This is a genomic window from Crossiella cryophila (genome assembly GCF_014204915.1).
Classification (GTDB): Bacteria; Actinomycetota; Actinomycetes; order Mycobacteriales; family Pseudonocardiaceae; genus Crossiella; species Crossiella cryophila.
This window is the reverse complement of the sequence record NZ_JACHMH010000001.1, coordinates 1871722-1929392: the sequence shown is the minus strand read 5'-3', so window position 1 is coordinate 1929392 and position 57671 is coordinate 1871722. Positions and strand designations below refer to the sequence as shown.

The window sequence follows — 57671 nt, the reverse complement described above, 5'->3', positions numbered from 1 at the left end:
GCGCACGCGCTGGCCCGCAAGCTCGGCGGCGTTGACGAGACAGTGCGCAAGATGAACCAGCTCGCCCGCCAGCTCGGCGCGCTGGACACCCGCGCGGCCACCCCCTCCGGCCTGGACGGCCCCGGCATGTCCACCTCGGCCTACGACCAGGCGGTCATCTTCAAGGCCGCGCTGAAGAACCCGGAGATCGCCAAGGCGGTCGCCACCAAGTCCTTCAACTTCCCCGGCTACGGCAACAAGCCGGCCTTCAAGGTCAGCAACGACAACCAGCTGCTCGCCCTGTACACCGGCGCGCTTGGCGGCAAGACCGGCTTCACCGACGACGCCAGGCACACCTTCATCGGCGCGGCGGAGAAGGGCGGCCGCCGCCTGGTCGCGGTGCTGATCAGGGCGGAGAAGATCGGCGCCCAGTCGGTCTACACCCAGGCGGCCAAGCTGCTGGACTACGGCTTCAGCGTGAAGGCCGCTGCCGAGCCGGTCGGCCAGCTGGTGGAGCGGGCCCCCGCGGAGACTGCGGCCAGCGGTGACGGCGGTGCGGCCCAGGCCAAGCAGGACGGCAACGGCGGCATCACCGCCCCGGAGAACCCCTCAGCCGCCGCGGTCACCCCCTTCGGCAACGTGGGCCTGCCGCTGACCATCGCGGCCGGCGTGTTCGTGCTCATCTTCGCCTTCCTCTACGTCCGGAAGAAGCGGGCGAAGGCGGCCGCCAGGGCACGAGCGGCCGCCGCGGCGGTCTGAGCGGCCCGCAGCGGCGTCAACCTGACGATGCCGCCCTCCCACCGCCGGGAGGGCGGCATCGTGCTTTTCCGGGCTTCTCCGCAGCTCAGCCGGTCCGGCGAAGAAAATCCGAGAAATCTTGGCCGGGGATGTCGAGATCCCTCCTCCAGCTCCGTCCCTGCCGTGAAAGCGACCACAATGGGCCGCACCACAGCACCGAGGAGAACGACGATGGCCAAGTACCTGCTGCTCAAGCACTACCGCGGCGCCCCGGCAGCGGTGAACAACGTGCCGATGGCCGAGTGGACGCCGGAGGAGATCTCGGCCCACGTGCAGTACATGCAGGACTTCGCGGACCGGCTGAAGCAGACCGGCGAGTACGTCGACGGTCAGGCGCTGGCCCCCGAGGGCCTGTGGGTCCAGTACAACGGCGAGGGACGCCCGCCCGCCACCGACGGCCCGTTCGCCGAGACCAAGGACCTCATCGCGGGCTGGATGGTGATCGACGTCGACAGCCAGGACCGCGCCATCGAGCTGGCCGGCGAGCTGTCGGCCGCGCCGGGCGCGGGCGGGAAGCCGATCCACGAGTGGCTCGAGCTGCGCCCGTTCTACGGCGTGGCGCCCACCGTCACGGAATGACCGCCCAGCTGAACGAGGCCCTGCTCCGCGGCCTCACCCCTGGAGTGCTCGGCATCCTCGTCCGTCGCGGAGCGGATTTCGCGACGGCCGAGGATGCCGTGCAGGAGGCCCTGATCGAGGCGCTCCGGGTCTGGCCGGAAGACCAGCCGCACGATCCCAAGGGCTGGCTGGTCACGGTGGCCTGGCGCAAGTTCCTGGACGCGACCAGGGCGGAGACCGCCCGCCGCCGCCGGGAGGACCTCCTCGAGGAGGAGCCGGCGCCCGGCCCGGCGGCGGCGACGGACGACACGCTCCAGCTCTACTTCCTGTGCGCGCACCCCTCGCTGACGCCCTCCTCCGCGGTCGCGCTCACCCTGCGCGCCGTCGGTGGGCTGACCACCCGCCAGATCGCCCAGGCATACCTGGTGCCCGAGGCGACCATGGCCCAGCGGATCAGCCGGGCCAAGCGCACCGTCGGCGAGGTGCGCTTCGACCAGCCCGGTGACGTGGCCACCGTGCTGCGGGTGCTCTACCTGGTCTTCAACGAGGGCTACTCCGGCGACCTCGACCTGGCCGCCGAGGCCATCCGGCTCACCCGGCAGCTCGCGGCCGCCATCGACCACCCCGAGGCGGCCGGCCTGCTCGCGCTCATGCTGCTGCACCACGCCCGGCGCGCCGCCAGGACCACGCCCGAGGGCGAGCTGGTGCCGCTGGCCGAACAGGACCGCTCCCGGTGGGACACCGCCCTGATCGCCGAGGGCGTGCACATCCTGCAGGCGGCGCTGGCCCGCGACCGGCTGGGCGAGTTCCAGGCCCAGGCGGCCATCGCGGCCCTGCACGCCGACGCGCCGGCGGCCGCGGAGACCGACTGGGTGCAGATCGTGGAGTGGTACGACGAGCTCGCGGGGCTGACCGGCAACCCGGTGGTCCGGCTCAACCGGGCGGTGGCCGTCGGCGAGGCGGACGGACCGCGGGCCGGGCTGGCGGCACTGGCCAAGCTGGACAGCTCGCTGCCGCGCTACACCGCGGTGGCGGCCTACCTGCACGAGCGCGACGGCGATCTGGCCACCGCGGCCCGGCTCTACGCCGAGGCGGCCCAGCAGGCGAGCAACCTCGCCGAGGTCGCCCACCTGACCCGCCAGGCCGCCCGGCTCAACGCCAGTCGCTGACCGGTCCTTCCCGGCCCGTTCAGTCCCGCCGGGACCGGAACAGCCCGCGCAGCAGCAGTCCGAGGACCGCGCCGATGCCCAGCAGGGCCGCGGTCTGCCGGGGCGCCGGGCCCTCGCGCAGCTCGACCACCGGCCGGATCACCGCGGGTGGCGGCGGCTGGATCGGCTCCACGGCCAGGTTGTCCCGCGCGGTGGCGGTCCAGGCGGTGACGAAGAGCAGGAAGCGGGAGACCAGGTAGACGAAGACCAGCAGACCCAGCAGTGAGCCGAAGGCCGCGCCTGCCGGGCTGGCGCTGATGCTGCGCAGGTAGATGCCGCCGACCTGCTTGAGCAGCTCGAAACCGACGGCCGCGGCCAGCGCGCCCTTGAGCGCGCTGCGGGCGCTGACCCGCTGGCGCGGCAGCCAGGCCAGCACCCAGAGGAACACGCCGAAGTTGGCCGCCACCGACAGCAGCACGGCCAGTCCGATGAACAGCACCCTTGGCAGGCCCTGGTTGTGCAGGCCGACGAGTTCGAGCAGGTCCTCGGCGAAGCCCTGGGCCAGCGTGGTCAGCCCGAAGCTGACCAGCAGCGCCAGGCCGAGGCCGATCAGGGACAGGAAGTCGACCAGGTAGGTGCGCAGCAGCGGCAGCTCCTCGCGGGCCTGGCCCCACTGCGCGGTGATCGCGTCGCGCAGGTTGGTCATCCAGCCGATGCCGGAGTACAGCGCGATGGCCAGACCGGTGATGCCGACCGCGTACCGCTGCTCGATGGCCTGGTTGACCGCCTTGCCCAGGGTGTCGCTCAGGCCCTTGTCCGGTACCGCGGCGGCCAGTTCGGCCCTGGCCTGGTCCAGCAGCTCGGTGTTGCCGGAGAGCACCAGGCCGGCCACCGCGAAGGCGACCATGAGCACCGGCACCAGCGAGAGCACGCTGAAGTAGGTGATCGCGGCCGCGTAGTGGTCGCCGTAGCGCTCCTGGTAGCGCCCGCCTGCCCGGACGAGGTGGTCCAGCCAGGGGAAACGCTGCCGCTGCCTGGCGAACCAGGACGGCTTCTCGGTGCTCACCCCGGAACGCTAACCGGGGTGAGCCGCCATCCGCCTGATCAACTCACCCGCACGGCGCAGTCAGCAGCCGTCAGCCGCCGTGCGGCAGGAAGCCGATCTTCTTGTAGACCTTGGCCAGCGTGCGCGCGGCCACGTGCCTGGCCCGCTCCGCGCCGCGCTGCATGATCTTGTCCAGCTCGGCCTTGTCGTCCAGGTAGGACTTGACCTTGTCCTGGATCGGGGTGACCCACTCGATCACGACCTCGCCGAGGTCCTTCTTGAAGTCCCCGTAGCCCTGCCCGGCGTACTGCGTCTCCAGCTCGGCAACGGTCTTGCCGGTGAGCGAGGAGTAGATGGTGAGCAGGTTGGAGATGCCCGCCTTGTGCTCGGCGTCGAAGCGGATCTCCCGCTCGGTGTCGGTGACCGCGGAGCGGATCTTCTTCGCCGAGGCCTTCGGGTCGGCCAGCAGCTCGATCATGCCCGCCGGGACCGACTTGCTCATCTTGGCCGCCGGGTCCTGCAGGTCGTAGATCTTGGCCGTGCCCTTGACGATGTGCGCCTCGGGCAGGGTGAAGGTGGGGCTGTACCGGGAGTTGAACCGGTTGGCCAGATCGCGGGTCAGCTCCAGGTGCTGGCGCTGGTCCTCACCGACCGGGACCCGGTTGGCCTGGTACAGCAGGATGTCCGCGGCCTGCAGGATCGGGTAGGTGAACAGCCCGACGCTGACGTGCTCGGCGGCCTGGCGGGCCGACTTGTCCTTGAACTGGGTCATCCGCCCGGCCTCGCCGAAGCCGGTCAGGCACTGCATCACCCAGCCGAGCTGGGCGTGCTCGGGCACGTGGCTCTGCACGAACAGGGTGGAGCGCTCCGGGTCGATGCCCAGCGCGAGCAGCTGGGCCACCGAGACCCTGGTGCGCTGGCGCAGTTCGGCCGGGTTCTGCTCGACGGTGATCGCGTGCAGGTCGACAACGCAGTAGAAGGCGTCGTGGTCGTCCTGGAGGGCCACCCACTGCCGCAGCGCACCGAGATAGTTGCCGAGGTGGAAGGAGTCGGCGGTGGGCTGGATCCCGGAGAGCACCCGCGGACGGGGCTCAGTAACCGGAGTGGACGCGTCACTTGGCACGCCCGCGATTCTCGCAGGTGCCGTGACGGCCGTGGGAGCTACGGGTTGATTCGCTCGTTGGCCGGGTCGACCTTGGTCTGCCCACGCAGACCGCGGACCACCCCGGCGACCATGCCGCCGACGCCGAGGGCGACGGCCACGATCGGCACCAGGCCGGTGGTTCCCACCGACGCGGCGACCGCGGCCTGCGCGGTCTCGCCTGCGTTGGCGACTCCGGAGGCGAGAAGACCGGTTGCCGGGACGACCAGCAGCGTGGTGATCACGCGCGGGACGGCACGAGCGGTGCGGCTGCTCACGAGCGTTCCTCCCAAAGCACGGTTAACCCGTTCGAGTGAGGGTACCTGTGGTTCTGCGGGGAAAAGCTACCGAACGTGTCAACCCGCTCATATTTGCCGCCGGTTGCACCTTCGTTACGTGAGGCAGAGTAGCGGGCCGGTGACAACCCGCTTTCACCCGGCTACTTGATCATCTACTGGGCATACGTGGTAGTGCGCTGTCGCGCGGGCCGGTGCACCGCGGCCGCGATCGAGTGAAGTTGCTGGACAGTGCGCGCCGAACCATGCTCTGACCCGGCCATACGGCTGATCGTCTCCTCCATCAGCGTGCCGCCGAGATCGTTCGCGCCACCGGTGAGCACGTCCGCGGTGCCCTCGTCGCCGAGCTTGACCCAGGAGCACTGGATGTTGCGGATCCGCCCGTGCAGGGCCAGCCGGGCCATCGCGTGCACGGCCCGGTTGTCCCGCCGGGTCGGACCCGGACGGGCCACCCCGGCGAGGTAGATCGGGGCGTTGCGGTGCACGAAGGGCAACGGCACGAACTCGGTGAAGCCGCCGGTCTCGTCCTGCAGCCTGGCCAGCGTGCGCAGGTGCCCGAGCCAGTGGCCGGGGTGGTCGACGTGGCCGTACATCATCGTGGAGCTGGACCGGATGCCCAGCTTGTGCGCGGTGCCGACCACCTCCAGCCAGGTGGCGGTGGGCAGCTTGCCCTTGGTCAGCACCCAGCGGACCTCGTCGTCGAGGATCTCCGCGGCGGTGCCCGGGATGGTGTCCAGCCCGGCGTCGCGCAGCTCGGTCAGCCACTCCGCGATGCTGACCCCGGCCTTGGTCGCGCCGCTGACGATCTCCATCGGGCTGAACGCGTGCACGTGCATGCCGGGCACCCGCGCCTTGATCGCGCGCACCAGGTCGGCGTAGCCGGTGACCGGGATCTCCGGGTCGATACCGCCCTGCATGCAGATCTCGGTGGCGCCCTCGTTCCAGGCCTCCTCGGCGCGGTCGGCGACCTGCTCAGGGGAGAGCCGGAAGGCGTCCGCGTCGCGTTCCCGCTGGGCGAAGGCGCAGAAGCGGCAGCCGACGTAGCAGACGTTGGAGAAGTTGATGTTGCGGTTGACCACGTAGGTGACGTCCGCGCCGATCACCTCGGCGCGCAGCTCATCGGCCAGCCTGGTCATGGTCTCCAGCGCCGGGCCGTCCGCGGTGAACAGGGCCAGCGCGGCGGCGGCGTTGCCCTCCTCCAGCAGCGCGGCCGGATCGGACTCGGCCAGCCGTAAACCGGCCCGCACGTCCGCGTCCAGCCGCTCGGGGGTGACCGCGCCGCCCGCCTGGCTGCGCAGCTCGTCCCAGTCGCCGTAGACGGAGTCGAAATCGCTCCGGCGGTCCTCGGTGCGGCCCTCGGTGTCGATGCTGGTGTGCAGATCGACCCGGCCGGTGCCGGCCAGTCCGCCGTCGGGCTCCTGCCACTCGTGCCCGACCACCGGCGCGGCCATGTCGGCCAGCCCGCCCGGCTGGGCCAGCGCGGTGATGTGCGGCAGCACCCGGACGTCGAACCAGGGCTGGCCCTGGCGGACGAACTTGGGGTACGCGGTCAGCCGCTCGACCAGGGTGAACCCGGCCTCGGCTGTGGTCGCGGCCAGCGATTCGATCTGCGGCCAGGGCTTCTCCGGGTTGACGTGGTCGGCGGTCAGCGGGGACACGCCGCCCCAGTCGTCGATGCCGGCGCGCAGCATCAGCAGGTGCTCGTTGCCGACCAGGTTCGGCGGCGCCTGCACGCTCACCCCCGACGGCATCAGCAGCCGGGCGACGGCGACGGTGGCGGCCAGTTCGCGCAGGTCGGCGTCTGGCGCGTGCATCATCGCGGTGCCCGGCTTGGCCAGGAAGTTCTGCACGATGATCTCTTGGATGTGCCCGTACTGCCGGGCGATCTGGCGGATCGCGAGCAGGGATTCGGCGCGCTCGGTGAGGTTCTCGCCAATGCCGATCAGGATGCCGGTGGTGAACGGAACGCCGACCCGGCCGGCGTCGGTGATCGAGCGCAGCCGGACCGCGGGCTCCTTGTCCGGCGAGCCGTAGTGCGGGCCGCCCGGCTCGCTCCACAGCCGGGTCGCGGTGGTCTCCAGCATCATGCCCATGCTGGGCGCGACCGGCTTGAGCCGCTGGAGTTCCTCCCAGCTGAGCACGCCGGGGTTGAGGTGCGGCAGCAGCCCGGTCTCCTCCAGCACCGCGATGGCGCAGGCCCTGACGTAGTCCACAGTGGAGGAATAACCGCGTTCGTCCAGCCACTCCTTGGCCTGCGGCCAGCGCTCCTCCGGCCGGTCGCCCAGGGTGAACAGGGCTTCCTTGCAGCCCATGGCCGCGCCCTGGCGGGCGATCTCGAGCACCTCCTCGCGTTCGAGGTAGGCGCCGGGCACCCGGTGCGGGACGGTGACGAAGGTGCAGTAGTGACAGCGGTCCCGGCACAGCCGGGTCAGCGGGATGAACACCTTGCGGCTGTAGGTGACCAGGCCCTCCCGGCCCTCGGCCCGCAGGTGCGCGTCCCGCACCATGGCCGCGGCGGCCAGCAGCTGCTCGAACTCCTCGTCCCGCGCGGCCAGCAGCACCGCCGCCTCCGCCGCGTCCAGGCTGACGCCGTCCCTGGCCCGCCGAAGCGCGCGCCGGATCGCCGATGGACTGGGTCGCTGATCTTCCGCGGTCACCACAGCAGCCTAGGCACCAGCGGTGACCGGAGGGAACGACGCGCGGGCCGAGGGCGTCGTACCAAATATCACCGAGAATTCGGGAATAAGAAACCAGGGAGTCCCGATGCGACGCGGCTGGGATCAGGCGGCGTAGGTCACCGTGACGGGCGAGTGGTCGGACCAGCGCTCGGCGTAGGTCGCGGCGCGCTCGACCACCGCGGTGCGGGCGCGGCCGGCCAGTCCGGCGGTGGCCAGGTGGTAGTCGATCCGCCAGCCCGAGTCGTTGTCGTAGGCCTTGCCGCGGTAGGACCACCAGGTGTACGGACCAGGCCCCTCGGGCTGGAGCGCGCGGTGCACGTCCACGTAGCCGCCCTCCTCGCCCAGCACCCGTCCCAGCCAGGCCCGTTCCTCTGGCAGGAACCCGGACTCCTTCTGGTTGCTCTTCCAGTTCTTGAGGTCGATCTCCTGGTGCGCGATGTTCCAGTCCCCGCAGACCAGCACCTCCCGCCCCTCGGCCGCGGCCTTCTCCCGGCGCTCGATCAGGTAGGGCAGGAAGGCGGCCATGAACCGCTCCTTCTCGTCCTGGCGCTCGGTGCCGACATCCCCACTGGGCAGGTACAGGCTGCCGACGGTCAGCCCAGGCAGATCCACCTCGGCATAACGCCCACTGCGCTCGAACTCGGCGACACCGAACCCGACCCGCACCGCCGAAGGCTTCTCCCGGGTCAGCAGGGACACCCCCGCCCGCCCCTTCAGCTCGCTGTGCGCGTGCAGCACGTGCCAGCCCTCGGGTTCCCTGACCTCCTCGGTCAGCTGCCCCGGCTCGGCCCGCACCTCCTGCAGGCACACCACCTGGGCGCTGGTGGCGGCGAGCCAGGGCAGGAAGCCCTTCTTGGCGGCGGCCCGCAGGCCGTTGACATTGACGGTGGAGACGGTCAGCACGGCGCGAGGGTAACCACCACCCCCGACAACCCTTAGCCCACCACGCGGGAAACCCGGTTGGTCCAGCCCACCGAGCCCGGTAGGCACACATCCCATGTCCCCCCGCACCACCGGCGCCCTGCTGGCCCTGGCCGCCGCCACCGGCTTCGGCGCCATGGCCGTCCTGGCCGGCGTGGCCTACACCGCGGGCGCCGACGTCCACGGCCTCCTGCTGACCCGCTTCACCCTGGCCGCCCTGCTCCTCCTCCCCCTGGCAGCCCACCAGGGCCTACTCCCCCGAGGCCGAGACCTGTGGCTACTCGCCGCCCTGGGCGGCATCGGCTACGTAACCCAGTCCCTGTCCTACTTCGGCGCCGTCGCCCTGGCCCCCGCGAGCCTGGTAGGCATCCTCTTCGGCACCTACCCCATCCTGGTAGCCCTCCTGGACGCCGCGATCCACCGCCGCCGCCCCACCCCCACCCTCCTGCTCATGGCCACCCTCGCCGCCACCGGCACCGCCCTGGTAGCAGGCCCCATCCTCACCGGAAACCCCCTGGGCGCCACCCTCGCCCTGACCGCGGCCGTCACCTACGCGATCTACATCTCACCGGAGCAGCCCCGTCCTCCCGAGTAGCCCCACTGGGCGCCACCGCGGTCGTCTGCACAGCCGCCGCAGCGGTCTACCTGGGCTCCGCCCTAGCCCACACCCCGTCCTTCCCAGCGACCACTGGAGGCTGGCTGGCCCTGGCCGCGATTGCGTTGGCCTGCACGGTGGGCGCGGTGCTGTCCTTCTTCGGCGCGCTGCGCAGGCTCGGCGCGACACCGACCGCGACGATCTCGACGTTCGAGCCGGTGGTGACGGTGCTGCTGGCCGCGGTGGTGCTGGGCGAGGAGTTCAGCGGACCGCAGTGGGCGGGGGCGGCGCTGGTGGTGGCGGTGGTGCTGGTGGTCGCGTCGGGCCGGGTGGAGCGCCCCGTGGCGGGGGTGGCGGAGGGGGTGCGCTACGCTGAGCGGGACGGAGCCCGCTGACGCTGGTCAACGGGGTCCTTCCACCGGTCCGGGTGGCGGAATGGCAGACGCGCTAGCTTGAGGTGCTAGTCCCCGAAAGGGGGTGGGGGTTCAAGTCCCCCCTCGGACACTTTCACTGTTCATATGACCCACTGGCTTGATTCTCACATCAGCCAGATGGGTCTTTTTTATGCAGCAGACTTGCAAGAATGTCGTCATGCCACTTGCTTCGCACTCTTCGCAAATATCCTTAGACGTTAATCAAGTCAACCACTGCACATTCAACGGCACTGCTTCGCCATCATGGTTCGCACCATCAGGAATTACCCGATCGCACCCAGCTAATACAACAACAGCGGGTCGAAAACCGACCGGATCACCTTGACGACTACGAAGTTCCGCCCCGGACTTGCTCGACAGACTGCCACATCGCCTACTGCGGACTACTGACCGAATCGAGCATTGACTGCTTTCACCTGTCGTCGCCACGTGGATCGACTGACGCCGGACGCCACACCCGAAGCACAATCCCTGAAAGATACAGGTAGCGAATCTACATATCCGAGTACCGCCTTCCTGCACCGTAAGCGGCAGCCGGAGCAGCATGCCGGAGCGATAGCAGACCGCAGGCCACGATCGCAACTTCTCAACAAGCGGATGCACCTGACGCCACCTGCCACCCGGACTTCTATAGACAAAACGCGCACCAAAATTGTCGATTCCGGGATGCCGACGGGGCACGTTTGTCGCTGCTCCAGCCCTATGTTGCGCCAGAGGTCAGCTCAATCGCTACGCAAGCTAGCCCCGAAGTAGTCGCAGCATGGGTTCAAAAAGATCTCAACAAAGATACGTTGTGTCCAGAACTGACTACGTGCAGTAACACTCATCCACGGAGACCCGAAGGCTTCATCATGGCGAACCCCCGACGACGCAAGCCCGGCCGTTGCCGTTGCAACGGTCGCGCCCACCACCACGAACCTCTGCCAACCAGGCCAACTCAGTGGCCGTCAGGTCGCGAGATCGCGGAGCTCTGCGACCTCGATGCGATCGCTACCGAGGCGCTGGAACAGGTGACTGCGGACGACGTCCTCAGGGTTCTTCGTGCCATGCAGCCGCGCCACCGCCAGTACGTGCTCAGCGTGCTTGGGCTGCGCGTGGTGGCAACCGTAAATCGCGGTATGGCTGCCCAGATGCTGGCCCGCCTACGCGCCGACCACCCAGCAGCACACTCCGACCTCCTGGGAAATATCACGGCACCAGTCAGTGTGGCTCTCGACGCTGGCGCCGACCCTGGGCAGTGGACCGCGCTCTTGGGCTCCGACCCTCGACTCGCGCTCAACGTCTACGCGGACAACCGTGCTCTAGCGGGCAGCCTCGAAGCTGCGGTGCGCGACCTGAGCCCCCGGCTGCTCACTGCTGGACTGACCGTCGCGATTACCAAGGACACCGCTGCTGCTGCAGCGGCACTCGCCGTGCTGGCCCGAGAGCATGACTCCGCCCGCGCCACATACCAACACCTGAGCGAGTCCTATCCCGAGCTGCCGCCGATCCCTGCCGCCCCGCTGAGTGAACTTGTACAGCCGGCGCGACTCGCCGCGCTCGGAGTGACCAATACCAACATCTCTGGCGAAGACCTCGCTGACCTACTCGACGAGCTGCCCAATGGCCCTGACGACGCGGCCGTCCTCGCCCAGGAGGTTGATTCTCCGGTGGAGGAGAATCCAGCGAGCGCTGTTCTCGCCTCAGCCGACCAGTCATCTCCTGCGCAACGTGCCCAGGCTCTGCTCACAGAGTGGGACGCGGCGTGTGCTGCCGCCGATGCCGTTGCAAATGCGCTCAAAGAAGGGCGATTCCCCGCTGCCGGAGACGTTGCCCGGATAGCCAAGCACGCCGAAACCGGTTTGACCGTCCTGGATGATCTGCACTCCGTGCTAGGAGAGGCGATTCCCGGCACTCGGGATGCTCTGCTGAGCGCCGTCGAAACGCTCACCCAGCGCGCACAGGCAGCGGCCGACATAATCTGGCTTCGTCGTTTGGCTGGGATCGAGGGACCGCAAGGCATTGACGGCGCTGTCGCCGAGGTGCGCGAGTCAGCCACTGCCGCAATCAGCGCCCCAGCAGCACCGCGGGGACATCTGGCCGCGCTGTGGGCGCTGTTCGAACTCACTGAAGCTGCCCGGGGCGGTGCGACAGTCGACTTCGCCGTGCTCAGCGAGACGCAGACCGCTGCGCAGGTTGCCTGGCCAACTGCGGGGCCGCTCATCGCCGCTATTGCCTACGGTGCGGTCACTGTCCCGAATCAGGAATCGACAACCGAGCCAGTCGTTGAGGTCCCGGAGTCAGGCGTGGAGCGGGTACCTCCCGCCGAACCATCAGAGCCCGTTGCGACACCCGAGCCGTCGGTGCAGTCGACTGGGCCCGGTGTCCTCGATGGAACTGGCCCTGAAATGGCAACACTGGCGGAAGGAGCCAGCGACCTTCCGACTGAGGACCCCGGTTCGGGCCTGGTGCCCTCGACCAACAGCGGAGACGCCGAACTTGCTGACCTCGACGCTCTGCTCAAAGCAGGCGCTGGTGCCACTTTGGCTGCGGTCAGCAACCCCAGACGGCGTTCGACGGCGTCAGCAGTCCATGACACCACGCTGGAAGACGCCGGCGTGGCAACGCCAACCGGTTTCGCACCTTCACGCCCCACCGAGGTGGAAAGCACCGGCACCGTGGACAGAGTCGGTGCCGCTGCTCTGCTGCCCGCGGGTCGGTTCGGTCTTGCCGCTGATCTGCTGGAGGCCAGTGGTGCATCGGCACCGAGCGTCGCCGCCCGTCGCTTGGCCGCCTACGCCGCGGCGCTGACCAGTCCCACGGGTCGCCTCGCGACCGCGTTTGCCGAACTCGCCCCGGTGGTCAGCCGGGAAGCACTTGGCGAGGACCGCGCTGGGCAGCTCGTCGCGCTCACCGCAGCCGGGCGAATCGCGTTGCTGGCACCGTCCGCGGGCCCGGCAACCGTGCTACTGGAACTCCTCCCGTGCGTCAGCGAGCAACCGGCGCTCACCGAATCGCTCACCGCGCTGGCCGACGCCAGCCGGGCCGGGATTGTCGTGCTGGCCGAAGCCGCGGACGCAGTCGGCACGCTGGCAGCCGCGGAGAACGCAGCTGCTGAAGCAGCTAGCGACGCTGCGGGGCTGCTGTCCGGTGCCACACGCCGCACAATCAAGTACATCCCGGCCAACGGCGTGTACCAGGCTTGGATGAGCCCCGAGGGGGAACTCGGCACGCTGCTCGCTCTGGTCGCGACCAACAACCCCGACACCCTGACGTCGGTCCGCGACAAGGTCGTGGCTTTGCGCGGCAGGGCGCACAAGGCTATCGACAGCACGTTCGCCGCGCAGCGGCGTAACCGGTCCAACCGCATCATCGCTGGTGCCCGCAGCACCCTCCTGACTCGCTGGGAGGAGGCAATCGAGTTGGCCGCCCGCTGGGCTGAGCTGACCGAACGCACCACCGAGAGACAGGTGACCGTCGCTACGGGCGCGTGGCAGGCCGGACCATTGACCACAATGCGACACCGCATCGCCGGGGTGCGTGAGCAGGCGGTAGCTGAGCTGGCCGCCCAGTCGGGCAAGGACCCAGACACCACAGCGGCGGTTGAGGCGGCGGGGCAGCTGCTCGCCGACGCATTCGCCATCTGCGACGGCGCGGCTCCCGATTCCGACGAACTGCCGGTGGCATTCGCCGCTCACGCCGAACTATTGGCCACGCCACTGGCGCTGGAGGCAAACACGCTGCTGCCCGCCGGTGGCCTCTCGGCTGAACACGTGCCGGCGCTGCTGGCAGTTGCCGGCACCGATCCTGCCGACCCGGTCGACATGTACACGCATCGCGCTGAGCGTGGAGATCACGACCTGACCGCCACTCTGATCACCGGCGTGCGGACCTCCGACCCGACCTCCGCTGCCGCGCTGGAACGCCGCCGCGGCAGCGACATCGCTGAGCAGGCCGCGGACGTGGCAGACGAGGTCACCGCGATGGCCAGGCTCATCGACACACGGCGACTTGCTGGAACCCTCGACGACCAGCCGTGGGCAGCCCTGGCCGCTCGTGCCGAGGCACTCGCTGACCCCGCGAGACGGGACTTCGGCCGCATCCGCGCCACAGTCGCCGAAATCACTGCCGACCTCAACGCGCTTGTCGATAACAAGATCACGGCCACACTGGCCCGCATCGAGGAACGAGCTCGCAGCAACCAGGCCGTGGCCGAGGCTGCCGAGGTACTGACTGGGCTGACTCGTGACGGTCAGGTCGCCAGCGCCGAGGAGTACCTGGAGACAGCGCTGACCGGCGGTGCGCTGCCGGCTGCCAGCCGGGGTGTGGACCATCTGGAAAAGTACTTTCCCGCTGTGCCTCAGCTGGCCATCGAGCGGCCCAACCTGCTCGACGAGCTGCACGCAGCCTTTTCCCGCGGGCCAGCCAACGTCAGTGTGGCGTCTCTGGATGCTGCCGGGCTCAATCTTGCCGACCTCTCACAGGCCCGTTGTGACGCTGGCCGTCGCGCGCTGGGCTGTTGGAAGGCACTTGCCGGACACGAAGGAGCCGGCGCACGCAAGGCCGACATCACCACCGCCTTGCAGGCGGTGCTCGCCCAAGCCGGCCTGGAGTTCACCGGCGCAAAGATGGATCAGTCCAGCACCAGACAGACCGGCCGGCAATGGATTCGCCTGTCCGGGGTCACTGGCACCGGGCAGGCGCTCACCCCGACGCTGGGATCGGCGATGAGCCCGGACGGCGCCACCCTGCGGGTGCTACTCGTCCGCAGCGCGCCCACGCCAACGACGCTCATCGAGTGGATGAGCGGCGAAACTCCAGATCACACCGTGCTGGCGCTGTGGCTGAGCGGAGCGCTCTCCCCGACTGACCGACGAGCGATCGCCAACGCCGCTCGTGGTCGGCCTACTCCTCCGCTGCTCGTCCTGGACACAGCCGCCCTGGCCTACCTGGTGTGCCAGCCCGAGCCACGGCGGTCCACGTTCGCGGCGACTGCGCTGCCATTTACTGCGGCGAGCCCGTACCGCGACACGCCAGGCGATACCCCACCGGAGATGTTCTACGGACGTACCGATGAGCTGGCCGCCGTCGTGGACCTCAACGGCCCATCGTTCGTTTCCGGTGGCCGGCAGCTGGGTAAGTCCGCACTGCTGCGCGTCGCCGCGCGTCGCTTCGAGGCTTCCGGTCCCCGTCGGCACGCCGTATTGACCAGTGTGTTCACTGTGGGTGGCGACGGGCGCCCAGAACGACTGTGGGACGCGCTGTGGCCCCACCTGGCCCGCATCGGCATCGTGACGGAAACCGTGCTGGCCAAGGATGTCGACATCGCGCAGGTCGTCTACGACTCGGTGCTGCGGTGGCTGGATGACGACCCGACCCGGGCGCTGCTCATCCTGCTCGACGAGGCTGACGCGTTTCTCGACGCCGACGCCGCCGGTGTTCGCTTTACCCACGTCGACTGGTGTCGGCGACTGATGTTGGACACCAGTCGCCGGGTCAAGGTCGTTTTCGCCGGCCTGCACCGCACTGCCCGCTTCGAGTCCCTGCCCAATCAGCCACTGTCCCACCTGGGCCGCCCGATCAGTGTGGGGCCGCTGCGCCCGCAGCATGCCCACGATCTGCTCACCGAGCCGCTGGCCGCGCTGGGGTTCACCTTCGCCGAACCGATCGCGCTGCCGGCGCGGATCCTGGCGATGGCGAACAACATGCCGGCTTTGCTCCAGCTGTTTGGCGAGGCTCTGGTCAAGCACCTTGCCTCCCGTTCGGTCCCGGCTGACGGGCCGCCGCAGCGCATTACCGACGCTGATGTCGACGAGGTGTTCGCCGACGCCGACCTACGCGCGGCGTTCCGCGAGAAGTACGTGCTGACCCTCAACCTTGACCACCGCTACCTGGTGATCGCGTACGCGGTCGCCGAGGCTGCGCACGAACGTGGCATCGACACGAGCCTCGGGCTGAGTGAACTGTCCGAGATCGCGCGGCTGCATTGGCCGGCCGGATTCAGCGGTGTCAGTGCCGATGACTTCCGCGGCCTGGTCGCTGAGTGCGTTGATCTCGGTGTCCTGGCCATCGATGGCGGCAGCTACCGGCTGCGCACACCCACAGTGCTGCGGTTGCTGGGTACGGAGGAGGAGGTACTCGAAACCCTCTACACCGCCTCGGAACGTCTGGTGGTGCCGTCACCTTCGGATGCTGGTTCCTACCGGCGCCGGGTGGGGCACGCCAGGTCTCCACTGACTGAGCGGCAGCTCGGGCGGCTCTTCGATGCTCGCCGCGAAGTGTTGACGGTAACTGGTTCCTTGGCTCTGGGAGTGGACGCGGTGCTAACCGCGGTCGAGGCCGCAGCCGCCGAGGGAGCACGCCTGACCACAGTGAACCGTGCTCGCACGGTGACCCCTGACGGGGTTCGGGCCGCGGTGGCGCGCGCCGCCGCCAACACCACCCTGCTGCTAGTCGACGCATTGGCACTGACACCGGTAGCGCTGACTGCGCTCCTGGCCACTGCCGAGGAGGCGGTAGCAGCTGCCTGGCTCGACGTCACTGTGGCAGTGATCGTGTCTCCGGCCAATGCCTCCGCCTGGATCACCCGGGCTTCCAGGGTCGACCTGATCCGTGTAGACGAGCCCGGCCTGCGGATGTGGTGCGACGAGGACAACCTGCCGTTTCGCGACGACGAGTCTCGTGCCCGACTGCTGGCGGTGACCGGCGGATGGCCGCAGGCGATCACCCAGGCAAAAAGACTTACGGAATCCGCGGGAGCTGCCATTGGCAGCGGCAAACTGTTGGGAGACCTCACGGCCTGGCTGTCCGGACGAGAAGGACACAAGCTTCCGGCCCGTGCCGGGCTCGGGCCAGAGACAACGATGCTTGCCCAGGTCTTCCACTCCGTGGTGGCTCTTGTCGGAGCCAGTGGGGAGGATCCGCACGAACTCGTTGAGTTGCTCGAACTTGATGACCGCGTTGATCTGACCGCCATGGCGGTCGATGCCGGTTTCGGCTCACTCGACGATGTCATCGCGGTGCTGGCCACGCTCGGTTGCCTCACTGTCACCAGCACAGGCCGGCTGCGTCCGGAGCTGACGTTGGCCGCGCTCGTCACCGGGGCGCCAGTTGGGGCCGAGGTATGAGCGGCAATGCGGCCGCAGTGCTGCCTGGCGCAGTGCGGGAGGTCCTGCGCAGCGCAGCCGTCGTAGTGGCCGAACGGTCAACTGAGCCGTTGGACCCCGACCGGGTGGTGACCGAATCACAAGGCGTGGCAACGCTGTTGGCGCTTCTCGAGCAGTCAGCCGGGCTGAGAGCCGAGGTGGCCGCCCGATACGGCCAGCCGTGCCCTGAGCAGTCAGATGGCGGTGAGTTGGCCGCATGTCTGCTGGCACCGGACACCGCCGCTGCATCCCGTGGCGTGGCCAGTGTCCGCGGCCTGCTCAGTTCCGCTCGCAGAGCTGCCAGGCGGGCGGCACGAGAAGTCGAGCGGTCCGAGCGGGCGCCCGTGGCGCAGCGAGAGGAGGAGCGCGCCGCGCGGCGACTGAAGGAAGTGCGTGCGGCCCGCGATCGCGCTCAGGTCCAGGCAAGGCAGGCCGAAGCAGAGGCCGCAGAACTCCGAGCCGAGTTGGTGGAGCTCGCCAGCGAGTTGGCTGCCGTCACTGGGCGCGCCGAGGTAGCGGAGACGCGGTTGAATGCTGCCCGGCTCGACGCGGCTGATCCAGTGCGAGCCGCGGCGGCCCTGGCTTCCGCGCTCATGCCACAGATCAAGGGGCGTCTGCACGACAGTCGCGGTGTTGGCCCGGGTGAACCAACAAGGGTTGATCCCGGACGACCTCCTCCAGCACAGGCGGTCGACCCCGAACGTGTGACCGCAGCAGCCCGAATCGCTGGTCTACCCGACGACATCGCTGGAGCCACAGCGATGTGGTTGCCAGCCCTGCTCCGTGCGTTCATCACCCCGCCACGCCCCGTGGCGCAGGTGCGTGGGCGGGAGCTTCGAGTTGAGGTGCTCGGCGGCGGCACCGAGATCGGCGGCTCATGTGTGTTGATCACTGCAGGCGACACACGTCTACTGATCGATGCCGGCACCCGGCCAGGCGCGGTCACGTTCTCCGAGCTTGCTCCGCCGGGAATCGAGCGGGCCTTCGACGGACCACTGCACGGTGTCGTCGTCACACACGCCCACAACGACCATGCCGGCTGGGTGCCAGCGGTGTTGATCCGGCGTCCAGACACGCCAGTACTGGTCACCGACGCCACCGCGGCTCTGCTGAGCACGATGTGGTTCGACTCGTCAAAGGTGCTAGCGCGCAGAAGCGTCGAGGCGGACGGGACCGGTCCGCCCGTCCCTTACGGCAAGGATGACGTGCGGCACGCACTCGACCGCATGCGGCCGTTGCCGTTCGGTCGGCGGCACCGGCTCGGCACCGTGGACATCGAGCTGTTCCAAGCCGGGCACATCGTCGGCGCTGCTGGGGTGATTGTTCACGCCGGTGACCAGCGTGTCGTCGTTTCCGGCGATGTGTCCAGGCCCGGTCAGCGAACCGTCGGCGGCATCGAGGTGCCTGACGCCGCCCGTGGCGCGGACCTGCTGCTGTTGGAGTCGACCTACGCCAACTCCAGGCGAATGCCGCCACGAGCGGCGGAGGCAGCGCAACTGATCAGCGATGTGGCGACGGTGACCAGCTCCGGCGGCCGGGTGCTCATTCCCGCATTTGCCCTTGGTCGCGCACAGGAAGTGGCCCTCACCCTCGCAGAGGGTCTGCCTGAGGTGGATGTGCTCATCGACGGCCTGGCCCGCAGTGTGGCCTCCGTCTACGAGCAGCAGCCTGCGCCGGATGGGGGACCGTTGCGCATCTTCGGCCCGCGAGTGCGGGCGGTACCGCCGGGTGGCACTCGTGACGCAATCGGCAACCTACGCAGCGGAGTGGTGATCGCAACCTCGGGGATGCTCACCGCCGGACCTGCAGTCGCCTGGGCAAAGGCGCTGCTGCCCGACCCAGCAGCCGGACTGATGGTCGTCGGTTATCAGGATGAGGACTCCCCCGGCGCACGATTGCTTGAGCTAGCTCGCACCGGCGGCGGCGAGTTCGAGCTGCCCAACTTCGAGGGAGAACTGATCCGGGTCCCAGTTCGGGCCCAGGTCAACCGTTACGGGCTGGGCGCGCATGCCAACGCTGACGAACTGGTCGCCATCAGCGCCGACATCGGTGCTCACGAGGTCATGCTGGTGCATGGCGAGCGTCACAACCAAGCGACGTTCGCCACACGGCTGTCGATGCGAGGCCAGGCGATAGCACCCACCGGGCACTGGTCCTCAGCTCAATGAACAGCGGATCTTTCCATATTCTATTCCGAAACCAGTCCTAATTCCTGTTCTTGGTATTACTGTCTGAACAGAGGTGCTGAGGATGACCGCACCGGAACTCCCCGGACTGTCGCAGGTCGTGTGTCGCGGCGACCTACGACTGCGCACCGACGCTGGCCTGCGCCGCATCAATCCAACGCTATTCGACAAGGAGTTGCTTACGGCGGTCGACGCCGCAGCAGCAGACCGCAGACCGATCGCACTGGTCCTGCCACTGCCGGCAGCCGACACGCCGATAGTGCTGGGCGCCGCCTCACTATCAGCGGAGATCGTCCGTAGTTGGAGCGTTGCCGTCTCCGCAACGGTCGTCTCTGCCAGGCTTTCTCAGCGAACCCTCTACGACCGGTTGTATGTCCGCGACTCTTCTCTGGTATCAGTGATCCCACGGGCTCGAATCACCGCTGACGGCGATATCGTTCCCGTGGGAGAACCTTATCCGGGATCCGGCGGGGGCCGAATGATCCTCACCGGGGATCCTCAGCGCGTTCCCGACTTCGGTGGCAGCCTGGTTATCGACGGTACTGGCGGCCGACCTATTGATCTCAGTCGATTGCTGCGCTCCCGGCCAGAGCTGGTGTACATCACCGACAACCCATTCGACGAGGCACTGGCCAAGGTGCGCGATGCGGGTGGCGTGGTGTGGGCATTCGACCCGCCAACTATGGCCCGGCTCGCGACCAGTCTGCCCGGTCAAACCCACGACGGCAAGCACGCGGTCGCTGCATCTCCAGAGCTATTGGCTGCTGCCGGCACTGCCAACCGGCAGGTACTGGTTCCGGCGTGCGACGCCCCACTGGACGAGGCCATGCGCGTTGCCTGGAATGCCCTGAGGTCGCTCACCGCGGAAGACAACGAGAATGTGGCCACCGCAGCTGCGCTGGGCTGGGCCTGGAGTACGTTCCACAGCTTCGCCCTGTCAGCAACCAGCCCGGACCAGCACGACCGGCACGTGCCTCGCAGTCCGTACATGACACGGCTGGCCGACTCCCCGGCACATGCCCGAGCCATTGCGCGGAACCGCACCGGCGCTACTCGCAAGGCGTGGCTGGCACTCACCGACTCCTTCGATCACTTGCTGTGCAGCGCCGCCGATGCACCGAAATTGCCACTGGTACAGCGATGGCTTGTCGATCTGACTGAGACGGACTGCAGTGGCCTGCTTGTCACCCGCAACCGGGCCGCAACGCAAGCGCTCGTCGACGCCCTGGAGGAGCACACCGGCACACCGTTCCGCTGGCACACCCGGGTACGCGTCGTCAGCCTGCGGGAGGTGCTGTACGGCAGGGTAACCAACCTGCCTGTCGACTCAATGCTTCTAACCGGGCCGGTGCCCAGATCGTTCGCGAGCATGGTTGCTGCACCTGGGGCCAGGCAGGTCGTCATCGCCACAGCTGGTGTCTGGGAGGCCAGTCGCGCCGCTCGGCAGGCGCGGCAAACACTGCAAGCGCTCACCGCGCTGCGTCAGGAGACCACTGCGATCAGCGCGCCGAAATTGCGAGTACCCCTTGACAAACACGTCGATGCTCCGGAGCAAGTACTCATCTGGCGCGACCAATCACCGGTAGAGCCTGCTATCGAAGACGGCTCACCGTGGGAGCCATTCACTTTCGATATCCAGACCATGCTCACGCAGGCTCGTGGCTGGGCAACTGACAACGCCGACCTAATCCCTCCGGGCCGCGACACTGACGTCGGCCCCGATGAGCAGGTTAGTGCCTTGCACATCATATTCACCGGCAACTGTGGCCTACTGCTCGCACCTAATGATCCCGTCTACCGCAGTATCGGCACCGAGACCCGCAGGGTGGCGGCGAAGGCATTGGTTCCTGGTGATGTCGTTGCACTGGTCGACACCACCGCACGGCGAGACCTGTTCAACTCGGTCATCAACGTGCTCGCCAGCATCAACCCCGAGTACCACCTGCTAACCTTCTTTGAGAAGTTGTGGCACATCCGCGTCGACGCAGCCCGGGACCTAGGTCTGACCTACCAAGAGGTCCTCTCCCGAATGCAGTCCGGCCTCAACCCAACCCAGCTGACCACCGAACAGACGATTCGGAACTGGTTCAAGCACAACACCGTCCCACTGCGTGCAGCCGACGTCCACCGCTTCGCCGTCGCTGTTGGCGACTCCGAACTCGCGCACAATTCCAGCGCTATAGGCGATGCCTTCACCTACCTGCGCACCATTCATCAGGCCGTCGGCCGCTGGCTGTCCGCACAAATCAACGGCGTCCGCCTGAAAACCAACGACGCGCTTGTTGACCCTCAGCTCCGAGTGCACGTTGCCGATCTGCTCGATGCTGTGACCCTGCACCAGGTCGCCGACGTGGCGGGAGACCTCGTCATGGCACCAGCTGCGACGCTCGGAGTTCTCTCCAGCTCCGAGACAATCGTGGCAATCCTGGCAGAGGCCGACGGACGTTCCGCCACCACGATGCCATCCAGTAACACCAAAACCACACCGAGCTTGCGGTCTTGAATTTGTTGACAGATCGCCACCTGCACCGAGTTGACCGCACTGCGTAATTGGCCACCGCTACACCCAGAAGGAATTCCGCCCATGTCGCCCATGCACACCACATCCTCCACTAACACCAAGCCCACACCAGCACAAGTCCGCGATTCACTGCTGGAACAATTGCAAAACCGTACTCTCCGGGTAGCCGCTGGCGAGGACATTCAACCCTTCACCAGACTGCAGAACAATCAGCAGGCGAAACTCTGGCTGGGCCAGCTAGCCAGCGAGCCACAGCTATCCGCCGACCGGAGTCGCAACCTCGGCGGTGATCGACTGGTTCCCGCCGCCGAGGGCTTTTCGTTTCTTGTGCGTGGCAGCTCCGCAGTCCCCCTCGAAGCTGAACTGGCCTTCGCGGTATACGTGCCGCTGCACCCAACGGTCGGGGAACAGCAGACGTTCACGAATGCTGCACCGGTTAGCAAGGCCTCCTCGATCCGCACGACCAGAGGCAGCTGCAGTCAGCTGGGGCGCCAGTTGGCCACGGTGTGGCTCAAGGTCCCAGTCGGACCCGTGCGCCTGCGGGCGACCGTCAGTCCGGATATCGCCAGCTATCGCTTCGGCGCCATGGAGATCGCCACCGCGATCGACTCCGCTGTCCGTGCCGCCACAGGAACCCAGCTGTACCGGGCCCGCCGAGGCTACGGCAGGTTGCCTCGCGACGATGACTTCGTCGACGCCGCATCCTGGGATGCCTACGCCAGCTCCAACCTTCTTCCGGCTGACCACGCCATTGCGCCGACCCTGTCAGCGGCAATTGATGTCGACGTCACCGGCACCGAGCGCGGCCGGGACCTGATGGTCACCGTGGTCAACACTTCCCCTGCTGACGCAGCTCAATTCGCGGACCACAAGGGGCAGGTCCGATTCGACCGCAACCACCTGGACACCCGTCTGTACGAAGTCCGACTGACCATCACCGCTCGCGCGCCACTGGACGTTTACACCCTGGAGCAGGTTGTCCGTTCTCACCGCTATGACCGCACGGTCGAGGCGTTCGGGCAGGCCTGCCCCGTACAGGTAATGCCTGGTCCTGGCCCCGGCGAAACGACCTTGCGCACCAGCTACGGCGCGGTGTCAACCACTGGCCGGGCGCACCCGGGAGGGGGTGGAGCGGACACCTCCTTCACAGCCTTCATCGACGCCCCAGTCGCGGCGGCAACTGCTTTGCTTGACAAGCATGCCGCCTGGGTCGACAAAAACTGGTCGCAGCAGGCTCTCAACGATCGTCAGGCCACGCTCGGCTGGTCGCCTGAAGCCCGCAGGGCCGCGGAACTAGAGGCGAAGGCCGCCCACAACGAAGTGCAGTGGCTACGCAACGGACTCGCTGTACTCGCCACCAATGGGCAGCTGCGGCGAGCGTTCGTACTGATGAACCAAGCCATGCAGCAGCTGTCTGCGGACAAGGGATTCACCGACTGGTTCCCTTTCCAGATCGCCTGGATTATCGGCTGCCTGCCCGCGGTCGCTGATCCAGAGATCGACCCTGCCGTACAAATCCTCACTGTGCCACCCGGGGGCGGCAAGACAGAGGGCTTCACAGCCGTCGCAATTGTCCATCTCTTCTATGCCCGGATCTGCGGGGATCGGCACGGTGTCACCGTCTGGGCCCGTTTCCCGCTACGACTACTGGCGGCCCAGCAGACCGAGCGTTTCGCCGTCGCGGTCTTCGTCGCCGAGCTGATCCGTCGCGACACGGAAGACCTGCGCGAAGGCGACCCCTTCGGCATCGGCTACTTCGTCGGCAGCACCACCACCCCTAATCGCTACTGGCCGCCGAACACTCCATGGGCGAGGGGCATCGACCCGACGAATCCAGCTGAGGCGGCCCGATGCCGTGTTCTCGAGCACTGCCCCGTCTGCGACCCGCGTGGTACCGGAACGAGGCTCAGGGTTGCTTTCAACGAGGACAGCTGGACCATGCAGCACCGGTGCACCAACCGCTCATGCCGGATGTACGGTCCGCTCCCGCTATGGGTGGTTGATGACGACATCTACCGGCACGCGCCCTCAGTACTCGTCGGCACGGTGGACAAACTGGCCCAGGTTGCCCATAGCAACTCCTTTAAGATCATCTTTGGTCAGGCAGTCTCCCGCTGTGCCAAACACGGCTGGACAGTCAACCCCGCTCGCTGCAGCGTCCACGACTGCACCGAGCCCAGGGTCCCCGTCTCTAACGGTTTCGGGCATCTACGTTGCGAAATCACCGATGAGTTGCACCTGCTGGACGAGAGCCTGGGGGCACTCGACGGAATGTACGAGACCGTCGTTCAGCACATCGGTGAAGACCTGGAGAATCGTCCCCTTCATATCCTCGCAGCCACCGGCACGATTGAGGGCTACGACAATCAGGTCCAGCACCTGTACCAGCGACCCGCGCGACGTTTCCCCGAGCCGGGCCCTGGAAGTGAGCAGAACTTCTTCTCCAGCGTCCACCACGACGATCCACTGCGCCGCTACTTGGGTATCTGCCCGCGGGGCACCACGATGGTCACCGCCGGAGCGGACGTCACCCGTATCCACAACGAATGGCTACGCGACGCGCTCGCGGACCCGGCGGCGGCAGCCAGAGCAGCCGGTCTGCAGGCCGACGACCCGGAAGTAGTAGAGGTGGTCAGGCGCGCGGTCGCCGAGGACTACGAGGTATTGCTGGGCTACTGCCTGCGCAATGAAGACATGGCGGCCTACATCACCGATGACCGGGTCGGCGACCTGCTGGTCAGCGCGGAGAGCCAGGCGGTCATCTCAGGCAGCCAGGACATCGCGGCTATCCGGGAGGCAGTGTCCCGGCTGAACAACCCGCCGCCTGACCCGGCGCGACGGACCCGCCTGGTCGCTGCCACGAAGGCCATTGGGCACGGCTTCGACTCCCCCCGGCTAGGAATCATGGTGCTCATGGGCACCCCCATCCAAGCTGCCGAGATCATCCAGGCGACCGCCCGCGTCGGCCGCACCCATCCCGGACTCGTGGTGCACGTGTTCAATCCATCCCGAGATCGAGACACGTCAGTGTTCCGCTGGTATGCCAAGTGGGTCAGCTACCTCGACCGGCTGGTTAGTAAGGTGCCGGTCAACCGGGAGTCCCTGCCAGTACTGCAGCGTGCACTTCCTGGTGCGCTGATGGCCCGGCTTCTGCAGGTCCACGACCGGCTGTGGATGGCCTCTGGACGTACCCGCCCGTCCCTCGCAAACGCTGACCAGGTCCGCGATGCAGTCACGGCGGGGTTTCTCGACCGCAGCCGGCTGATCGCTGAGCTACAGGCAGGCCTGGGACTGCAGCCGGGCAATCCGTATCACGAACGGCATCGGGACACGGTCGAGGAATTCGTCGACAGCACCCTCATCCGCCTGCAGGTCAGCACGGGCGGAGTACGTCGGACCGCCGATCTGCTCCACCCACCAGTGCCGCGCTCGCTGCGGGATATCGAAGCGCCCATCACCATTATCGGGAACGTGTGAGGACCGCTGTCATGTCAACTGATGAACTCAACCGCTCGACCACCCAGGTGCTGTGGAGCCACCTACCGCAGCAGCCTTACCAATGGGGGCACCACAAGGTCACGGTCCTGGGCCACGCACCGGCCCATCCGAACCCGCTGAACGTTCCCGAGGAGTGGGTGGCACCGCAGCTGCGCCGCCTTATTCGTCCCTTCACCAGGCCGCGCAGCGTGGGTAGCGAGCCGGGCTTCACTCAGCTCGACATTGTCAACCGCGGCATGTACGAACTCGTCACTGTCGACGGCGTCTCCGCCGAACGGTTCCCCAACACCTTCCATTGCCGCGAATGCGACCATTTCGATGTCACCCACCCCGGAGACCCTGTTCCGCGCTGCCCCAGGGGTTGCGGGCAGCTGCTGCAGTTTCAGTGGGTCGAGATGCATAACTGTGGATTGCTACGGGAACTGGCCCCGCCGAGATGCGCACGTGACTGCCGGGCACCTATGCAGCTGCGAAACACCACCCAGTTCCAGGTTGCGCAGTGGTTCTGGAGCTGTTCACGATGCGGCCGACGCTCCGAAACCAGACTGCAGCGATTCTGCTCGCAATGCAGGAATGGCTGGGCACGGGTGGACCGAGTCGCGCAAACCTCAGCGCACTACCCACAACACCTGACAGTGCTCAACCCGCCGGACCGAACCACATACGGCACGTTGGCCACCACCGATGTCCGCGCCGCCGCAGTGGGCCAACTCATCGGCGTGGTCAAGCCCGGCCTGGCCGCGCTGAGCGAGGCTGCCAGCACCAGTGTCGCCGCCGGCGAACCTGAAGCCCGGGTGAAGGCGGTCGCTGCCGCGCTCAACATCAGTATGGACAACCCGCTTTTTGAGCAGCTGGTGGCGCACCAACGGCAGCAGACGGAGGCAGCCGGCGGGTGGCGCGAGGCCGTGGACGAGCTTGAATTGGACGAAGACCGGCTCGAGGCTGCCGGTGACGAAGCTCTGGCACTAGCCCGCGCCCGCGTGGCCGAACCGGTCACCATCACAGACCTGATCAAGTTCTCCCCTACGCCGGATCTAATGCCTACCTATCGCCGCTACCAGGAACTGTTGGAGAAATACCAGCTAGCCGAAGTTACCCTGCTTCAGAAACTACCGGTCGCACACATCGTCGCCGGTTTTACCCGGCTGTCGCCCACCCACGAGCAGTCGACGCGACGTGGACCTGTTCCAACCACCTTCAACTTCTTCCACAACGGCCGTTCGGACAAGTTCCCGATGTACGGGCGGAAAGCCACTACTGAGGCGCTGCTAGTCCGCATCGACCCGCGGGCGGTCATCTCATGGTTAGCGGATTCGGGCGTTTCAGAAGACCCGCACGTCGGTGACACACAAGCCGCATATGCCTGGTTGTTGCGGAACCTCCCACCAGTATCCGACATCTTCAACCCGCCGGAGGCTCCGCAGACGGCGGCGGTCCTGGGGCTCGTTCACTCGATGTCACACCGGTTCATGAAGGCGCTGGCCGTCCGCTGTGGCCTGCACATCGACTCTCTGTCCGAGTACCTGTTCCCGTCGGCAGCGGCGTTCCTGATTTACGCCAACTCTCGCAACGAATTCACCTTGGGAGGCATCGAACATGTGTTCCGTTATGACCTAGACGCCGCCCTCACCGAACTCGACGCTGACCCTCGCTGTGTATTCGATCCGCCATGTCGCCGATCATTCGGCGGTGCGTGTGCGACTTGTCTGTACACCAGCGAGGTGGCCTGCGAGCGGTTCAACACAGAGCTGGATCGCAACAAGCTGTTCGGCACGCTGCCACCGCCGGCTGGTGCCACACCGGTACCGCCTGCAGGACCGGCGTGGCGGGCCTTCTGGAAGCCTTGACCATGCACCGCTGTTCTGTCTCACGCTCAGGCTGGCGACAACCTTTCAGGCCGTTCGGGTTGGCTAGTTTGCTGCTGGCGCTCGCCGCCGAGCCACAGCTGACGACCGCCCTATCCGGCCGGCACCTGCTCTCCTACGCCAAGCAGCCCAAAGTTGTGGCGCAAGGTCAGGTCCCGCTGATCTTGGCGCCGACCGCCGCCAACGCCGTGGTCACCGGCTGGAAGAACGTCACCCCGCCGGACCGGCAATCCCCGCTACCCCCCGAAGTCAGCCCAACAGCACTCCCATCCTGCGTGAACAACGACCCCCCACTGTCCCCAGGCTCCGCGCACACCGTCGTCTGGATGAGGCCCGTGACCGTGCCCTCCGGATAGTTCACCGTCGCGCCCAGCGCGGTCACCCGGCCGTTGCGGAGGCCGGTGGTGCTGCCCATGCGGAAGACGCGTTGGTTGACGGTGGCCGCGGCGGCTCGGCGGATCTGCACGATGCGGCCGCCGCCGGTGTCGACTGTGCTGGGGGCGCGGGTGTTGGGGTTGTCGTAGGTCAGGAGGGCGAAGTCGCCTGTGCCGGGGAATCTGGATTGGCGGGCGGTGGCGACTGGGGTTCCGCCTTGGGTGAGGGACCAGCGGCGGGCTGCTGTTACGCAGTGGCCTGCGGTGAGGATGGCGGGGGCGCCGGTGTTGGTGGTGACGTTGAAGCCCAGGGAGCAGCGGGAGTTGCCGCTGAAGATGGGGTCGCCGCCTTCGGCGAGGAGGGTGAATTTGCCGGGGGCTCGTTGGACTCGGACCTTGTCAGTGCCGATGGAGCCGACGGTGGACATCAGGGTGTTCCACTTGTCGCCCTTGACGGTGCTGTCGGCGGTGACCATTACCTGGCCGGTCTGGGGGTCTTCGGCCCACGCCGTGCCGGGGATGGATGCCTTGCTGCGCAAGGTTTCCGTGGGGGAGGCGGTGGGGTCCGCTTCGGTGGCGGTGTTGGCTGCGTTGGCCTGGGGCAGGGCGATGACCACTGCCGCAGCCAGGGTGATGGTGGCGGCGGTTACCACGATCTTGGGGCGGTTGAGCCTCTTGTGTCGAGCGGGCATTCGACGACCTCCTGCACCGGGGTGATTCCGACTTGTGCAGGAGTACGGGTCTAGCGGGTTGGGGAGTTCACCTCAATTGGTGACGCGACGCCTGGGCGTCCAGGCCGGCCGGGTGGTGGCCGGCCTGGACGGGGCGGATCAGACCAGGTCGAAGCGGTCCAGCTGCATGACCTTGTCCCAGGCGGCGATGAAGTCCTTGACGAACTTCTCCTGGGCGTCATCGCTGGCGTAGACCTCGGCGACGGCGCGCAGCTCGGAGTTCGAGCCGAACACCAGGTCGACGCGGCTGCCGGTCCACTTGACCTCGCCGGTGACGCGGTCGCGGCCCTCGAAGGTCTCCGCGTCGGCGTTGGCCGGCTTCCACTCGGTGTCCATGTCGAGCAGGTTCACGAAGAAGTCGTTGGTCAGCGACTCCACCGCGGCGGTGAGCACACCCAGCGTGGACTGCTGGTGGTTCGCACCCAGCACGCGCAGGCCGCCCACCAGGACGGTCAGCTCGGGGGCGCTCAGGGTGAGCAGGTTCGCCCGGTCGATGAGCAGGTACTCGGCGGGCAGGCGGTGGCCCTTGCCGCGGTAGTTGCGGAAGCCGTCCGCGGTCGGCTCCAGCGCGGCGAAGGACTCGACGTCCGTGGCCTCCTGGGTGGCGTCGGCGCGGCCGGGGGTGAACGGCACCTGGACGTCGTGGCCGGCGTTCTTCGCCGCCTGCTCGACCGCGGCGGCACCGCCGAGGACGATCAGGTCGGCGAGGGAGACCTGCTTGCCGCCGGTCTGGGCGCTGTTGAAGCTCTCCTGGATGCCTTCCAGCGTGCGCAGCACGGTGGCCAGCGTGTCCGGACCGTTGACCTCCCAGCCCCGCTGCGGCTCCAGGCGGATGCGGGCGCCGTTGGCCCCGCCCCGCTTGTCACTGCCGCGGAAGGTGGACGCCGAGGCCCACGCGGTGGAGACGAGCTGGGCGACCGACAGGCCGGAGTCGAGGACCTTGGCCTTGAGCGCGGCCACGTCCTCGGCGTTGATCAGCTCGTGCGTCACCTCGGGGATGACGTCCTGCCACAGCAGCTTCTCCTGCGGCACCAGCGGGCCGAGGTAGCGCTGCAGCGGGCCCATGTCGCGGTGGGTCAGCTTGAACCAGGCGCGGGCGAAGGCGTCCGCGAACTCCTCCGGGTTCTCCAGGAACCGGCGCGAGATCGGCTCGTAGATCGGGTCGAAGCGCAGCGACAGGTCGGTGGTCAGCATGGTCGGCGGGCGGGTGAGCGAGCCGTCCTCGGGGTCGGGCACGGTGTTCGCGCCGCCGCCGTCCTTGGGCTGCCACTGGTGGGCGCCTGCCGGGCTCTTGGTCAGCTCCCACTCGTAACCGAAGAGGTTCTGGAAGAAACCGTTGCCCCACTTGGTCGGCGTGGCCGTCCAGGTGACCTCGAGGCCGCTGGTGATGGTGTCCCGGCCCTTGCCGGAGCCGAAGCTGTTGCGCCAGCCGAGGCCCTGCTCCTCCAGCGGCGCGCCCTCGGGCTCGGCCCCGACGTACTTGTCCGGGTCGGCCGCGCCGTGCGCCTTGCCGAAGGTGTGGCCGCCGGCGATCAGCGCGACGGTCTCCTCGTCGTTCATCGCCATCCGGCCGAAGGTGTCGCGGATGTCGCGGGCCGCGGCCAGCGGGTCCGGGTTCCCGTTGGGGCCCTCGGGGTTGACGTAGATCAGGCCCATCTGGACCGCGGCCAGCGGGTTCTCCAGGTCACGGTCACCGGAGTAGCGCTCGTCGCCGCCGAGCCAGGTGCGCTCCGGGCCCCAGTACACGTCCTGGTCCGGCTCCCACACGTCCGCGCGGCCGCCGGCGAAGCCGAAGGTGGTGAAGCCCATGGTCTCCAGGGCGCGGTTGCCCGTGAAGATCATCAGGTCTGCCCAGGAGACCTTGCGGCCGTACTTCTTCTTCACCGGCCACAGCAGGCGGCGCGCCTTGTCCAGGTTTCCGTTGTCCGGCCAGCTGTTCAGCGGCGCGAAGCGCTGCATGCCGGCGCCTGCGCCACCACGGCCGTCGTGGGTGCGGTAGGTGCCCGCGCTGTGCCAGGCCATCCGGATCATGAACGGCCCGTAGTGGCCGAAGTCCGCGGGCCACCAGTCCTTGGACGTGGTCAGCACCTCGTCGACATCGCGCGCCAGCGCGTCCAGGTCGACGGTCTGGAACTCCGCGGCGTAGTCGAAGTCCCCGTCCATCGGGTTGGCGACCTCGGAGTGCTTGCGCAGGATGGCCAGGTTCAGCTGGTTCGGCCACCAGTCACGGTTGCTGCCGCCCTCGGTCGGGTGGCCCAAGCGCCCCGCCGAGACCGGGCACCCGCCCGCGGTTTCCTCATTCATGTCTCCAACAACGGCGTCAGGGCTGTCAGCCACGGGAATCCTTCCAAGATCAAAGGGTTGCTCAGGAACTGGTTGTGGTGGAGCAGCCGGGGCACAGGCCCCAGTAGATGACCTCGGCCTCGTCGATGACGAACCCGTGGTCGTTGGAGGCGGTCAGGCAGGGCGCGGCGCCGATGGCGCAGTCGACATCGGCGATGGCTCCGCAAGACCGGCACACAACGTGGTGGTGGTTGTCCCCGACCCTGGCCTCGTAGCGGGCCACCGAACCCGGCGGCTCGATCCGCCGCAGCAGACCCGCCCCGGTCAGCGCCCGCAGCACGTCGTAGACCGCCTGGTGTGACACGGCTCCGAGATCCGTGCGCACGACGCCGAGGATGGAATCGGTGTCGGCGTGCGGGTTCGTGTGCACCGCGGCGAGCACCGCCAGCCGCGGCCGGGTCACCCGCAGGGCAGCCCCACGCAACATGCGCTCGAAGTCCGAGGTGGTGGGCACAGGCGGCAGTCTGGCCCATTTTCTGGAATGAATCAAGTTGGCGATCGGCGGGTCGAACAGCGCCGCGACGGCATCCGTCCGCCGCCCGCGGCCTCGGCCACGGTGCGGCGGACGGATGCCGTCGCGAGAAGGGTGGTCAGCGCAGCGCGTCGGCGGCCAGGCCCCCCACGTAGTCCTGTCCCAGCGCGTTCGGGTGCACCGGCACCGACAGCGAGGTCGGGATCAAACCCTCGACCCACTTCGTCCCCGGCAGCTGACACACGTCGTGCCCGGTCACCAGGCCAGGGTTGACGAAGGTGGCGCCCGCGGTCTTCGCCCAGCCGCCGATGCTGGTGTTGAGGTGGGACTGGACCTGGTCGAGGTAGGTCACGTCGCCTGCGGCGATGGGGACGAGCGGCCAGCAGCCCTTGCCGGGCGGGAGGATGCGGAGGTAGCCGACCACGGCGATGCGGGCCTTGGGGGACTTGGCCTTGATGCCGGTCAGGACCTTGGTGATCTTGGGGCCCAGTTCGGCGATGCGGCGCTGGATCTGGTCGCCGTCCTTGGTGAAGTGCTTCTTGCAGGGGGTGCCGCCGGGGTCGGTGATGCTGAGGGTGGCGCAGGTCAGGACGATCTCGGCGAAGCCGATGTCGTTGCCGCCGATGGTGAGGGTGACCAGGTCGGTGTCGGGGGTCAGGGCGTCGAACTGGGGTGGGTTGACGCCAAGGGGGACCTGTTGGGGTGACGTCATGTCTGGGGTGGTGGCGGCGCCGCAGGTGCGGTCTACGAAGGTTTTCGGCTTGAGGCGGGCGGCCAGCTGGGCTGGGTAGTTGTCCTTGGAGCGGGCGCAGCCAACCGGGTCGAGGTGGATGTTGGTCAGGGTGCCGACGGAGGCGAAGGAGTCGCCCAGCGCCACGTAGCGCCCGACGCCCGCCGGTGCGGCGGCGGCGATGGCGGACGCGGCGGGCAGGGCCATCGTCGCGGCCAGGCCGGCCGCGAGCAGGAGGCGGCCGGGAGCACGAACACCTGAAGCCATGGGGGACCTTCCCTACTCACGAGTAGCAAGATGGGGCGAGCGTGGCCGGTGACGCCGATCACAGTCAAGAGCGGGCGAATTAAATACGTAGCCGCACTGGAGAGGTGGGCGTCACAGATAGCGGACCGGTGGTCCGTTGATATGAGACCGGCGGGCTGTTAACTTGGGGGAGGTAACAGACCGGCGGAACTTTAGGAGTTGCGATGTACCAGGTGCCTGATCAGAGTGGGCGGCGGATCGTGGTGACCGGGGCGAACAGCGGGACCGGCAAGGAGGCCACGGCGCGGCTGGCGGCGGCCGGGGCGCGGGTGGTCATGGCGGTGCGGACGCCGGCCAAGGGTGAGGCGGCCAGGGCGGAGATCCTGGCGCGGGTGCCCTCGGCGCGGCTGGAGGTCCGGCGGGTCGATCTGGCCGACCTGGGCAGTGTGCGGGCGTTCGCGCGGGAGCTGCTCGAGCAGGGCGAGCCGGTGCACACGCTGGTCAACAACGCCGGGGTGATGGCCCCGCCCAGCCGGATGACCACCGCGGACGGGTTCGAGCTGCAGTTCGGCAGCAACTTCCTCGGGCCGTTCGTGCTGACGAACCTGTTGCTGCCGTTGCTGTTGCGCGCCGACTCACCCCGGGTGGCGACCATGTCCAGCGGCACCGCGAACTTCGGTCGCATCCACTTCGACGACCTGCAGTTCGCCGGGCGATACCGCCCGAACCTCTCCTACGCGCAGTCCAAACTGGCCAACCTGCTGATGGCCAGGCACCTGGCCGCGGTGGCCACCGAACGCGGCTGGGACCTGCTCAGCACCAGCGCGCACCCCGGCTACACCAGGACGAACCTGCAGCGCAGCGGTCCCAATCTGGGGCGGGCCCGGCAGCGCACGTTGTTCCGCGGCGACTTCACCCTGCTGCCCTCCCAGGGCGTCACCCAGGGCACCGAGCCGTTGCTGTTCGCGGCGGCGGATCCGGCGGCGGAGCAGGGCGCGTACTACGGGCCTCGGCACCTTGGGCTGGTCGGGCCGACGATCAAGGCCGGGTTGCCGCGCAGTACCCGCGGGGTGGATCTGGCTGCCTCGCTGTGGTCGGTGGCGGAGCGGCTGGGTGGGGCCTCGCTGCCGGGGTGAGGCGGGCTAGGCGCAGCGGTCGCGGAGCTGATCCAGGGCGGCGCGGGCGGTGGTCAGGCCGGGACGGTCCCTGGCGGCACGCAGGTCGGCCAGCCGGGCCAGGGACTCGATCACCACGGACAGCGGCGGGCCGCTGGCGGTGAGGTCCTCCTGGCGGCTGGGCGGGGCGTGCTGGGCCGGGACCTCCAGGAACGGTTTGACCAGGCGGTGGTGGTGGAAGGCGTAGGCGGCCGCGTGCGCGCGGCAGACCTCGAGGAAGAGTTCCGCGTTGGCGCGGAGCTGGGGTGGCATGGGCTCGGCTGACTCGCGGAGGAAGGCGGTCAGCAGGGGTTCGGTGGTCATCGCGGCACGCAGCGGCGGCTGGTCCTCCGGCGGCAGGTACGGGGCCTTCTCGCTGAGCACGCGCTGGTAGAACGGGTCCTCCTGGCGGCACAGGCCCAGCAGCAGGTCGATCTCGTTGACCGCGGCGAAGTCGCCCGCGTTGGCGCCGCGGTACTCGATGCCGTTGACCCGGTAGGACTTGAAGTACGGCCGGATGTTGAGGAAGAACCGGTCCACGTCCAGTTCCTTGGCCAGGCTTTGGTTGAACCGCAACACATCCAGCAGCGCGGTACGGGCGTCCTCGAGCAGGTAGCCGGCCAGCGGGTTGCCCACGCCCAGGGTGGGGATGCGGCGCAGCGCGGTGGCGGCGCGTTGGTAGGCCAGCACGGCCAGGCCGTTGTACTCGATGAAGATCCGCTCGTCGGGCAGCGTGGTGAAGGTGCGGTAGCCCTCGCGGCCGGCCAGGTTGTACAGCGACTGGTGCGCGAAGACGTAGCGCGGTGCGACGCCGAGGGCCAGGCCGATCCGGTTGGCCACGGCGTAGGCCGGGGTCAGCTCGGCGGGGCTGCCGACCTCGTGCCTGCGGCAGGCGCCCAGGTAGAAGCCGACCAGACCGAGCAGGTCGTAGCTGGTGACCGGGTCCAGCTCGGCGATCAGCGCCGCGCCCTGGGTCACGATCGTGTGTTTGACTCGGTCGATCTCGGGGTCACCCAGCAGGATCTCGGTGTGGGCGGCGAAGTAGCGCTGTTCCAGTTCGGTGTTGAGGTCGGCGAACCGCGTGCGGATCCAGTGGTCGAGGCGATCCGCGGCAGTGCTCACGATCGCGTTGGTACCAGAGTGGAGAGGGCGCCGCGATGAAGTTTCTGACCACCGTTGAGCTTGGCGGCAAGAACGCGACCGGACTGCGGGTGCCGGTCGAGGTGGTGGAGGTGCTCGACGCGGGCAAGCGGCCCGCCGTGAAGGTCACCATCGGCAAGCACAGCTACCGCAGCACGGTCGCGGTGATGGGCGGGGAGTACTGGTTGCCGCTGAGCGCGGAGAACCGCACCGCGGCCGGCGTGGCGGCGGGTGACCGGATCGAGGTGACGGTGGCCCTGGACACCGCGCCGCGCACGGTGGAGGTGCCTGCGGACCTGGCCGCCGCGCTGGCCGCCGAACCCGCCGCCGCGGAGTTCTTCCGGAGCCTGTCCTACAGCAACCAGCGCTGGCACACGCTCAACATCGACGGCGCGAAGACCGCGGACACCAGGGCCCGGCGGGTCGCGAAGTCGGTCGAGCTGCTCAAGGAGGGCAAGGCGCGCTAGCGACACGGGTCGCGACGGCGCGAGCCTCCGGGCGCCGCTTGACAGGGTTTAAGACGACCGGTCATATTGACCGCATGAGCACTGATGCCAAGACCACCTACCGCGCCGTCGAGGCGACCGGCTCCCGGCAGTTCACGCTGGTCGAGCGGGAGATCAGGGAGCCCGCCCCCGGCGAGGTCCGGCTGCGCGCGCTGACCTGCGGTGTCTGCCACACCGACGCGATCGCGGCCGAGGGGCTGCGCGAGGACCCGAGCCAGCCGATCGTGCCTGGGCACGAGGTCGTCGGGGTGGTCGAGGCCCTCGGCGCCGGGGTGCGCGGCTGGCAGGTCGGCGAGCGGGTGGGCGTGGGCTTCCTCGGCGGGCACTGCGGCGCCTGCGACCCCTGCCGCCGGGGCGACTTCGTGAACTGCGCGGACCAGCCGCGCACCGGCACCAGCGTGGACGGCGGGTACGCCGAGGTCGTCTACGCGCGGGCGTCCGGGCTGGTCCGGATCCCCGAGGAGCTGTCGGCGGTGGAGGCCGCGCCGCTGCTGTGCGCGGGGCTGACCACCTACAGCGCGCTGGCCGGGCTGGACGCGCGGCCCGGGGCGCTGGTGGCGGTGCAGGGCATCGGCGGACTCGGGCACCTGGGACTCCAGTACGCCCGCGCGCTCGGCTACCGGGTGGCCGCGATCGCCAGGGGCACGGACAAGGCGGAACTGGCGGCCAGGCTGGGCGCGGAGCACTACATCGACAGCCGGACCGAGAACCCGGGCGAGGCGCTGCAGCGACTCGGCGGCGCGGCCGCGATCCTGGCCACCGCGGCCAGCGGGGCCTCGATGTCCCCGCTGGTCACCGGGCTGGCGCCGCGGGGCGTGCTGCTGGTGCTCGGCGCGGCGGGTGACCCGATCACGGTGAACACCACCGACCTGATCTTCGGCACCCGGTCCATCACCGGCTGCCTGACCGGCTCCTCGATCGAGAACGAGGACAACCTGGCCTTCAGCGTGCGCGGCGGGATCCGGGCGATGAACGAGGTGCTGCCGCTGAGCGAGGCGCCCAAGGCCTACGAGCACATGCTCTCCGGCAACGCCCGCTTCCGCGTGGTGCTCGACCTGACCGCGTAGCTCAGCCCGCGGCGAGCAGGTCGTCGAAGACGGTCGTGAAGAAGTCGTCGAAGGCCTGCCCGGACCGCACCACCTTGGTCCGCAACACCGTGCCCTGCCAGGCGTTGAGCACGAACCGGGCCACCCGGTCCGGGTCCAGCCCTGCGGGTGCGGTGCCACCGGCCTGCGCCTGTCGCACCAGTTCGGCGATCGCCCCGGACCAGGCGGTCAGGTCGGTGTCCACCTCGGCCCGGATCGCCACGCTGTGATCGGCCTGCTCCGAGCCCATGTTGCCGATCAGGCAGCCGCGGGTGAACTCGTTGCCCACCATGACATCCCGCATGATCCCGAACCGCGCCCGCAGCCGCTGCAACGGCGGTGCCGAGGGATCGGGGTCCCGGCTCCACTCCGGGTTGGCCGCGTAGCGCCCGATCACCTCCACGCCCAGCTCCTCCTTGCTCCGGAAGTGGTTGTAGAAGGAGCCCTTGGGCACGCCGGCGGCGCGGGTGATGGCGTCCACGGAGCAGGCGGAATAACCGCTGCGGTGGAACTCGACGAGGGCCGTCTCGACGATGACCTCACGGACGCTTGGACGTGGCATGAGTTAAATATGACCAGTCGTCTTGAGGGTGTCAAGGCTGGTCGGAGCGGTGCCCGAGGCTGACCGAATGACCGATCCGGCGGCCTGATCTTCGGCTCATCAGCCGAGGCCGGGCCGCCGGTGGCCCGGCAGGGTTGACCTCATTCACTGGGAGGAGCACGTGACATGGGGACCGGGCGGCGGGTCAATCTGGGGCGGGTGGCGGCCTTTGTCGCGGGGCTGGCGGTGGTGGGCTATCTGATCGCGCCCCTGCTGCTGGCCGGGAATTCGGCCTCGGAGGCCGCGGCGGCGGAAGTGCGGCCGCTGGTGGGCGGGCAGGTGTCCGAGGTCAGGGTGGAGGGGCTGCCGGGGGTGGACTCCCAGGGAAGCTGGTTCGAGCTGGTCGAGGCGACCGGGGTGGACGGGATGGGGAACTCGGTCCGGGTGGTGGCCCGGCAGGTGGATCCAGGGCAGCACCGGGCCGAGGACGTGTCCTGGTTCGTCTCACTGCCCGCGGTGACCGGGTTGCGGGCGGTGGAGGGCGCGCGGCTCAGCGGCGAGGTGGACGGGGTCCGGGTGGACCTCGTGCTGGGGGCCCGGCTCGAGGGCAACCAGGTGGTGGTCGTGGCGGAGAGCGCGAGTGTGGCCGGGGATCCGGTGGCCATCGACGCGTTGCCCCCTGGCGCGCGAGCGGCGGCGGCACCGCGGCGCGCGCAGTTGCCGGCGGGCGTCTCGGGGCTCGCGGTGCGGGGGCTGGACATGGACGGGGAACGGCCCCGGGTCGAACTGGGGGCCGCGGGCGTGGCGACCGGGGTGCGCTGAGGCGCTACTGGCAGGTGTTGCGGGAGTCCGGTTTCAGGAACTCCGCGGCCACCCAGCGGTCGTCGGCGAGCTTGCGGAAGCCGTCCTTGGTCTCGCCGTGGCCGCCGGTCTGGGCGTCCTTGCGCAGCCTGGCCACCACCTTGTGCGCGGTGCCGGGGCCGGAGCGGACGTTGAGCAGGTCGGCCTGCACGTGGAACTCGCAGCGGGGCTTGCCGTCGGCCGGGGCCTCCCCCGGCTTGTCACCCTGGGCGCTGCCGCCGAAGGACAACACGAACAACCCCGCGGCTGCGGCGCCCACCAACAGCACCGGACGGATCATGAACACGGCGGCCTCCTCGACGCTCACGGGCCTGTACCCGGTATAGCGGGCTGGCCCTGAGCTGCGAAGAGGGCGGCGGGCAAGTGCACTCGGGTGGCCGGACCGGCCACCCGAACGTGCTTGCGGCGGCAACGAACCGTGAGCGGAAAAAGCCCGAGGGCCGTCTTCCGGCGCGGGAAGACGGCCCTCGGAACCTGTGGTGCCCGGACTCAGCCGGCCATCTTCTTCTGCAGGTTCTCATCCAGGGTGCCGAGGAAGTCCTCGGTGGTCAGCCACTCCTGGTCCTTGCTGATCAGCAGCGCCAGGTCCTTGGTCATCTTGCCGCTCTCGACGGTGTTGATGATGACCTGCTCCAGGGCCTCGGCGAAGCCGGTCACCTCGGGGGTGCCGTCCAGCTTGCCGCGGTGCTTCAGGCCACCGGTCCACGCGTAGATCGAGGCGATCGGGTTGGTGGAGGTCGGCTTGCCCGCCTGGTGCTGGCGGAAGTGCCGGGTGACGGTGCCGTGCGCGGCCTCGGCCTCGACGGTCTTGCCGTCCGGGGTCATCAGCACGGAGGTCATCAGGCCCAGCGAGCCGAAGCCCTGCGCCACGGTGTCGGACTGCACGTCACCGTCGTAGTTCTTGCACGCCCAGACGTAGCCGCCCTCCCACTTCATGGCCGCGGCGACCATGTCGTCGATGAGGCGGTGCTCGTAGGTCAGGCCCTTGGCGTCGAACTCGGCCTTGAACTCGGCCTGGAAGATCTCCTCGAACACGTCCTTGAACATGCCGTCGTAGGCCTTGAGGATCGTGTTCTTGGTCGACATGTAGACCGGGTAGTTGCGCAGCAGCCCGTAGGACAGCGAGGCGCGGGCGAAGTCCTCGATGGACTTGCGGAAGTTGTACATCCCCATGGCGACGCCGCCGCCCTCGGGGAACTGCGCCACCTCGATCTCCACCGGCGCGGAGCCGTCGGCCGGGGTGTAGGTGATGGTGACGGTGCCGGGGCCGGGGACCTTGAAGTCGCTGGCCTTGTACTGGTCACCGTGCGCGTGCCGACCGATGATGATCGGCTTGGTCCAGGTGGGCACCAGGCGCGGGATGTTGGAGATGATGATCGGCTCGCGGAAGACCACGCCGCCGAGGATGTTGCGGATGGTCCCGTTCGGGCTCCGCCACATCTTCTTCAGGCCGAACTCCTCGACGCGCGCCTCGTCGGGGGTGATGGTCGCGCACTTGACGCCGACGCCGTGCTTCTTGATGGCGTTGGCCGAGTCGATCGTCACCTGGTCGTCGGTGGCGTCCCGGTACTCGATGCCGAGGTCGTAGTACTCGAGGTTGACATCGAGATACGGGTGGATCAGCTTGTCCTTGATGAACTGCCAGATGATGCGGGTCATCTCGTCGCCGTCGAGCTCGACGACGGTCCCGTGAACCTTGATCTTGCCCATGCGGCGGGCTCTCCTCTCGCGACAATGCAAGCAAGACAAGCGTACTGGTAGCGGCGGGTAGTCGCTTTCGGCCCTCGGGAAAAGGGAACACCGTCACACTCGCTGTCGGTGCCGACCGATAGGTTTTCCTCGCTGAACCGGGTGAATCTGCGGGGGGAATCATGTCGACAGGGCCGACGCACGCGATCAGTGGCACCGCCGCCTGGGGGGCGGTGGTGGTCGGCTTCGGCGCCTACGACCTGGGGCACTTCACCCCGCAGACCGTGGTGGTGGGGGCCATCATGGCCTCCGGCGCGGCCCTGCTGCCCGATCTTGACCACCCCGGCTCCACGGTGTCGCGCACCTTCGGCCCGATCAGCAAGGCCGCGTCCAAGGCGATCAACACGGTCAGTCACGCGGTGTATCGGGGAACCAGGACCAAGCGGGACTCCAACCGGGACGGCGGCCACCGCGGCCTGACCCACACCGTGGTCTTCGCGCTGCTGGCCGGGATCGGCACCACCGCGGTGGTGCAGGCGACCAACCGGTGGGCGCTGCCGATCCTGCTGTTCTTCTTCTGCGGCCTGGCCGTGCGCGGGCTGATGCACAAGTGGTGCCCGAAGCGGGACGCCTGGGCGATCAGCGGCACCTCGGCGCTGCTGACCATCCTGTGCTGGTCCTGGGCGCAGAACGGGCCGGAACAGGCCCCGGCGCTGGGCATCGCGGTGATCACCGGCTGCGTCGCGCACTACCTCGGGGACGCGATCACCGAGCAGGGCTGCCCGATGCTGTGGCCGGTGCCGATCATGGGCAGGCTGTGGTTCCCGGTGGCCCCGCCGAAGCTGCTGCGGATGAAGACCGGCGGCAAGGTCGAGCTGAGCCTGATCCTGCCGGTGCTGACCTTCGCCGCGGTGTGGCTGTCCGCGGCCGCGTTGCAGCGGGCCGGGGCGGTGCCCTGGCTGGAGTGGGACCTGCTGCCCGGCGGCTGGTCCTCGCTGCCGCCGGTGGCCGCGGGCTAGGTCCTAACCCGGCAGCTCGGCCACCAGTTCGTCCACCTCGCGCTCGTACAGCGCGCCTGCCGTGATGCCCATCGGGCCGAACTGCCCGGTCACCTCCAGGCTGACCAGGCCGTGCAGGCGGCTCCACGCGGTGAGCGCCCAGTGCAGTTCGGCCGGGCTGCGACCGCCGTGCCCGGCGCGGGCAGCCCAGGCGGCCAGCTCGTCCTGGAGCTGACCGGGCAGGTCAGGGCCGGGTTTGCGTTCGGTGTCGTCGAAGACGGTGAGCAGCACGGTCATCGCCCGGTTCGCGGCCGCGATGGTGTCCGCTGGGGCCTGGTAGCCGGGCACCGGGGTGCCGAAGAGCAGCAGGTACCGGTGCGGTTGCGCGAGCGCCCAGCCGCGGAAGGCGGCGGCGTAGGCGCGGGCCCGCTGCCCGGCCGCGCCGGTGGTCGCCTCGGTCACCGTGTCGGCCAGGTCGTGGTAAGCGTCCGAGATCAGCGCGGTGAGCAGGGCGTCCCGGCTGGCGAAGTAGCGGTAGAGCGCCGGGCCGGTCACGCCCATGCGTTTGGCGATCGCGTTCACCGACACCCCGGTCGCACCCGCCTCGGCCACCTGGGCCAGCGCGTGCTCCTTCACCTCGGCGATGGTCTGCTCGCGGAACCGCTCACGCCGGTCGTTCACCCGTGTCCTCCCGCCCTCTTGACAGGGTGAATGTAACAGACTCAAACTCATGTAAGAAGTTGTTACATGAGTAAGAGCCTATTAGGGGTCAGCGTGGGCGGCGGGGTGGGCGGGCTGAGGGTGGAGCCGAACCGCACTGGCTGAAGTTCTCGGTTTGGTGCGAGGTGCAAAGCTGGACGCACGGGTGGCCGAACTGCTGCCGATGGACCGGGCCGGTGAGGCGCTGACCGAACTCACCGCGGGCGGTGTCACCGGCAAGATCGTGCTCACCCCCTGACTGGGAGGAGTGCCCTGGTGACTCGGGTACGCGAGATCGTGGTTGCGGCCAAGGGCGGACCGGTTGAGGTGCGGGAACGCACCGCGCACCACCCGGAGGCAGGCACCGCGCTGATCGAGGTGGAGGCCAGCGGGGTGGCCTTCGCGGACGTGCACATGCTGCACGGCACCTACCCCGCCCAACCCAAGTTCCCGTTCACCCCCGGCTACGACCTGGTCGGCAAGGTGCGCGCGATCGGCGACGGCGTCTCCCAGCACCTGGCAGGCACCAGGGTGGCCGCGCTGACCGTCACCGGCGGCTGGCGGAGTTTCGCCGAGGTGCCTGCCGCGAAGCTGGTGCCGGTGCCCGAGGGCATCGACAGCCCGACCGCGGTGGCCGCGGTGCTCAACGGGATCACCGCCTTCCAGATGGCCGCCAGGGCCAAACTCGCTTCCGGGCAGACCGTGCTGGCGCACGGGGCCAGCGGCGGGGTGGGCACGCTGCTGGTGCAGCTCGCGCTGAACGCGGGCGCGCGGGTGCTGGGCACCGCCTCGGCGGCCAAGCACGAGGCCGTGCGCGAGCTGGGCGCCGAACCCATCGACTACCGCGGCGACGTGCCGGCGCGGGTGCGCGAGCTGGCGCCCGACGGGGTGGACGCGATCTTCGACCACCTGGGCGCCGCGAGCTACGCGCAGAGCTGGAACCTGTTGGCGCGCAAGGGAATCGTCATCGGCTACGGCTCGGCCAGCACCTACGACAAGCCCGGCAACCGGTTCCTGCCGTACCTGCCGCTGGTCGGCCGGATCCTCGGCTACAAGGTGCGCGGGCTGCTCGGTGCGAGCAACGGGCGGCGGGCCGACTTCTACGGCATCCGGCCGGGTCCAGGCGCGAACGCGGCGCTGGCCGAGGTGTTCGAGCTGGTCCGGAGTGGACAGTTGGAGGTGCCGATCGCCGAGCGGCTGCCGCTGGTGGAGGCCGCCGCCGCACTGACCAGGATGACCGGCTCCCGCGGGGTCGGGAAGATCGTGCTCATCCCCTAATTGACTTGCCCCGCGCCGTAGCGTTGCTGGACGTGCGCTCTTCGGCAGCTCCCTATGCGCGCATGATCGGCGCGGGTTTCCGTCGTTACTCCTCCTATCGTCAGGCCACCGTCGCGGGCCTGTTCACCAACGTCGTCTTCGGGCTGCTCCGGGTCTCGGTGCTCTTCGCCATGCTCGACGGGCGGCGGGAGATCGCCGGCTACGACCCGGCCCGCTCGGCCACCTACGTCTGGCTGGGGCAGGGCATGCTCGCCACCGTCGTGCTGTGGGGACAGCACGAGATCGGCGAGCGGGTGCGCACCGGGGACGTCGTGGTGGACCTGTCCCGGCCGTGGAACCTGCAGCTGGCCCTGCTCGCCGAGGACCTCGGCCGGGCCGGGTACGCCGTGCTCACCCGGTTCCTGCCGCCGGTGGTCTTCGGCGCGCTGTTCTTCCCGTTCCTGTGGCCGGGACAGGGCCTGACCTGGCTGCTGTTCCCGCTGAGCCTGGCGCTGGCCGTCGGCGTGAGCTTCAGCGCCCGGTTCCTGTTGGCGCTGAGCGCGTTCTGGCTGCTGGACAACCGCGGTCCGGTCTCGCTGTACGGCATGTCCGCCGGGATCCTCGGCGGGCTGATCGTGCCGCTGGCCTTCTTCCCGGACTGGGTGCAGACCGTGCTCTGGCTGACCCCGTTCCCCTGTCTGGTGCAGGCCCCGATCGACGTGTTCACCGAGGCCGGTTCGCCGCTGATCCCGTTGGCCTACCAGCTCGCCTGGTTCGGCATCCTCTACCTCGGCGGGCGGCTGGCCATGCTGGGCGCGGTGCGCAAGGTGGTGGTGCAGGGTGGCTAGCGTCGCGGTGTACCGCAGGCTGATCGGCGCCCAGATCCGCTCGCAGCTCAGTTACCGGGCCTCCTTCGCGATGGCCTGTGTCGGCGACGCGGTCGCGCAGGCCACCGAGCTGGTGGCGATCCTGGTGATCTTCTCCCGGATCACCGATCTGGGCGGGTTCAGCCGGGCCGAGGTGCTGTTGATGTACGCGCTGGCCAGCACCTCCTTCGGCCTGGCCGATCTGGCGGTCGGCCAGCTCGACCGGCTGCCGCAGTACCTGCGCACCGGGAAGTTCGACTCGGTGCTGACCCGGCCGCTGAGCAGCCTCGGCCAGATCATGGTCTCGGACTTCCAGCTGCGGCGGCTGGGCCGGATCTGCCTTGGTATCGGCGTGCTGACCTATGTGGTGTCCACAGTGGACATCGCGTGGAGCCTGCCGACCGCGCTGCTGCTGGTGATCACCCCGATCGCGGGCGCGGTGCTGATGAGCGCGGTGTGGATCATGGCGGCCTCGGTGTGCTTCTGGCTGATCGAGGGCTCGGACCTGGCCAACAGCCTCACCTACGGCGGGCACTTCCTCGCCTCGTACCCGATCACCGTCTACCCGGCCTGGCTGCGCACCGCGCTGGCCTTCGTCATCCCGGCCGCCTTCATCGCCTACTTCCCCGCGCTCGCCCTGCTCGGCAAGCCCGATCCCCTTGGCACGCCTGCCTTCCTGGGCTGGATCAGCCCGCTCGTGGCGGTGCTCGCGCTGGGGCTGGCCGCGCTGGTGTGGCGGGCCGCGGTCAGACACTACCGAGGGACTGGATCATGACCCCGCACCTCGAAGCCGAGGACCTGACCCGCACCTTCACCGTGCGCCGCAAGCTCAGCCGGTTCCGCAGCGAACGGCACGAGGTGACCGCGGTGGACTCGGTGTCCTTCGCGGTGGAGCGCGGCGAGGCGGTCGGCTACGTCGGGCCCAACGGCGCCGGCAAGTCGACCACGATCAAGATGCTCACCGGCATCCTCACCCCCACCGGCGGCCGGGTGCGCACCTGCGGGCTGGACCCGTCCCGGCGGCGGGTGGAGCTGGCCGCGCGCATCGGCGTGGTCTTCGGCCAGCGCAGCCAGCTCTGGTGGGACCTGCCGCTGACCGACAGCTTCGCGCTGCTGCGCGACATCTACCGGGTGCCGGCCGCCGAGCACGCCTCCCGGCTCGCGGAATGCGTGGAACTGCTGGGGCTGGGCGATTTCCTGGGCACGCCGGTGCGCCAGCTCTCCCTCGGCCAGCGGATGCGCGGCGAGGTCACCGCGGCCCTGCTGCACGCCCCGGAACTGCTGGTGCTGGACGAGCCGACCATCGGCCTGGACCTGGAGTCCAAGGAGCGGCTGCGTGAGTTCCTGGCCGAGCTGAACGCCACCCGCGGCGTCACCCTGCTGCTGACCACGCACGACCTGGACGACATCGAACGGCTGTGCCGCCGGTTGCTGGTGATCGACCACGGCCGGGTGCTGGCCGACGGGCCGCTGTCCCGGCTGCGCACCGAGGCGGTCGGTGAGCGCACCCTGGTGGTCGACCTGGAACAGCCTGCCGAGCCGCTGACCGGGCTGCCGGGGGTGACCGGCTGCCGGGTGGAGAACGAGGGCAGGCGGCACCACCTGACCTTCCGGCGGGACCGGATCACCGCGGCCGCGCTGATCGCGGCGGTGGCCGAACGGGCCGCGGTGCACGACATCTCGGTGGTGGAGCCCAGCATCGACGACGTGATCCGCCGGCTCTACGCGGGCGAGGTTGTCCACCCAGCGGAGGAGATCGGGGTCAACCCGGGGACCGACGCGGGCTGACTTCCGATCTCCCTAGCCTTGGCGCCACTGACGACGTCCACCACTGGAGGGGTTCCGATGCGCAGGTCACGGCTGGTCTTACTCGCACTCGCCGCGGTGCCGGCGATCGCCGTGCTCGGCGCCTGCCAGCAGGCGAGCGCGTTCGCGGACAAGGCCAAGGTGTGCACCGAGGCGATCAACCTGGCCACCCTGCAGCCGAACCCGGACGACCCGCAGCAGACCAGGAACGAGGCCAAGGAGAAGGCCGACCGGCTGATCGACCTGACCAAGAACGTGGCCGAGGCCGACGTCAAGGGCGCGCTGACCACGGTGGCCGACCACTACACCGCGCTGGCCAAGGAGAAGGTCGACGGCGTGGTCAACCTGGGCAACTGGGCCAAGCAGACGGTGCAGAACCTGAACACCGTGCGCAAGGTCTGCCTGGGCTGATCAGGTCTTGCGGGCCAGCAGCACCGCGTCGTAGAGGGCCTTGCGGCTGACCCCGGTGCTGGCCGCGACCGCGGCGGTGGCGTCCTTGAGCCGGGCGCCACCGCGCACCCGTTCCTCCACCACCTCCACCAGCGCGGTCACCTCGACCTCGTCCTGCTCGGCTGACACTCCCGCGAGCACCACGGTGATCTCCCCGCGCACGCCCTCGGCCGCCCACTCGGCCAGTTCGCCGAGGGTGCCGCGGCGGACCTCCTCGTAGGTCTTGGTCAGCTCGCGGCAGACCGCGGCCTGCCGGTCGGGGCCGAGCACGTCGGCGGCGTCGGCCAGGGTGTCCGCGAGCCGGTGCGGGGCCTCGAAGAACACGCAGGTCCGCTGCTCGCTGCTGAGCTGGACCAGCCAGCGCCGCCGGTCGCCAGACTTGCGCGGCGGGAAGCCCTCGAAGCAGAACCGCTCGCAGGGCAGGCCGGAGACGGCCAGCGCGGTGGTCACCGCGGAGGGCCCCGGCAGGCAGGTGACGTGCAGGTCCTCGGTCACGCAGGCGGCGACCAGGCGGTAGCCGGGGTCGGACACGCTGGGCATGCCGGCGTCGGTGACCAGCACGACCGTCTCCCCGCCGCGGATGGCCTCGACCAGGCCGGGCAGCCTGCCCACCTCGTTCTGCTCGTAGAAGCTCACGATCCGGCCGAGTGGCTCGACCTTGAGTGCGGCGCACAGGTTGCGCAGGCGTCGGGTGTCCTCGGCGGCGATGACATCGGCGCTGCGCAGGGCCTCGGACAGGCGCGGTGAGGCGTCGCCGATCTCGCCAAGCGGGGTGGCGGCGAGCACCAATCGACCCGATCCGGGTGGGGCGTCCATGCTCCTCACCCTACGATCGACGCCGTGAGTGTTCTGGTGCCGCCCGCCGCCGGCCGTTCCACCGACGAGGGCTGGCTGGCAGCCGAGAAGGCGCCGCCGCCCGAACCACCGGGTGGCGCCGTGGTCCACGACCCGGCCGAGAGGCTCGGCCCGCCCATGCCCACCGACCGCCTGCGTGGCTGGCTGGTGACCCTGTCGCTGGCGCTGCTGGGCGGGCTGGTGCGGTTCTGGAACCTGGCCCACCCCACCGACAAGGGCACGCCGGTCTTCGACGAGAAGCACTACGTGCCGCAGGCCTGGCAGGTGCTGCGCAACGGCGGCTACGAGGACAACCCCGGCTTCCGGCTGATCGTGCACCCGCCGCTGGGCAAGCAGCTGATCGGCTTCGGCGAGTGGCTCTTCGGCTACAACGGCCTGGGCTGGCGGTTCACCGCGGCCATCGCGGGCGTGGTGTGCATCATCCTGATCGTCCGGATCGCGCGGCGGCTGACCCGCTCCACGCTGCTGGGCGCGCTGGCCGGGGTGCTGCTGGTGGCCGACGGGGTCAGCCACGTGCAGTCCAGGGTCGGCATGCTGGACATCTTCCTGACCGTGTTCATCGTGGCCGGGTTCGGCGCGTTGCTGGTGGACCGGGACCTGGTGCGCAACCGGCTGGCGGTGGCGGTGCGCGAGGGCTGGATCAACGCCAGTGAGTACGGGCCGCGGCTCGGTTTCCGCTGGTGGCGCTTTGCCGGTGTGCTGCTGCTCGGGCTCGGCCTCGGCGTGAAGTGGTCGGCGGCCTTCTTCGTGCTGGCCTTCGCCGCGCTGAGCGTGTTCTGGGACGTCACCGCCCGCCGCGCGGCCGGGGTGCGCCGCCCGTGGCGCGGCACCATCGCCAGGGACCTGTTCCCGGCCTTCGCCGCCTTCGCGGTGGTGCCGGTGCTGGTCTACTTCGGCACCTGGTGGGCCTGGTACGCCAGTGAGACCGGGGTGGACCGGCACCTGGTCGGCGGCACCCTGCCCGAGGGCGGGACCTGGGGCTTCATCCCGGACGCGCTGCGTGCGCTGCTGTACAACAACGGCGAGGTGCTCACCTTCCACAACAACCTCAGCCCGACCGAGAAACACCCGTACGAGTCCAAGCCGTGGGCGTGGCCGATGGGTCTCAAGCCGATGCTCTACTACTTGGAGTCCAACGGCGTGGTGCCCGGCTGCGGCCGCACCGACTGCATGGCGGGCGTGAAGCTGATCGGCACCCCGGCCATGTGGTGGCTGGCCTTCCCGATGCTGGGCTGGGCGGTCTGGCGCGCCTTCGGCAAGCTGGACTGGCGTTACGCCGCCGTGCTGGTCGGCTACTGCGCGGGCTGGCTGCCCTGGTTCACCAACCTGGACCGCCAGATGTACTACTTCTACGCCACCCCGATGGCCCCGTTCATGGTGCTGGGCCTGGTGCTGATCCTGGGCGAGATCCTGGGCAAGGCCACCGACGGCGTGGAAAGACGCAAGACCGGGCTGCTGGTGGTCGCGCTGTACGTGGGCCTGGTGATCGCCAACTTCGTCTGGCTGTGGCCGATCCTCAACGGCGATTCGGTGACCCCGTGGCGCTGGCAGGCCGAGGTCTGGCTGCCGTCCTGGAACTAGCTCAGCCGAGCAGGACCAGGCCGAAGAGCAGCAGCACCAGGCCGCGGAAGGTGTTGGCCAGGTAGGCGACCGGGATCGGCCCGCCGCCGAGTTCGATGGTGGCGGTGCTGGTCTCGTAGCTGGCCGCGTCGCGGGCGACCGTGCGCAGCGCGGACACCGCGACCAGCGGCACGACCAGGGCCAGCGCCGGGGTCAGCGCGGCCGGGGCGAGCAGCAGCGCGGCCGCGGTCCACAGCGTGACCAGGGCGGTGAGCAGACCGGCCCAGGTCCACCAGATCACCCGGCGGTCGAAGCCGAGCCAGCGGCGCAGCCCGGCGCCGCGGTACAGCCCGCCGAGACCGCCGGTGAAGGGCAGCGCGGCGAAGTAGCCGCCGAGCCCGAACAGCCAGACCGGCGACAGCCCCCAGGCCGTCCCGGCCGCGGCCAGGCCCGCGAGCAGCAGCGCGGGCAGCACGAAGCGGCGGCGGGCGAGCAGCCGGACCAGCTCCAGCCGCAGCAGCACCGGCCTGCGCAGGGTGAGGCGGGCGGAGACGGGTTCGCCGACCGGGAGCAGCAGCAGGACGTCCAGGAACCGGGTCGCGGTGCCACGCACCACCCGCCCCGCCCAGCGCCGGACCAGCACGGCCCGGCCCAGCCGATCGGCCGCCCGTCTCGCGCCGAGCAGAACGGCCCCGGTCAGGGCCAGGAAGGCGCCGGAGACGGTGGCCAGCAGGATCGGCGTGAGCAGTCCGCAGAGCGCGACGATCGCCACCGCGGCCAGCACCGCGGGCAGCGCGAGTTCGACCGCGCTGGTCAACTCGGTCGGCAGCCGCCACACCAGCACCGCGGTCAGCAGCGCGCTGCTGAGCAGCAGCGCGGTGCCCGCGAGGGTGGCGGGCACGGACAGCCCGCCGACGAGCGCGGCCAGCCCCCACAGGTAACCGAGTCCGCCCAGCCGGGCCGCCCAGGCCGCCCACATCCGGCGGCCCAGGGTGCGCACCCGCCCGCCGGGCCCGAAGTCGGACCAGGTGAGCTGGGCCGGACTGGCCCACTGGAACCCGCGCTGGCTCAGTGAACGCCAGGCCAGCGCGGCGGCCAGGCAGAGCAGGGCCAGTACCGCGGGCTCGGCGGCCGCCCCGGTGGTCACGCCCAGGGTGCGGCGGACGTCGGCCAGGTCGAAGAACGGGTAGACCAGCACCGCGGCCAGGAAAACCCAGCCCAGGGCGCGGTCATCCGGCAGCAGGCGGGTCACGTCAGCTCCACCGTGCGATCCGCGATGGCCGCCCGCAGGTTCGGATCATGCGTGGCCACCACCACCGCGACCCCCTCGGCCGTGCACTGCCGCACCAACTCCGCCACCCAGCCCCGCGCCCCGGCGTCCAGTGCCCGCTCGGGTTCGTCCAGCAACAGCACGTCGTGCGGCCGCGCGATCGCGCCGAGCAGCAGCAACCGCTGCCGCTGCCCCGCGCTCAGCGCCGCCGCGGCCACGTCCGCGCACACCCCGAGTCCGGCGTACTCCAGCAGCTCCTGCACATCCGCTGGAGTGGCCGGGCGGCCGAAGGAGCCGAGCAGCAGGTCGATGTGCTGACGTGGGCTGAGTTCGGCGAAGAGTTCGGAGTCGTCCAGCTTCACCGACACGGCCCGCCGGAACGCCACCGAGGTCTCATCCGGCACCACCCCGGCCACCAGCACCTGGCCCTCGCTGACCGGCTGGGTGCCGTAGACACAGCGCAGCAGGGTCGACTTCCCGATGCCGTTGGCCCCCGTCAGCGCCACGCACTCACCGGACTCCACGGTCAGGTCCAGCTCCCGGAACAGCCACCGCTCCGCGACCCGGACCCCCAGGCCCGCCGCGACGATCTCCGCCATGTCCGCACGCTACCGGGATCCGCCATCGAGTGATGGCTTGCCAACGGGGCAAACGCAACACTGGCCGCCATGACCGAAGACTTCCGCTACGGCTGGGACGCACCGCGCATCCCGCCCTACGAAGGCCCCCTACCCCCGACACCCCCCAACCTGGAGGTCGGCCGCTTCCCCACCATCGCCGAGATCCGGCGGCTGCTGCCCGCGAAGGCGCTGGCGGAGTTCGAGCGACAGCTGGCCGGGGCCAGGCTTGATGAGCTGGTGGCGGTGGTGCAGGACTGGGGCGCGCACGCGGTGCACCTGCACGACGAGGAGTACCAGCGGGCGGCCCGGCTGATCGCGGAGGGGCGGGACGGGGAGCTGGAGTCGGTACGCAGGCTCCGGCTGGAGCGGGGGGAACTGTGACCGGCGGCTACCTGGTGGTCTACGAGGACCAACCGCGCAAGACCCTGGACGGGCTGCCAGCGGCCACCCGCGCGCGCATCACCGGGCGGATCGAGAGCTGGGCCAGGAACGCGGAGCTGCTCGACTGCGAGGACTACTCCAGCCACCGGATCGACGAGCCGCCGGTCTTCAGCGCGCGGGTCCGGGTCCGGCACACCAGCCGGGCCGTGATCACGGTGACCCTGCTCGCCCTGGCCTGATCGCCTAGCCGAATCGGGCGATCAGCTCCGCCCGGTCCAACCGCAGGTCATATTGATCGATGTCCGCCGCGAACCCCTGCGGCACGATCTTCTCCACCCGGAATCCCAGGTGCTCGAAGAACCCGGTGCTGTGCTGGCTGGTGCTCAGGGTGACCGCGACCGCATCCGGATCGGCCGCGATCAGCCGCAGCCTCGCCTCCAGCAGTGCCCGGCCGAGGCCCTGGCGGTGCCTGCGTCGTTCGACCATCCCCCAGCACAGCGTCCACACGCCCGGTTGCGCGCCGTTGGGCGCGTGCCCGCCCGCGGCCACCAGTCCGCCGTTGATCCGGCCGACCAGGTAGACCCCCGGCAGCTTGTCCAGGAACTCGGTGAACTCCGCGCGCTCGCTCGCGGCGAAGAAGAACGGCACGTTGCTGTCGAACAGCCGCAGGCAGTCGTCGCGATCGGCTCGTTCGTACGCCGTCAGACGCATCATTGCCATCGAGGCCTCCCCAGCCTCTCGGGATGGGTGAGTATGACCAGCCCGGACCGGGACACGCCAGCCTCTCCAGTGAATGTAAACGCTTTCCAATTCGGCCGACCGGACCTGTCGCGATGACCTGCCGGGATGGTCGCATGTGCGGGTGACCGCACGTACCGCAGTTGTACTCGCCGTAGCCGCCGCGGCCGCCCTGCTCCCCAGTCCGGCCTCGGCCGCGCTCCCGGCCTCGGTGGTCAGCCGCGCCTGGTTCGGCGGCGGCGCCGACGGCCCATCCGGCACGCCGGCGGTGAGTGCGGACGGCCGGTTCGTGGCCTTCGCCTCGACCGCGACCAACCTGGTCCCCCACGACCGGAACGGGCACTCCGACATCTTCGTCCGGGACACCTGGACCGGGCTGACGACACAGGTCAGCGGGGGTGACGGTCCGGCGTACGACGCCCCGGCGATCAGCGCCGACGGGCGACTGGTCGCCTACCTCACCGACGCCGCCGACCTGGTGCCCGGCGATGCCAACGGCCTGCCGGACGTGGTGGTCACCGACCGCCGCACCGGCCGCACCACCGGGGTGAGCACCGGCGGTGACGGGGAGTCCTTCGGCGCGCCCTCGATCAGCGCGGACGGGCGGTTCGTGGTGTTCCGCTCCGCCGCGACCAACCTGGTGCCCGGCGACACCAACGGGGTCGCGGACGTCTTCGTGCGGGATCTGCGCACCGGCGGGATCGAGCGGGTCAGCGTGGCCGCGGCCGGGACCCAGGGCGACAAGCTGGCCCACCACGGCACCGCGGTCAGCGCGGACGGGCGGTTCGTGGTGTTCCCATCGGCCGCGACCAACCTGGTGCCGGGCGATACCAACGGCAGCGTGGACATGTTCCTCAAGGACCGCGCCACCGGCACGGTGACCAGGGCGAACACCACCGCCACCGGAGAGCAGAGCAGCTCGTACACGCTGATGCCGGCGATCACCGCCGACGGCGGGCAGGTGTTCTTCGTGGCCTGGGGCGACAACCTGGTGCCCGGCGACACCGAGGACACCCCGGACGTGTTCGTGAAGACCCTGCGCACCGGGGAGATCCGCCGGGTCAACACCGCCGGCGACGGGCGGGCCGCGGACGCCCAGCCCTACCAGCCCACGATCAGCGCGGACGGCCGCTACCTGAGCTTCTCCTCGATCGCGGCGAACCTGGTGCCCGGCGACACCAACAACGTCGACGACGTCTTCCTCAAGGACCTGCGCACCGGCGTGCTGACCCGGATCAGCCTGCGCGCCAACGGGAAGCAGGCCGACGGCTTCTCCGTCACGCCCGCGCTGAGCGCGGACGGCCGCAGCATCGCCTTCGCCTCGCACGCCCGGCTCGGCCTCGGCGAGGGCAGGCACCCGGACGTCTACCTGGTGCGCCGATAGCGCGCGGGACGCGCCGGTCTGAGCCGACCGGCGCGTCCCGAAGGCTCAGACCTGTTGGTACGCCTTGAGATTGCGCAGCAGCAGGTGGGTGTCGTTGATGTTGGCCGCGTCGCTGAGCGAGCGGTAGATGCCCCACTTGGGCCGCAGCCGGTCGCCCAGCCAGGTGTCCACATTGGACTTGCGCACGTCCAGCACGGTGCTGCCACCGTCGCGCACCACCCAGCGCACCGCGCCGTTGCCGTCGCCCACCTTGATCTCCACCTCGGTGTCGATCCACTTGTTCTGCAACGGCGCCAGGTCGGTGTCCCCGACCGTCACGTCGCCCTCCCACACCTTGAACTCGATGGTCGAGCGAGTCCCCTTGCGCCGCAACGACATCACCGTCACCGGCGCGGAACCCAGGCCGGGCATCTTGGTCTGCATGATGTGGGTGAAGCTGGTGGTGGCCTTCAGCGAGCTGGGGATGAACATCGAGTAGGTGAACCGCCAGGTCTGCCCGTTGAACAGGTCCACGTTGGCGCCGCCGCTGCGCATGCCGCGGACCTCATTGCGCTGCCGGTCGGTGGAGGTGTCCCGGTCCCGCTTGTGCATGTCGAAGCGGTAGGTATCGCCCGAGGCGTAGATGTGCTTGACGCCGGGGTGCGAGTTCGCCCGGTCGTCCTCCACCCCCTCGAACGCGCCCAGCCCGTCCCGGCTGGGCACCGGCGCCCAGCGCTGCTGCCAGGCCATCGGCGCGGCCAGCGCGCTGGGACCGGCCAGGGAGAGCGCGGCGGCGCCGCCGAACAGGGACAGCGCGGTACGGCGGCTGACTTCGCGTGCGTTGCTCACGGTCTTCTCCTCAGTTCCGTCGTCAGGGATGGCGGCGGACCCTGAGTAAGCGCTTACATGCTGACGGCACAAGGAAAAGACTGTCAACGATTCACGGTTCTGAACGCACCGCCCGTGGCCCCGCACCCCGCTCTTGGGGAGGTCAGCGCGCGTGAGCGCGGGTGCCACGGACGGTGGACCGCCGGTGCCGGGAGCTGGGGGTCCCCTGACACCGGGTGCGGCCTGACCCCATTCCCCGTGGGGACAGACCGCCGTCGGACTCAGCGCATCCTGGTGAGCGAGACCAGGGGTACGCCTGCGGACTCGATGTGCATCCGGCTGCGGCCGTCGGCGTCCTCGGTCAGCGCGGCCACCCCGACCACGTCCGCCGCCTCGTCCCGGAGCACCGAGATGAGGCTGCCGATCGCGTGGCAGTGGGTCAGCGCGGAATCGACGATCAGCACCCGGCGGCCCTGCAACCGGCCGTAGGTGAAGATCTCCGCACTGCGCCGCCTCGGCACGCCGTGCCGCTCGGTGTCCAGCTTCCAGGCCAGGTGGTACGGCAGGCCGGAGGCCATGGCCACCGCGAGCGTCGGCACGATCCCGCTGGTGTCGAAGCCGAGCAGCACGTCCGGCCGGTCGTGGTGTGGATCGCCCAGCCAGCTCTGCCAGAGCGCGTGGCCGACGGCCAGCAGCCGGGACGGCTCCACCGGATGGGCCACCCCGTCCAGCTCGTGCACCACCCTGGCCGGTGGCACGTCGGAGGGAAGGTCAAGGCACAAGATCTGGCACGCCTGGAAGTCCACGCTCGGGGCGGGGACCTCCTCCAGGGTCGTCATGGCGGTCCGACCTCCTCCTGCCTCGCACCGAGGCGCCTGCACACCGGTCGAACTGTAGGGACACGGCGCGAGAGCCGGATTGGGCAGCGAGCACACCTGGGACCAGGCCGACTGTGCACTGGGCAAGTCATGGGATGTCTGAGCGTGATCAGGCTCTCTTATTCCCGCATATGCGCGCTGCCCTGCCCGCCCGCCCACACCTGGTCCGATTGCACAGCCCGGAAGAACGCGCTCTCACTAGGGTTCACCGCCATGGGTCGTCTCCGGGTCTCCATGGACATCGGCGGCACGTTCACCGACGTGGTCGCCTACGACGAGCAGACCGGCGGGTACCGGGTCGGCAAGCGCCCGACCACCCCGGGTGAGCTGGCCACCGGGGTGCTGGACGCCCTCGGCGCGGTGGTCGATCCGCTGTCCGGAATCGGCTTCCTGGTGCACGGCACCACCCAGGGACTCAACGCGCTGCTGCAGCGTCGCGGCGTTCGGGTGATGTTGCTGGCCTCGGCCGGCGCGGCCGACGTCTACCACATCGCGCGTGGTCCGCGGTCCCGGATGTACGACCTGCAGTACCGCAAACCCGAGCCGCTGGTGCCGCGCCGGGACATCGTGCCGGTGCCCGGCCGGATCGACCCCGAGGGCGCCGAACTCACCCCATTGGACGAGCGGGTGGTGCGGGCCGCGGCGGCCAGGGTGCGCGCGGAGGGCTTCGGCGCGGTCGCGGTGTCCTTCCTCTACGGCTACGCCAACCCGGCGCACGAGCTGCGCGCGGGCGAGATCCTGCGGGAGGAGCTGGGCGCGGACTTCGCCGTCTCGCTCTCGCACCAGAGCGCGAACGAGTGGCGGGAGTACGAGCGCACCTCCTCCGCGGTGGTGGAGGCATACATCGGCCCGGTGGTGCGGGACTACCTCGGCGGCCTCACCCGCGACCTGGCCGCACAGGACGTGGCCGCGCCACTGCACGTCATGCAGTCCTCCGGCGGCATCATCTCCGCGCACTCCGCCCGCGAGCGCCCGTTGCAGACCCTGCTCTCCGGCCCGGTCGGCGGCACCATGGGCGGGGTCGCGCTGGCCGCGGCGCTCGGCAGGGACAACCTGATCTACGTGGACATGGGCGGCACCTCCTTCGACGTCTCCCTGGTCATCAACGGCCGGCCTGATATCACCCCGGAGATCCGGCTGGATGGCCTGCCGATGTTGCTCAGCGCGGTGGACATCCACACCGTCGGCGCCGGTGGCGGCTCGGTGGCCTGGACCGAGGCCGGCGGCCTGCGGGTCGGCCCGCGCTCGGCCGGGGCCGCACCCGGACCGGCCTGTTACGGCCACGGCGGCAGCGAGCCCACCGTCACCGACGCCAACCTGGTGCTCGGCCGGATCGAACCCGGTTCCTTCGCAGGCGGCGAGCTGACCCTGCGGCCGGAACTGGCCGAGGCCGCGATCGCCAAGCTGGGCGCGGAGTTCGACCTGGGCACGCCGGAGATGGCCGAGGGCGTGTGCGCGGTGGCGAACGCGACCATGGCGGGCGCGATCCGCACCATCACCGTCTCCCGCGGCATCGAACCGCGGGAGTTCACCCTGGTCGCCTTCGGTGGCGCGGGCCCGATGCACGCGGTGTTCCTGGCCCGTGAGCTGGGCATCGGCGAGGTCGTGGTGCCGCGCTTCCCCGGTGCCTTCTCCGCCTGGGGCATGCTGCAGACCGAGATCCGCCGCGACCTGGTCGAACCGCACTTCCGGCTGGACGCCGACCTGGACGGCGCGGCCATGTCCGCCCGCCTCACCGCGATGGCCGGGACCGGGCTGGCCTGGCTGGCCGAGGAACACGTCCCCGAGGCGGCCCGGCGCAGCACGCACGCGGCCGACATCCGTTACGCCGCACAGGAATACACCCTCACCGTGCCGCTGCTCAGCGCGTCCGAACCCGCCGAGCCCGGCTTCCTGAGCGCGGTCGCGCAGCGGTTCGCGCAGGTGCACCAGGCCCGCTACGGCCACGCCAACCCCGGTGCGCCGATCGAGTTCGTCGCACTGCGCACCACCGTGCAGGGCGACCTCGGCCGGGCCGCCCCCGAGAAACTGGCCGCGGCGACCGAACCCCTTGGGCCGCAACGACAACGCCCGGTCTTCTTCGACGGGGCCTGGCGGGACACCCCGATCCTGCACCGCGCCGAGCTGGCCGCCGGGCACGCGCTGGCCGGTCCGGCGATCGTGCTGGAGGACACCGCGACCACCGTGGTGCCACCGGGATTCGCCCTGTCCGTTGACTCGCTCGGCTCGCTCGTGGTGCGCAGGGAGGACCAGTCATGACCGTCGACCCGGTCACCGTGGAGATCATCCGCAACGCCCTGGCGGCGGCCGCGGAGGACATGAACGCCACCCTGATCCGCTCCGCCTACACCCCGGTGATCTACGAGTGCGGGGACTGCGTGGTCGCCCTGCTCGACGACGAGCACCAGGTACTCGGCCAGTCCGCGGGCTTACCGATCTTCCTGGGGAACCTGGAGATCTGCACCAGGGCCACCGAGGAACGCTTCGGCCGGGACGCCTGGAAACCCGGCGACGTCTGGATCCTCAACGACTCCTACCTGGCAGGCACCCACCTCAACGACGTGACCCTGTTCGGCCCGGTGTTCGTCGGCGAGGAGCTGGCCGGGTTCACCGCCACCCGCGCGCACTGGATCGACGTCGGCTCCAAGGACCCCGGCGGCTCGATGGACTCGGTGACCATCTTCCAGGAGGGCCTGCGCCTTGGCCCGCAGAAGCTGCTCGACGCCGGCGTCCCGGTGCACAACGTCATCGACACCATCACCACCAACGTGCGCTTCCCCTACCCCACCGCGGGCGATCTGCGGGCGATGACCGCGACCATCGAGATGGGTCAGCGCAGGCTGGCCGAGATCGTGGCCCGGTTCGGCCTGGCCACCGTGCGCGCGGCCAGGGACGAGATCTTCGCGCAGACCGAACGGCTGGAACGCGAGGTCATCCGGGCCATCCCGGACGGCGTCTACCGGGCGGAAGGCTTCCTGGACAACGACGGCATCGACCTGGCCACCCCGATCCCGGTCCGGCTCACCGTCACCGTCGCCGGCGAGACCCTCGACTTCGACGTGCGCGACTCCGCCGACCAGACCGTGGGCCCGATCAACTGCGGCGCGGCGCAGACCGTGTCCGCCTGCCGGGTCGGCTACAAGCTGCTGGTCAGCCCGGACGTGCCCGGCAACGGCGGCTCGTTCCGGCCGCTGACCGTGCAGGTGCGGCCGGGATCGGTCTTCGGCGCGCAGGCCCCTGCCGCCTGCCAGTGGTACTTCTCCCACCTTGGCCTGCTCATCGACCTGGTCGCGCGCGCCCTCGCGCCCGCGCTGCCGGACCGGGTGGCCGCGGCCAGCCACGGCGACTCGATGATCGTGATGTACGCGGGCGTTGACCCGCGCACCGGCCGCGAGTACGTCAGCCAGGAGGCCACCGTCGGCGGCTGGGGCGGCTGGCAGGGCAGCGACGGGGAGAGCGCGTTGATCAACAACGTGAACGGCTCGCTGCGGGACATGCCGATCGAGGTGCTGGAGAGCCGGTTCCCGCTGCGGATCACCCGGTACGAGATCCGGCCGGACTCCGGCGGCGCCGGCCAGTGGCGCGGCGGCAACGGCGTGCTGCGCGAGTACATCGTGCTCGCCGACTGCACGGTCTCGCTCTGGTTCGAGCGCTCGGTCACCCCGGCCTGGGGATTGTTCGGCGGTAATCCAGCCGAACCCCCGGCGGTGACGATCAATCCGGGTCGCGCCGATGAACAGCGAATGCTGAAATGCAACGGTTTGCATTTACGTGCCGGCGATGTCGTTCGCTGTGTCACCGGTGGTGGCGGCGGATTCGGCGCGGCGGACAAACGCGCGCCGGAAGCGGTCAGGGCGGATGTGCTGGACGGTCACCTCACCGCTGAGCACGCGCAAGTGGTCTACGGCGTCCACTGAGGACTATCCGGCAGACAAGCCGATCCGGCATTCGACAATGCCTCCATTCCGGTGTACTGATCAGGAATGCGCATCGGAGTCCGCCTCGGGGTGAACCGTGCGCACGGTGCGTTGGCCCATGAAGGCCAGGTGCTGGCCACCGCCGCGAACACGGTGGCCGGCCGGGGCGGGCGCCAGCTCAGCGGACTGCTGAAACAACTGGCCGCCTCCTCGCCGTCCATCGTCGATTCGGTCACCTGGGACGTCTCCGCGTTGTTCGAGCGCGCGCTGCGCCGCAACAGCGGGGTGCAGCCGGTGGGCGCGATCCGGGTGCTGCCGCGCGCGCCACGGCATCGCGGGCATCCGTTCGAGCTGGTCCGCGCGCTGATCGCGTGGGAGGCCGTGGTCACCGGCGGGCACGACATCTTCGGCGCGGAAATGGCCGCGCTGGACCTGGACGGCGCGCTGAAACAGGTCGAAACCGCCTACGCCCAAGGCATTCGCACCCTGACCGTCACCGCGACCGGCGCCTCCGGCTGCGCCGAGC

47 protein-coding genes and 1 tRNA gene (2 of these 48 only partly in view) are annotated in these 57671 nt (G+C 69.4%); 28 read left to right on the top strand and 20 right to left on the bottom strand.

From position 1 onward, the window contains the following. From HNR67_RS09065 to HNR67_RS09055, 3 genes are all read left to right on the top strand, one after another. Positions 1 to 738, top strand: partial view of a D-alanyl-D-alanine carboxypeptidase family protein gene (locus HNR67_RS09065; protein ID WP_312986835.1) — the 3' portion only. Its footprint begins 585 nt before the window's first position; only the last 738 of its 1323 coding nucleotides appear in the window; the start codon falls outside the window, past its left edge; it ends in the stop codon at positions 736 to 738. 210 nt (positions 739 to 948) lie between these two features. After that, positions 949 to 1356 (top strand): YciI family protein, encoded by a 408-nt coding sequence (locus tag HNR67_RS09060; RefSeq protein WP_185001618.1) that lies wholly within the window; start codon positions 949 to 951, stop codon positions 1354 to 1356. Further along, positions 1353 to 2504 (top strand): RNA polymerase sigma factor, encoded by a 1152-nt coding sequence (locus tag HNR67_RS09055; protein WP_185001617.1) that lies wholly within the window; start codon positions 1353 to 1355, stop codon positions 2502 to 2504. Before HNR67_RS09060 ends, HNR67_RS09055 begins: the two co-directional genes overlap by 4 nt. Before the next feature lie 19 nt (positions 2505 to 2523). Here HNR67_RS09055 and yhjD read toward each other — a convergent pair whose 3' ends face one another. The 5 genes from yhjD to HNR67_RS09030 all read right to left on the bottom strand — a co-directional run bounded on the left by yhjD (position 2524) and on the right by HNR67_RS09030 (position 8546). Next, positions 2524 to 3549 (bottom strand): inner membrane protein YhjD, encoded by a 1026-nt coding sequence (yhjD, locus tag HNR67_RS09050; RefSeq protein ID WP_185001616.1) that lies wholly within the window; start codon positions 3547 to 3549, stop codon positions 2524 to 2526. A gap of 70 nt (positions 3550 to 3619) precedes the next feature. After that, a complete protein-coding gene (trpS, locus tag HNR67_RS09045; RefSeq protein WP_312986830.1) occupies positions 3620 to 4651 on the bottom strand; it encodes a tryptophan--tRNA ligase in 1032 nt (343 codons plus the stop codon). A gap of 38 nt (positions 4652 to 4689) precedes the next feature. Next, a complete protein-coding gene (locus HNR67_RS09040) occupies positions 4690 to 4947 on the bottom strand; it encodes a hypothetical protein (RefSeq protein ID WP_185001615.1) in 258 nt (85 codons plus the stop codon). A 173-nt stretch (positions 4948 to 5120) separates the two neighbouring features. Further along, positions 5121 to 7622 carry a bifunctional FO biosynthesis protein CofGH gene (locus HNR67_RS09035; protein WP_312986829.1) on the bottom strand — a complete coding sequence of 834 codons (2502 nt, stop codon included), beginning with the start codon at positions 7620 to 7622 and terminating at the stop codon, positions 5121 to 5123. A gap of 123 nt (positions 7623 to 7745) precedes the next feature. Continuing rightward, positions 7746 to 8546: an exodeoxyribonuclease III gene (locus HNR67_RS09030; protein ID WP_185001613.1), complete on the bottom strand. Its 801-nt coding sequence runs from the start codon at positions 8544 to 8546 to the stop codon at positions 7746 to 7748. A 94-nt stretch (positions 8547 to 8640) separates the two neighbouring features. Here HNR67_RS09030 and HNR67_RS09025 point away from each other — a divergent pair, with 94 nt between their 5' ends. The 8 genes from HNR67_RS09025 (at position 8641) to HNR67_RS08990 (ending at position 26769) form a co-directional block, all read left to right on the top strand. Continuing rightward, complete coding sequence (locus HNR67_RS09025) at positions 8641 to 9159, top strand: EamA family transporter (RefSeq protein ID WP_185001612.1); 519 nt, start codon at positions 8641 to 8643, stop codon at positions 9157 to 9159. A gap of 5 nt (positions 9160 to 9164) precedes the next feature. Next, a complete protein-coding gene (locus tag HNR67_RS44195) occupies positions 9165 to 9554 on the top strand; it encodes an EamA family transporter (protein ID WP_246493009.1) in 390 nt (129 codons plus the stop codon). A gap of 26 nt (positions 9555 to 9580) precedes the next feature. Continuing rightward, positions 9581 to 9663: transfer RNA gene (locus HNR67_RS09015), tRNA-Leu, on the top strand. Between the two features lie 940 nt (positions 9664 to 10603). After that, on the top strand, positions 10604 to 16699 hold the full coding sequence (locus HNR67_RS09010; protein ID WP_185001611.1) for a hypothetical protein: 6096 nt from the start codon (positions 10604 to 10606) through the stop codon (positions 16697 to 16699). Continuing rightward, a complete protein-coding gene (locus HNR67_RS09005; protein ID WP_185001610.1) occupies positions 16696 to 18885 on the top strand; it encodes an MBL fold metallo-hydrolase in 2190 nt (729 codons plus the stop codon). Before HNR67_RS09010 ends, HNR67_RS09005 begins: the two co-directional genes overlap by 4 nt. An 82-nt stretch (positions 18886 to 18967) precedes the next feature. Further along, positions 18968 to 21406, top strand: a complete 2439-nt coding sequence (locus tag HNR67_RS09000; protein ID WP_185001609.1) for a DISARM anti-phage system protein DrmE domain-containing protein — start codon at positions 18968 to 18970, stop codon at positions 21404 to 21406. 81 nt (positions 21407 to 21487) lie between these two features. Further along, on the top strand, positions 21488 to 24901 hold the full coding sequence (locus HNR67_RS08995) for a P-loop NTPase family protein (protein WP_185001608.1): 3414 nt from the start codon (positions 21488 to 21490) through the stop codon (positions 24899 to 24901). A gap of 11 nt (positions 24902 to 24912) precedes the next feature. Beyond that, a complete protein-coding gene (locus tag HNR67_RS08990; protein WP_185001607.1) occupies positions 24913 to 26769 on the top strand; it encodes a hypothetical protein in 1857 nt (618 codons plus the stop codon). A 166-nt stretch (positions 26770 to 26935) separates the two neighbouring features. Here the strand turns inward: HNR67_RS08990 and HNR67_RS08985 are convergent, their stop codons facing one another. The 4 genes from HNR67_RS08985 to HNR67_RS08970 all read right to left on the bottom strand — a co-directional run bounded on the left by HNR67_RS08985 (position 26936) and on the right by HNR67_RS08970 (position 31704). Further along, positions 26936 to 27853 carry a S1 family peptidase gene (locus HNR67_RS08985; RefSeq protein ID WP_185001606.1) on the bottom strand — a complete coding sequence of 306 codons (918 nt, stop codon included), beginning with the start codon at positions 27851 to 27853 and terminating at the stop codon, positions 26936 to 26938. A gap of 138 nt (positions 27854 to 27991) precedes the next feature. Continuing rightward, a complete protein-coding gene (katG, locus tag HNR67_RS08980) occupies positions 27992 to 30229 on the bottom strand; it encodes a catalase/peroxidase HPI (RefSeq protein ID WP_312986825.1) in 2238 nt (745 codons plus the stop codon). A 28-nt stretch (positions 30230 to 30257) separates the two neighbouring features. Next, complete coding sequence (locus HNR67_RS08975) at positions 30258 to 30689, bottom strand: Fur family transcriptional regulator (RefSeq protein WP_185001604.1); 432 nt, start codon at positions 30687 to 30689, stop codon at positions 30258 to 30260. A 136-nt stretch (positions 30690 to 30825) separates the two neighbouring features. Further along, complete coding sequence (locus tag HNR67_RS08970; RefSeq protein WP_246492481.1) at positions 30826 to 31704, bottom strand: SGNH/GDSL hydrolase family protein; 879 nt, start codon at positions 31702 to 31704, stop codon at positions 30826 to 30828. Positions 31705 to 31907: 203 nt separating this feature from the next. On the opposite strand from HNR67_RS08970, the gene HNR67_RS08965 reads away from it, so the two are divergent. Continuing rightward, positions 31908 to 32819: an SDR family oxidoreductase gene (locus HNR67_RS08965; protein WP_185001603.1), complete on the top strand. Its 912-nt coding sequence runs from the start codon at positions 31908 to 31910 to the stop codon at positions 32817 to 32819. Between the two features lie 6 nt (positions 32820 to 32825). On the opposite strand, the gene HNR67_RS08960 is transcribed toward HNR67_RS08965, so the two are convergent. Beyond that, a complete protein-coding gene (locus HNR67_RS08960) occupies positions 32826 to 33959 on the bottom strand; it encodes a monodechloroaminopyrrolnitrin synthase PrnB family protein (protein ID WP_221489818.1) in 1134 nt (377 codons plus the stop codon). Between the two features lie 35 nt (positions 33960 to 33994). Here HNR67_RS08960 and HNR67_RS08955 point away from each other — a divergent pair, with 35 nt between their 5' ends. Next, entirely contained in the window at positions 33995 to 34444 is a 450-nt protein-coding gene (locus HNR67_RS08955; protein WP_185001602.1) for a YdeI/OmpD-associated family protein, read from the top strand. 74 nt (positions 34445 to 34518) lie between these two features. Then, positions 34519 to 35550, top strand: a complete 1032-nt coding sequence (locus HNR67_RS08950; protein ID WP_185001601.1) for an alcohol dehydrogenase catalytic domain-containing protein — start codon at positions 34519 to 34521, stop codon at positions 35548 to 35550. Position 35551: 1 nt separating this feature from the next. Here HNR67_RS08950 and HNR67_RS08945 read toward each other — a convergent pair whose 3' ends face one another. Next, entirely contained in the window at positions 35552 to 36130 is a 579-nt protein-coding gene (locus HNR67_RS08945; RefSeq protein ID WP_185001600.1) for a TetR/AcrR family transcriptional regulator, read from the bottom strand. A gap of 165 nt (positions 36131 to 36295) precedes the next feature. On the opposite strand from HNR67_RS08945, the gene HNR67_RS08940 reads away from it, so the two are divergent. Continuing rightward, entirely contained in the window at positions 36296 to 36931 is a 636-nt protein-coding gene (locus HNR67_RS08940) for a hypothetical protein (protein WP_185001599.1), read from the top strand. Positions 36932 to 36935: 4 nt separating this feature from the next. On the opposite strand, the gene HNR67_RS08935 is transcribed toward HNR67_RS08940, so the two are convergent. Both HNR67_RS08935 and HNR67_RS08930 read right to left on the bottom strand, forming a co-directional pair. Next, a complete protein-coding gene (locus tag HNR67_RS08935) occupies positions 36936 to 37277 on the bottom strand; it encodes an SH3 domain-containing protein (RefSeq protein ID WP_185001598.1) in 342 nt (113 codons plus the stop codon). 182 nt (positions 37278 to 37459) lie between these two features. Continuing rightward, positions 37460 to 38680, bottom strand: a complete 1221-nt coding sequence (locus HNR67_RS08930; RefSeq protein ID WP_185001597.1) for an NADP-dependent isocitrate dehydrogenase — start codon at positions 38678 to 38680, stop codon at positions 37460 to 37462. Positions 38681 to 38841: 161 nt separating this feature from the next. Between HNR67_RS08930 and HNR67_RS08925 the strand changes: the two genes are divergently transcribed. After that, complete coding sequence (locus HNR67_RS08925) at positions 38842 to 39678, top strand: metal-dependent hydrolase (RefSeq protein ID WP_185001596.1); 837 nt, start codon at positions 38842 to 38844, stop codon at positions 39676 to 39678. A gap of 3 nt (positions 39679 to 39681) precedes the next feature. Here HNR67_RS08925 and HNR67_RS08920 read toward each other — a convergent pair whose 3' ends face one another. Continuing rightward, positions 39682 to 40338 carry a TetR/AcrR family transcriptional regulator gene (locus HNR67_RS08920; protein ID WP_312986819.1) on the bottom strand — a complete coding sequence of 219 codons (657 nt, stop codon included), beginning with the start codon at positions 40336 to 40338 and terminating at the stop codon, positions 39682 to 39684. Positions 40339 to 40632: 294 nt separating this feature from the next. On the opposite strand from HNR67_RS08920, the gene HNR67_RS08915 reads away from it, so the two are divergent. From HNR67_RS08915 to HNR67_RS08895, 5 genes are read left to right on the top strand one after another with little or no spacing between them, the layout of a single operon-like run. Next, positions 40633 to 41634 (top strand): zinc-binding dehydrogenase, encoded by a 1002-nt coding sequence (locus HNR67_RS08915; protein WP_312986818.1) that lies wholly within the window; start codon positions 40633 to 40635, stop codon positions 41632 to 41634. Positions 41635 to 41666: 32 nt separating this feature from the next. Next, positions 41667 to 42461 (top strand): ABC transporter permease, encoded by a 795-nt coding sequence (locus HNR67_RS08910; protein ID WP_312986816.1) that lies wholly within the window; start codon positions 41667 to 41669, stop codon positions 42459 to 42461. Next, the gene (locus tag HNR67_RS08905; RefSeq protein WP_312986814.1) at positions 42454 to 43254 is read left to right on the top strand and encodes an ABC transporter permease; all 801 of its coding nucleotides are present in this window, start codon (positions 42454 to 42456) and stop codon (positions 43252 to 43254) included. Before HNR67_RS08910 ends, HNR67_RS08905 begins: the two co-directional genes overlap by 8 nt. After that, complete coding sequence (locus tag HNR67_RS08900; protein WP_185001594.1) at positions 43251 to 44267, top strand: ABC transporter ATP-binding protein; 1017 nt, start codon at positions 43251 to 43253, stop codon at positions 44265 to 44267. Before HNR67_RS08905 ends, HNR67_RS08900 begins: the two co-directional genes overlap by 4 nt. 57 nt (positions 44268 to 44324) lie before the next feature. Further along, positions 44325 to 44696 carry a hypothetical protein gene (locus tag HNR67_RS08895; protein ID WP_185001593.1) on the top strand — a complete coding sequence of 124 codons (372 nt, stop codon included), beginning with the start codon at positions 44325 to 44327 and terminating at the stop codon, positions 44694 to 44696. Here HNR67_RS08895 and rsmI read toward each other — a convergent pair whose 3' ends face one another. Then, the gene (gene rsmI, locus HNR67_RS08890; RefSeq protein WP_185001592.1) at positions 44697 to 45551 is read right to left on the bottom strand and encodes a 16S rRNA (cytidine(1402)-2'-O)-methyltransferase; all 855 of its coding nucleotides are present in this window, start codon (positions 45549 to 45551) and stop codon (positions 44697 to 44699) included. 156 nt (positions 45552 to 45707) lie between these two features. Between rsmI and HNR67_RS08885 the strand changes: the two genes are divergently transcribed. Continuing rightward, a complete protein-coding gene (locus HNR67_RS08885; RefSeq protein WP_185010368.1) occupies positions 45708 to 47171 on the top strand; it encodes a dolichyl-phosphate-mannose--protein mannosyltransferase in 1464 nt (487 codons plus the stop codon). A gap of 1 nt (position 47172) precedes the next feature. Here the strand turns inward: HNR67_RS08885 and HNR67_RS08880 are convergent, their stop codons facing one another. Then, positions 47173 to 48402: a hypothetical protein gene (locus HNR67_RS08880; RefSeq protein WP_185001591.1), complete on the bottom strand. Its 1230-nt coding sequence runs from the start codon at positions 48400 to 48402 to the stop codon at positions 47173 to 47175. Continuing rightward, positions 48399 to 49019, bottom strand: coding sequence for an ABC transporter ATP-binding protein (locus tag HNR67_RS08875; protein WP_185001590.1), 621 nt, complete (start codon positions 49017 to 49019; stop codon positions 48399 to 48401). Before HNR67_RS08875 ends, HNR67_RS08880 begins: the two co-directional genes overlap by 4 nt. Positions 49020 to 49088: 69 nt before the next feature. Between HNR67_RS08875 and HNR67_RS08870 the strand changes: the two genes are divergently transcribed. Both HNR67_RS08870 and HNR67_RS08865 read left to right on the top strand, forming a co-directional pair. Next, the gene (locus tag HNR67_RS08870) at positions 49089 to 49421 is read left to right on the top strand and encodes a hypothetical protein (RefSeq protein ID WP_185001589.1); all 333 of its coding nucleotides are present in this window, start codon (positions 49089 to 49091) and stop codon (positions 49419 to 49421) included. After that, positions 49418 to 49660 carry a hypothetical protein gene (locus HNR67_RS08865; protein ID WP_185001588.1) on the top strand — a complete coding sequence of 81 codons (243 nt, stop codon included), beginning with the start codon at positions 49418 to 49420 and terminating at the stop codon, positions 49658 to 49660. Before HNR67_RS08870 ends, HNR67_RS08865 begins: the two co-directional genes overlap by 4 nt. Before the next feature lie 4 nt (positions 49661 to 49664). Here HNR67_RS08865 and HNR67_RS08860 read toward each other — a convergent pair whose 3' ends face one another. Further along, positions 49665 to 50141 (bottom strand): GNAT family N-acetyltransferase, encoded by a 477-nt coding sequence (locus HNR67_RS08860; RefSeq protein ID WP_221489817.1) that lies wholly within the window; start codon positions 50139 to 50141, stop codon positions 49665 to 49667. A 142-nt stretch (positions 50142 to 50283) separates the two neighbouring features. Between HNR67_RS08860 and HNR67_RS08855 the strand changes: the two genes are divergently transcribed. Continuing rightward, positions 50284 to 51543 carry a TolB family protein gene (locus HNR67_RS08855; RefSeq protein ID WP_185001587.1) on the top strand — a complete coding sequence of 420 codons (1260 nt, stop codon included), beginning with the start codon at positions 50284 to 50286 and terminating at the stop codon, positions 51541 to 51543. 45 nt (positions 51544 to 51588) lie between these two features. Here the strand turns inward: HNR67_RS08855 and HNR67_RS08850 are convergent, their stop codons facing one another. Both HNR67_RS08850 and HNR67_RS08845 read right to left on the bottom strand, forming a co-directional pair. After that, complete coding sequence (locus HNR67_RS08850; protein WP_185001586.1) at positions 51589 to 52371, bottom strand: Tat pathway signal sequence domain protein; 783 nt, start codon at positions 52369 to 52371, stop codon at positions 51589 to 51591. Positions 52372 to 52631: 260 nt separating this feature from the next. After that, positions 52632 to 53189 (bottom strand): phosphoribosyltransferase, encoded by a 558-nt coding sequence (locus HNR67_RS08845; RefSeq protein WP_185001585.1) that lies wholly within the window; start codon positions 53187 to 53189, stop codon positions 52632 to 52634. Between the two features lie 252 nt (positions 53190 to 53441). Between HNR67_RS08845 and HNR67_RS08840 the strand changes: the two genes are divergently transcribed. The 3 genes from HNR67_RS08840 to HNR67_RS08830 all read left to right on the top strand — a co-directional run. Continuing rightward, a complete protein-coding gene (locus tag HNR67_RS08840; protein ID WP_185001584.1) occupies positions 53442 to 55487 on the top strand; it encodes a hydantoinase/oxoprolinase family protein in 2046 nt (681 codons plus the stop codon). Next, complete coding sequence (locus tag HNR67_RS08835) at positions 55484 to 57145, top strand: hydantoinase B/oxoprolinase family protein (protein ID WP_185001583.1); 1662 nt, start codon at positions 55484 to 55486, stop codon at positions 57143 to 57145. The genes HNR67_RS08840 and HNR67_RS08835 overlap by 4 nt, the downstream gene beginning before the upstream one ends. 66 nt (positions 57146 to 57211) lie before the next feature. Beyond that, positions 57212 to 57671 carry the 5' end (the start) of a hypothetical protein gene (locus tag HNR67_RS08830; RefSeq protein ID WP_185001582.1) on the top strand. 872 nt of this gene lie beyond the right edge of the window, so the window shows 460 of its 1332 coding nt (coding positions 1-460); its start codon is at positions 57212 to 57214; its stop codon lies beyond the right edge, outside the window.

Excerpts from the sequence above, each read along its gene's own strand:
- HNR67_RS09060 (WP_185001618.1), top strand. The coding sequence starts at position 949 with ATGGCCAAGTACCTGCTGCTCAAGCACTACCGCGGCGCCCCGGCAGCG.
- HNR67_RS09055 (WP_185001617.1), top strand. The coding sequence starts at position 1,353 with ATGACCGCCCAGCTGAACGAGGCCCTGCTCCGCGGCCTCACCCCTGGA.
- HNR67_RS09025 (WP_185001612.1), top strand. The coding sequence starts at position 8,641 with ATGTCCCCCCGCACCACCGGCGCCCTGCTGGCCCTGGCCGCCGCCACC.
- HNR67_RS09005 (WP_185001610.1), top strand. The coding sequence starts at position 16,696 with ATGAGCGGCAATGCGGCCGCAGTGCTGCCTGGCGCAGTGCGGGAGGTC.
- HNR67_RS09000 (WP_185001609.1), top strand. The coding sequence starts at position 18,968 with ATGACCGCACCGGAACTCCCCGGACTGTCGCAGGTCGTGTGTCGCGGC.
- HNR67_RS08995 (WP_185001608.1), top strand. The coding sequence starts at position 21,488 with ATGTCGCCCATGCACACCACATCCTCCACTAACACCAAGCCCACACCA.
- HNR67_RS08990 (WP_185001607.1), top strand. The coding sequence starts at position 24,913 with ATGTCAACTGATGAACTCAACCGCTCGACCACCCAGGTGCTGTGGAGC.
- HNR67_RS08985 (WP_185001606.1), bottom strand. The coding sequence starts at position 27,853 with ATGCCCGCTCGACACAAGAGGCTCAACCGCCCCAAGATCGTGGTAACC.
- HNR67_RS08970 (WP_246492481.1), bottom strand. The coding sequence starts at position 31,704 with ATGGCTTCAGGTGTTCGTGCTCCCGGCCGCCTCCTGCTCGCGGCCGGC.
- HNR67_RS08965 (WP_185001603.1), top strand. The coding sequence starts at position 31,908 with ATGTACCAGGTGCCTGATCAGAGTGGGCGGCGGATCGTGGTGACCGGG.
- HNR67_RS08955 (WP_185001602.1), top strand. The coding sequence starts at position 33,995 with ATGAAGTTTCTGACCACCGTTGAGCTTGGCGGCAAGAACGCGACCGGA.
- HNR67_RS08950 (WP_185001601.1), top strand. The coding sequence starts at position 34,519 with ATGAGCACTGATGCCAAGACCACCTACCGCGCCGTCGAGGCGACCGGC.
- HNR67_RS08945 (WP_185001600.1), bottom strand. The coding sequence starts at position 36,130 with ATGCCACGTCCAAGCGTCCGTGAGGTCATCGTCGAGACGGCCCTCGTC.
- HNR67_RS08940 (WP_185001599.1), top strand. The coding sequence starts at position 36,296 with ATGGGGACCGGGCGGCGGGTCAATCTGGGGCGGGTGGCGGCCTTTGTC.
- HNR67_RS08930 (WP_185001597.1), bottom strand. The coding sequence starts at position 38,680 with ATGGGCAAGATCAAGGTTCACGGGACCGTCGTCGAGCTCGACGGCGAC.
- HNR67_RS08925 (WP_185001596.1), top strand. The coding sequence starts at position 38,842 with ATGTCGACAGGGCCGACGCACGCGATCAGTGGCACCGCCGCCTGGGGG.
- HNR67_RS08900 (WP_185001594.1), top strand. The coding sequence starts at position 43,251 with ATGACCCCGCACCTCGAAGCCGAGGACCTGACCCGCACCTTCACCGTG.
- HNR67_RS08895 (WP_185001593.1), top strand. The coding sequence starts at position 44,325 with ATGCGCAGGTCACGGCTGGTCTTACTCGCACTCGCCGCGGTGCCGGCG.
- rsmI (WP_185001592.1), bottom strand. The coding sequence starts at position 45,551 with ATGGACGCCCCACCCGGATCGGGTCGATTGGTGCTCGCCGCCACCCCG.
- HNR67_RS08885 (WP_185010368.1), top strand. The coding sequence starts at position 45,708 with ATGCCCACCGACCGCCTGCGTGGCTGGCTGGTGACCCTGTCGCTGGCG.
- HNR67_RS08875 (WP_185001590.1), bottom strand. The coding sequence starts at position 49,019 with ATGGCGGAGATCGTCGCGGCGGGCCTGGGGGTCCGGGTCGCGGAGCGG.
- HNR67_RS08870 (WP_185001589.1), top strand. The coding sequence starts at position 49,089 with ATGACCGAAGACTTCCGCTACGGCTGGGACGCACCGCGCATCCCGCCC.
- HNR67_RS08860 (WP_221489817.1), bottom strand. The coding sequence starts at position 50,141 with ATGGCAATGATGCGTCTGACGGCGTACGAACGAGCCGATCGCGACGAC.
- HNR67_RS08845 (WP_185001585.1), bottom strand. The coding sequence starts at position 53,189 with ATGACGACCCTGGAGGAGGTCCCCGCCCCGAGCGTGGACTTCCAGGCG.
- HNR67_RS08840 (WP_185001584.1), top strand. The coding sequence starts at position 53,442 with ATGGGTCGTCTCCGGGTCTCCATGGACATCGGCGGCACGTTCACCGAC.
- HNR67_RS08835 (WP_185001583.1), top strand. The coding sequence starts at position 55,484 with ATGACCGTCGACCCGGTCACCGTGGAGATCATCCGCAACGCCCTGGCG.